Origin of the sequence: Paenalcaligenes sp. Me52 (assembly GCF_050487965.1) — a bacterium.
Lineage (GTDB): Bacteria > Pseudomonadota > Gammaproteobacteria > Burkholderiales > Burkholderiaceae_B > Paenalcaligenes.
The window spans coordinates 2071570-2128629 of the sequence record NZ_JBKQFO010000001.1 but is presented as its reverse complement, the minus strand read 5'-3'; the positions used below and the strand labels follow the sequence as shown (position 1 = coordinate 2128629).

Sequence of the window (57060 nt, the reverse complement as noted above, 5' to 3'; positions counted from 1 at the left end):
TACTTGAGCAGCAGCATCTTGTGCGGCCATCCCGTTTAAGTCAGAGCCAGTAGACGCAGCGGTAGCTGACGTGTTGGCAACTTTGCTGGTGTCCGTAGCGGTGCAACGTACTTGGTCTAGTGTGAGCCCCAGTTCATGGGCGACCACTTGCGCGACTTTGGTGTTCAGCCCTTGGCCCATTTCGGTACCGCCGTGGTTCACCAGTACCGAACCGTCTCGGTAAACGTGTACCAAAGCACCAGCCTGATTAAAGGCGGGGAAGTTAAATGAAATACCAAATTTCACTGGCGTAAGCGCCAAGCCTTTTTTTAGGATGGTGTTGTGTTTGTTGAACTCCAACACCGCTTGTCGGCGCTCATGATAACGACAGTCTTCGCTCAGTTGTGCTACTAACGTATCAATGACGTTGTCTTTGACGACTTGACCGTATGGGGTGAGGTTGCGGTCTTCGTGGCCATAAAAATTACGTTGACGTATCAACAAAGGGTCTATGCCTAGGTGGCGACCTATGTTGTCCAAGATTACTTCCATCACCAACGCACCTTGTGGACCACCAAAGCCTCTAAATGCAGTATTGGATTGTGTATTGGTACGGGCGCACAACGCATGTATGGCAACGTGTTCCAAGTAGTAGGCGTTATCAAAGTGACATACGGCTCGGGTAGCAACAGGGCCGGATAAGTCCGCGGAATACCCCGCATTCAAGGCCATGTCTACGTGAGCACCTAGGATATGTCCTTCACTGTCAAAACCTATATCCCATTCGTAATACACACCGTGGCGCTTACCCGTGATGGTCATGTCGTCTTCACGGTCTAAACGTAGTTTGATGGGGCGATGCAGTTTTTGTGCGGCAATGGCAGCGACGCAGGCATACAGAGCTGATTGTGATTCCTTACCACCAAAACCACCGCCCATACGTCGGCAGGTAACTTCAATTTTGTGTGTAGACACGTTCAGTGCGCGTGCGGCCAGCATCTGCATTTCAGTAGGGTGCTGAGTAGAGCAGTAAATGCGTACCGCCCCGTCATCCTGAGGCAAGGCGTACGAAATTTGCCCTTCCAAATAAAACTGTTCTTGGCCACCACACTCAAACGTGCCTTGCAGGCGATGTGGAGCGCTAGCGAGTTTTTCATGGGGGTTGCCGCGTACCAAGTTGAATGGCGGTAAGACGCTGGCTCCCACCGCTTTGGCTTCTTTCGCAGTCAGAATGGCGGGTAAGGTCTCGTATTCGATGTTGGCCAAGCGCGCAGCACGTCGTGCTAGATCATGGCTGGTCGCAATGACGGCAAATATAGGCTGCCCCACGTAGTGCACCACACCATCGGCAAACAAGGGGTCGTCATGCAGCACAGGGCCACAGTTATTCTCACCAGGAACATCAGCCACTGTGAGTACGGCGACTACGCCTTTAGCGGCTTTCACAGGCTGTAAATCCATAGACAGGATATTCGCGTGTGCTTGGCTAGAAAGCCCCAGTGCGATGTGCAGCGTACCTTGTGACTCAGGAATGTCGTCGGTGTAGATAGCCTTGCCGTTTAGGTGCAAGACAGCTGATTCATGATAGGGCGACACGCCTACTTGGCGTGCATCGTATAGCAGATCGTGCTCTAGAGAGTCAGTGTGAAGGCTCATGGCTGTAGTCCCTCAATAGAACGAACGTGCTCAAACACGTTGAGTTGATGTGTGGCTAAGGCGTGTTCGGGGTGGGTATGTAAATAGAATCGACGTAGTAGGTTGGCTGCTGCTGTGCGGCGGTAGTCGGCACTGGCACGCATATCGCTTAAGGGTTTGAACTCTTCGCGTAAGCAACTGACAGCAACAGTGAGGGTGTTGTCATCCCATTTTTTGCCCAGTAAGAATTGTTCTGTCTGGTGCGCTCGAATCGGAGTAGCCGCCATGCCGCCAAAGGCGATGCGAATTTGGCTCACTTGTTGTTGCGCATCTAGCGTGACAGAAAATGCGGCACACACGGCAGAGATATCTTGGTTGTATCGCTTGGCCAGTTTGTAGGTCTGGAACTGTAGGCCGGGTTGTTCACGAGGAACGCGTAGGCCTTGTACAAACTCGCCAGTTTGTAGCGCATTTTTTTGATAGGCTAGATAGAACTCTTCCAGAGGCATCTCGCGCACCTCATCCCCTTTACGTAGCACAATGCGCGCGTTGAGGCAGATTAAGGCTGGCATAGAGTCACCAATGGGTGAGCCATTGGCGATATTCCCACCTAAGGTGCCTGAGTTACGTATGGGGTGCGAGGCAAAACGTTGGTGCAACTCGTGTAGTTCGGGGTAGTAGCGACACAAGGCTTCAAAAGCAGGGTTAAGCAGTACGCCTGCGCCAATGTACACATAGTCGCCATCATGATGGTCTATATGCTGCAGCTCGCGTACACGTCCAATATAGAGCAGATGTGGCAAATGCCTGAATTGGCGTGTTACCCATAAACCTATATCGGTACTACCCGCTAGAATGCGTGCGTCGGGATAGGCTACCCGCAATTCAGCCATCTCCTTCAAGGTGAGGGGGGCGTGGAATTGCTGTTCTTCGTATTGGTAGTGCAGGCTGTTTTCACGCTGCATACCCACTAGGGTGTGCTTAAGTGTGTGCTGATCGAATTCGGGGCGCTCATAGCTGAACATACGCTCACAGGCATCAATGATGGGGCGGTATCCAGTACAACGGCAGAGGTTGCCAGACAGAGCAGCATCAATCTCATCGCGTGTGGGTGTGGGCGAGCCGGGAGTGTGCTGCAAATACAAAGCCCACATAGACATTAAGAATCCAGGAGTACAGAACCCGCATTGGCTGCCGTGACACTCCAGCATGGCTTGCTGCACAGGGTGCAGGCTTTGGTCAGTGGCTTGTAGGTCTTCTACGCTGAAGATGGCTTTGCCGTCTAGGGCGGGCAGTAGTTGAATGCAGGAGTTAATTGCACGCATCTGTACGTTTTGCTCAGCATCCAGTTCGGCAACCACTACCGTACATGCACCACAGTCGCCTTCTGCACAACCTTCTTTGGTGCCGGTGCAATGTAGGTCTTCGCGCAAATGTTGTAAGAGTGTGCGCGTGGTAGGGGCGCTCTGCACCTCGTGAACGTGTCCGCGATAATAGAAGCGGATAGGGGTTGTCTCCATAGCCTTGCCTGTTATGTAGTAAATGTAATGAATGGCTGCGTTCAGCATAACAGGCTGATGTCATTACAGTATTTCCGGGGGCTGATGATGACTATCAGAACTGCATCATGAGGGAATTACATAACTAGGCAGTACAGTGATGGCTGGAGATAATGCAAGAATGATTAGACCAAAAGAGCCTTTAGATACTTATTTATTGCGGGTATTGCAGTTATTGCTAACCGAGCAAAGCGTATCGCGTACGGCCTTGCAGATGGGGCAATCCCAGCCTGCAATCAGCAATGCGTTGCGACGACTTCGTGAAATAACCGGAGACCAGATTCTATTGCGGGGCAAATCAGGCATGGTACCTACAGCACGCGGGACAGAGCTGCTGCACTATGCCAATGAAGCCCTACAAGCCATAGAACGTATCGCCAATCCGCCCGAGGATTTTGATCCTCAGCACTCAGAACGCGAGTTCCATGTGGCGGCGCCCGACTATCTGGACACCTTATTTCTACCCACAATCATTGAGAAACTGCGTACGCAAGCGCCACACGTCAAACTGTATGTGCACGCGATCAGCCATGAAAGCAACTATGCAGCCTTACTAGAAGAAGGGCAGCTAGATGTGGTGATTGGGAACTGGTTAGAACCGCCACCACAGTTGTATCGCTCTCGTCTGTTCGACGATGAGGTGGTCTGTATGTTGGGTGGGCATCACCCGTTGGCACAAAAAGGGATTTCCATGAAGCATTTCTTGGAGTTGCCCCATTTAGCGCCTACGCCTTATGTGTCTCACCGCAGCAATTTTATTGATGGCTGTTTAGCTGAGCAGGGGTTACGCCGTCGGGTACAGATGGCTGTGCCTTACTTTGGCTTAGTGCCCTACGTATTGATGCGTACAGATATGGTATTCACCACCGGTAGGCAATTTGCGCAGCATTATGCCAAGCTCTTACCTATAGTGGTGTTGGATGCCCCTATTGCGTTCCCACCCATGCGTTTTTATCAACTGTGGCATAGACGAACTCATAAAGCCCCTGACGCTATTTGGTTACGTCGATGTATTACTGAGGTGGCAACGACGTTGTTGGGAGGCCATAAAACCGCCACTGTAGCGTAAGGCATAACTCTCCAATAGATCACATTCAGACTACAGGGGATTGCGCAACAAAACCCATAGTTTTTGAAGGGGCAATACACGATTTGGTGTATTTATTTTGCTCGCAATCGTTGGGCATAATGAAATACTGGTGGAAACTCTATCCGTTTTCGCCAGCTTTTTAAGCACCTCAAAAACAGCAGCTTCACTAAAGCTGTGACAATGGGACATATTATTTATGAATAAAAAACCCTTTTCCTGTATGAGCGGGCTGATGGGGGGCGCTGCATTGGTGTTGACTGCAGCTATGTCGCCCGCCGTTGTAGCCCAAGATGATGCAGCCGCCATCGAGCGCGGCAAAAACGCCGCAATGGTCTGTATTGCCTGTCACCAAGCAAATGGTGGCGGTATGAGTATTCCTGGTGGCGAGTCTTGGCCTCGTCTGGCTGGGCAAGATCGTGACTATCTGGTTTCTCAATTGAAAGCTTTCAAAGAGGGTACCCGCGATAACATCAGTATGAAACCGTTCAGCATGATGCTGAATGATGAGCAGATGATGGATGTGGCGATTTACTTTGAAAGCCTGCCTTTCCCTGACACCACTAGCGTTACTGTGAACGCCGACGAAGCCTTGCTGGAGCACGGTCGTAAATTGGTGGAGCAAGGCGACTGGGATCGCTACATTGTGTCTTGCCAAAGCTGCCATGGCCCCGGTAGCCAAGGGGTAGGCCATTTCTTCCCAAACATTGCAGGTCAGCACGAGGGTTACATTGCCGCACAGTTGAAGCATTGGCAAGATGGTTCTCGTAAAAATGATCCTCAAGACTTGATGGGAAGTATCGCGCGCCGCATGAATGATCGTGACATTCAGGCTGTGTCGGCGTGGTTGGCCAAACAAGAAGCGGGTAGCAAGGAGTAAGGTATGAAAAAGAATATTTTGCTATGGATTGGTGCTTCCGTTGTGGCCACTTCAGTGTTTGCGGCTGAAGAACCCGCTACAAAAAGTAGCTTTGACCCAGCGCTGTTAGAACAGTTGTCGCACATGGCTCCAGGCTTTAAACCGCCGGCCGAAGGCGACTACGTGCATATTCCTCCTACGATGGAAGATCTGGAAAACTCCGATCTGCATCCAGAGCTAAAAGCAGTGATTCGTCGTGGCCACGATCTGTTTGTGGATACACAGCAGCTGCGTGGTGTGAACGTGTTTAACAACATGAACTGTAGTAGCTGTCACATGGGTGAAGGGCGTTTGCCTAATGCGGGGCCTGTATGGCCTGCAGTGGTGACATTGCCAGACTACCGTGGCAAAAATGGTCACGTAAACAACTTGGAAGAACGTATCGTAGGGTGTTTTGCATACTCCATGAACGGTATCCCGCCTGAGTACGGTAGCGACAATATGCTGGCATTAACGGCGTATCACCAGTGGTTAGCACGTGGTGTACCTATGTACCCCGCAGCAGACGAGAAGTTGTACGGTCGAGGTTATGCGCGTTTGGCAGACCCTGAACTCAAACCCGATGTAGAGCGCGGTCGCGCGTTGTATCAAGCACAGTGTGCAATGTGTCACGCTGAAGATGGTTCCGGCACCATGAAAGGTGAGGAAGTGATTTTCCCTGCATTGTGGGGTGATGGTTCCTACAACTGGGGGGCTGGTATTGCGCGTCCTTTTACCTTGGCAGCATTTGTAAAACAAAACATGCCATTGGGTAAGCCTAACTCGTTAACCGATCAACAAGCGTGGGATTTGGCCGAGTACATCGATACACGTGAACGTCCTCAAGATCCACGTTATACCGGTGATGTCAGAGAAACGCGTGAAATGTACTTGGATACCTTCCACAAGAATACCCGTTACGGCACAGAGCTAAACGGGGAGTTGTTGGCTGATCATGCCAACACAGGCCATAAACCTATCATGAAGCCAGAGTTGCTGCGTTCTCGTTCTTTCGAGTAATGCACTAAAGCATTAAGTAGTGCCTTTGCCCGCTATGCCATCGGTATAGCGGGTTTTTTATATGTGACAAGTTGTAGGTAAAAGCAGGCATAGCACTCAGGTTTTAGTATGATTCTCCCTGTGTAAGACTAGATTGCGGTGCGTAGAGAGCAGGTATGTTTTTTACAGTGAGTAACCGTAGTTATAGGGTGCCTGTAGCAGGCAGAAAAGTGCGATAAACCATTTTTATGGATAATCTTGGCATGCAAAACGCATTACGAAAAACAAGGCAGCATCAAGGGCTGTTTGCGCTGGCAGGCACGACATCAGGAAAAATCCAACGCCGTCGTGGTTGTGACTGTGGTGGCACTATCATGCAGATTCTGCATGCTCGCGTCATGGCAGATATGTCCAGACGGCAATTTCTAGGTGGTGCCATCGCAATGGCGGCTGCGTTTTCTGGTATGACTCGAAGCGTAGGGGCGACGACAAGCAGTGCTACACCTAAAACGCCGCCACGCCCTGTAGTGATTCATAACTGTAGGCTCTTTGATGGTACAGGTAAAAAACCGCAGCAAGGCCTGAAGCTGGTATTGCGTGGTGCAATGATCGAAGACATCATCCCTGAGTCGGAACCGGTGAATGATGCAGAGCTTATTGATGCCGGTGGGAAGCTATTGATGCCTGGTCTGATTGATGTGCACTGGCACACCATGTTGGCAGCCATCAATCAAGTGACTGCCATGACCTCTGATGTAGGTTATTTGTATTTAGTAGCAGCCAAAGAAGCGCAAAACACACTACTACGTGGGTTTACGACCATTAGAGACCCCGGTGGCCCAGCCTTTGCTTTGAAGCGTGCCATTGATGAGGGCATTATTGATGGCCCGCGCATTTATCCGTCAGGCGCGATGATTTCGCAAACCTCAGGGCACGGCGACTTCCGTATGCGTAGCGATTTGCCACGAGCGGGGGCGGCAGATCTCGCCTTGGTGGAGCGCGTTGGCGTGGCAATGATTGCTGATGGTGCAGATGAAGTGCTACGTAGAGTGCGTGAACAGTTGATGCTAGGCGCTTCGCAGATTAAGGTGTTGGCAGGTGGCGGTGTAGCGTCTATGTACGATCCTTTAGACAGCACCCAGTACACCGAAGCCGAGCTAAAAGCCGCTGTTGCCGCCGCTTCAGACTGGAATACCTATGTGATGGCTCACGTCTATACACCCACAGGCATTCAGCGCTGCATACGTGCTGGCGTGAAAAGTATTGAACACGGCCAGTTGGCTGATGAAGAAAGCGTCAAAATGATGGCTGACACCGATACATGGTGGAGCCTACAGCCATTCTTGCAAGACGAAGATGCCAATTTTTATCCAGATGATATGCGTCGTCAGGCTCAGCATGAAGTGGCTCAAGGTACGGTGCATGCCTATGAAATGGCGCAAAAATACAATATTCATACTGGTTGGGGCACGGATGTACTGTTCAATGCCAACAACACGCGTACCCAAGGTAAGCAGTTGGCGAAATTGACCCGTTTCTATGATCCGTTAACGGTGCTCAAACAGGGAACAGGGATGAATGGTGAGTATGTGGCATTGTCCGGCGCACGTAATCCTTATCCTCATACCCTAGGCAAGTTGGAAAAAGGTGCTTATGCCGATCTGATTATTGCAGATGGTGACCCCGAAAAGAATCTGGATTTTGTGGCTGACCCAGAGCAAAACTTCCATCTAATTATGAAAAATGGTGTGGTGTATAAGAACCTGCTGTAAACCGTAATAGGTTAGGTTAATGCCTTGCCACCGTGATGCTGTATTAGCTACACGGCGGCAAAATAGTTTCTTCTTAATGCAGGTAATGGTTTTTTTAGTAGGAAAAAATTAGCCGTTTTGTTTCTAAAAAACGGCTAATCCTATTTTTAAGATGCCCTAAGGTTTATCTTTGTTAAAAAGGGATGCAAATCGTCGTGTTTTTGTCCAGAATGGTACCGTAGCCATTTGGTAATAGATTTTTCATTATTCTTATTTTTTATTGTAGTGTTTTATGTTTCTTGTTCTACCTGATCCACAAGCGGTTGCAGCATACGTCAGCAATCACTTGATCCAACTTATACAAAAAAAACCTACGGCCGTGTTGGGTCTGGCGACAGGGGGGACGATGGAGCCCGTCTATCAACAGTTCGTGCAACAGGTCAGCGCCTTACAGCTGGATGTAGCGCAATTGCATAGCTTTAACTTGGATGAGTACGTAGGGTTATCTCAGGCGCATCCGCAAAGCTATAACTATTACATGCATCAACATTTATTCAATTTGCTGCCGTTCACAGAAGCGCAACTGCACTTACCTGATGGCTTGGCAAGTGACTGGCAGGCAGAGTGCCAGCAATACTCAACACGTATACAGCAAGCAGGTGGCTTGGATTTACAACTGTTGGGCATAGGTAGCAATGGCCATATAGGCTTTAATGAGCCGGGTACACCGTTTGATAGCCGTACCCATGTGGTAGAGCTGTTAGAGCGCACCAGACAGGACAATGGCCGTTTCTTTAGCAGTATGGACGAGGTACCGTGTCATGCTTTGACAATGGGCATTCAAGATATCCTGGAAGCTAAGGAAATCTTGTTGGTGGTAACGGGTGAGCATAAGGCACAGACTATGCTTAACTACTTCCAAAGCCCAGCTAGCGAAGATATGCCTGCAACCGTTTTGAAGCAACACAGTAACGTGCGTATCGTGATGGATAATGCTGCGGCCAGCTTGTTGCCAGAAACTGCCTTACATCAAGCTGCATAATTTTTTATTACGCAGTCAGCTATAAAAAACAGCCCCCACGGCTTTATGCCAGTGGGGGCTGTTTGCTTAGCCAGCTAAGCAGGCGGAACACGCTTAGTCGTTAGGCGTGAACTCATCCCAGATTACTTGAGCCAAACTATCGTTAGCATCGCCTAGCCACTGAATACGAGTTTCAGTCAGCGCGCCTTGATCAGTCATGGTGTCAGTGCGCAAAGCACCGGCTTCAAATTGTTCGGATTTTGGGTTGTACAGCACCAAGTAGCTTTGTGTGTTGCAGTCGTGTGGTTTGCAGCCTTGGAATACCAAGTAGCTTTGTTCTTTTTCACCAGCTGTTACCAAACGCGCTGGAGAGGATGTGCCATAGTTTTTCACCCAATCAGCTTGGGCAGCTACTGGCTCGAAAAAGTGCACAAAGCGCTCAGCAATCGCTGTGTTTTTCTCAGCGATGTCTGCCAAGTACTCGTCTACATATGGCACGGTGGAGTCTGCATGGCTAAGAGGGCTAAACAGCAGGGCCAAGGATAGTGCCGCAGCAGAGTATTTAATTGTCATGAGTGCTCTCCAGTAAGAAAGATTACGTTCGTAAAGATCATAGCGTAATTTTCTGACAATCTGATGGCTTACGCGTTTCAGAATATGTCAATTTTATAAAGGTTTTGATGTTTACTTAATCAGGAAACTGACCATCTACATAAAACCATCGCTCTTGTTCTTTTAGAAACTGACTCACTTCCTGTAAACGAACGGCTTTCCCATTTTGTTTATAGCGTGCCGTAAAACTCACTTCTGCATGGGTGTCGTCGTGCTGCAGAGCATGGTGAATGCTTAGTGCAATCCATTTGGTGAATTTATCATCCAGATCTAGCTCTGAGGGCCGTGTGCTAGGGTGCCAAGTGGCGAGCAGGTAATCGGGTAATTGAAGGACAAATGCACTGTAGCGGGAGCGCATTAAGTGCTCGGCATCAGGGGCTTGTAAGTATTCAGAACCCTGATGCCAACGACCGCAGCATTGCTCATAGTGCTTTCCCGTGCCGCAAGGGCAGGGCTGCTTAACTGCGTTGCTCATACCTTAGATTTTTACGGGAGTGTCAGAGTCCGCTTGCAGCAGCGCACGAATCACAGCAATGAATAGCAATGGAGCAAGGTTCAGACCCAGTTGGAAAATATCAAAGGTGGGGAACCATTTCAGCGCACCTTCATAGCCCAGTGTGAACTGAATGTGAAAGTTATACATGCCGGGAGTGAGGGTAATAGTAGGTGTGAGCCCTAAACCAATAATGCTGTGGTAGGACAGCATGGTAGAGGAAAACACCGGTACGCTGGTCCACGATAACCAGTACAGCAGTTGACCACCCTCAGGATTGCCACGCCAAAACTTAACGCCACCATAGATAGCAACCAAGTTTTGAATCAACATGAGCGAGAACAGAATAATGGCCAGTGCTGAAACCATAAAAATCTGTGCTTGAGAAAGCAGTACATATAAACCAACAATTCCACCAAAGAAATAAATAGCACTTAGCGCTTGGCGCATGAGTTTGTGTGAGGTGGAGCTAGTGGCATTAGTCATGGCAAGAAAGAATATAGAGAATAAGAAACGATATGGAATACGACCTATTATACAGACGCTCCATGATGGTTACGTGTATCCCTATATGTAATCTTTCTTGCCGTTATTCTGCTTACATCATTTAGAGAAATGTGCTTGTAGGTGTTTAACCAGTGTCAGGGCTAAGGTTTCATCGTCATCCAAGGCTCTGCCGCTAACCCCGATAGCGGCAAAACGATGGTTGGGCAAAGGCAGGATGACGCCCCCAGGTAAGGCACAGAGCGCACTGTCCATGAACTCGCTGCATTGCAGATTTTCTTGCTGTAAGCGATGTCGAAACTGCCGAGTGCTGGCCCCCATCCGGGCAGCGGTATAGGCTTTGGCAATGGCAATATTGATAGTACGAACAGGGGCACCATCCATGCGTTCGAAACAGAGCAAATCGCCCTGTGCATCTACCAGTGCAAAGCAAACCGGGGGCTGGCCGTCTTGCCCTGCGTGGTGGTGCAGGGCGTTTAGGCTAGCGTGACATAGTGCTTTTTGAGTAATGGTGGTCATAGCAGTACCAACGAAATAGCAGGCACATAGGTCACCAATAGCAGCACTAGAATCATGATCAACAAGAGCGGGAAGCTAGCTTTGGCGATCTTATCTATACCAATTTTGGCGATACCACTGGCGACGAAAAGGTTAACGCCTACAGGGGGCGTAATGAACCCAATGGCTAGGCCTACTACCATGATGACACCGAAGTGGATGGGGTCTACGCCCAGCTTAAGCACCAGCGGTAGCAAGACGGGCGTGATAATCACAATGGCTGCCAAGGCTTCCATGAACACCCCAATAATCAGCAGCAAAATACAGATAAGGAACAGAATCAGGTATTTATTATCGGTGAATGTCAGCACACCACTGGCTACTGTTTCGGGAATTTGTTCCAGCGTCATGATGTTGCCGAAAATAGTCGCCATCGCCATCAAAATAATGATGATAGATGAGGTTTGGGTGGCTTCTATACTGGCATTCCATAGCTTCTTCCAGCTCAGTTCGCGATACACACATTTACCAATGATCAGACCGTACAGTGCTGCAACGGCAGCCGACTCGGTAGGTGTCATGATGCCGCCGTAGATGCCGCCCAAAATAATGACAGGTACTAGCAGCGCCCATTTGGCTTGCCATAGCGAGAGCAAAATAGAGCCAAACGAACGGTCACCTTCCTCACCTTTCCAACCATTCTTTTTGGAAATGAAATAGGTTATTGCCATGAGCATGAAGCCCATGAATAAGCCAGGCACAATACCAGCAATAAACAATTTACCAATAGAGGCTTGGGCCGCCACGCCGTACACCACAAAGGGGTTGCTGGGCGGGATGATGACACCAATAGCGCCTGCGCAGGCGACGACGGCAGCGGCAAAGTAAATGTTGTAGCCGCGGGCAGCCATTGCCGGGATGGTGATGGTACCAATGGCAGCTACGGTGGCTGGGCCTGAACCACTAATGGCTGAAAAGAACATACATGTCATGATGCTGGCTAAGGCTAAGCCACCGGGTAAGGAACCCACTAACTTATCAGCCACAATCAGTAGGCGCTCTGATAGCCCACCCGCTCCCATGAAAATACCGGCAGCAATAAAAAACGGTATAGCCATAATGGGGAAGGAGTCTATGGAAACAAAGGCAATTTGTGCGATGTAGTCTAGCGGTAGTGTATCGGCACCGATGATGGTGACGATGCTGGCTAACCCCAGAGAGAAAGCAATGGGTACGCCTAAGACAATGAACACCACAAAATAGCAAAACAGCAGCAGGGTAGCGTCTACGTATTCCCAGATAAAGAGGGGGGACAGTAAAACGACGGGAATCAGCAGGCCAGCAATAAAGTCATACCAGCTCAAATTTTTCCACGACTCATACAAGCATTGCAGCGTACGTAAACTCATCAGCCCGAAGCCTAAAGGCAGAATCAAGTACGGCACTAAATAGTTGATTTGCAGAGCAGGAGTGGTTTGAGTAAATTCGCGCTGCATGCCTATATGTTCAATACCCATTTGCAAAAAGGCGGCGGTTAGTAGCAGGCTTAGTGCATAAATAGCCACCCAGACAATATTTTGTAATCTAGGTGGCAGAGCATTGTGTACAGCATCCATACGAATGCTATTTTTGGACAAAATGGACAGGGATACGGCCAGATAAGAGATCCATACAAAGATGTAGCGTGCAAGTTCCTCGCTCCATGTGGCCCAACCTATTTTGCTGCGCAACCACGCTTTAACAGTGTTAGGGTCGCCTAATAAGGTAATCCATGGGTATTGATCTGGATGGCTGGCCCAAGTAGTCAGCGTAGACATGGAGTATCTAAACAGAGTTTGGTAGTTGATGATCAGAATCATCAATAGCAGACCAACAAAGAGTAGGGGCTTTTCCAGTTGATTCAGTATTGCTATAGGGGATCGCTGCGATGTGGCGTGGGCCATGCTGGTGCTCCTCAAACCTAGTGGCGTAGCTACCGTGTGGCGGTAGCTACGCAGGCATAATCTTATTGTTGTGTTTGTTCTACCAGCTCAATCAACTCGCCTGGTAGTTTGGCTGCAAACTCCTCAAATACAGGGCGTGTAAGGGTTTTGAAGGTTTGAATTTCTTCAGGCGTTGCATCATGGATTTGGATGCCGGCCTCTTCGAAGGCTAAGCGTGCTTGACGCTCGTTTTCTGGATACAGCACTTCGCGTTGGTAGGTAACGGCTTCCAATGCCGCATCTTGGATGACCTTTTGAGTCTCGGGAGCCAGGCTATCCCACCATTTTTTATTGGCCATAGCAACTTGCATGCCGTAGTTATGGGCCGAGGTAATGGCGTACTTCAGTGCTTCGTGGTGTTTGGCACCGTACAGGTGAGGGAAAGTGTTGCCTTCGGCATCAATGGTGCCTTGTTGCAATGAGGTATAGACCTCACCCCAAGCAATAGGGGCTGGGTTGGTGTTTAAGGCTTTGGCGACTGCCACTTCCACAGGGGAGTCGGTAGTACGCATTTTTAAGCCTTCTAGGTCGGCAGCACTGTTCAGTGGTTTATCACTGGAAACAAAATGGCGATAGCCATATTCGGCATACATGATGGGTTGTAGGCCTATGTCATTGGCTGCTTTTTCTAAGTATTGATTCAGAGCGCCACCAGGGTTGATTGCAGCATAGAGCTGTTGCTGATTTTCTGGGGTGGTGATGTAAGGCAGGTCAAAAACCTGGAATTGATTGGAGAAGTTAGCGAGGTTTGGTGTGGAGCTAACCCCCATTTGTAGCGTCCCTTTTTGAGCACCTTCTATCAGTACTCGATCACTGCCCAAGACGGCGCCAGGGAACAGTTGTACGACGACTTTGCCATCAGATTTCTCTTTCACCAGTTCTGCAAATTTTTCATAAGCACCGGTGATGTGGTTGCCGGGAGGCGCAGTGTGCGCCAGTTTGAAACGTACCGCTGGGCCGTCGTAAGCCGCATGTGCCAAAGAGGCAGCGCCTAAGCCTAGACCCATTAACCAGAGTTTTACAGTTGTCTTCCTCATGAAATCTCCTTTATGGTACTTTTTGTTTTGTTTAATGAGATTTGATGGTATGTTTTTTTTATCAAGACGGCAATGAGCAAAGGGGCAAATCCTCTAAGGATTTACCCCTGATCGTAGAAAAAAAGAGAAACTTACAGCAGCAGTGCGCTTAGGCTGCGAACAATTAGGCTGATACCAATGAGTATCAAGGTGCCAAAGGTAATACGGCGTACCGTTTCTACGCTGAGTGGGGGCGGGAAACGCTGAGTCAGAATGGTGACCAGTGCTACGCAAGGAATAGCCAGCAGCGTTGTTGTCAACGTGCCCTTAGGAAAGCCCGTAGTAATGAATTCATACAGACTACGGGAAAAGGCAGTACAGGCGAAAATCAGCAGCAACATGTTGCGTGTGACGGCCAGACTTATTGGTTGTCGGTAGAGGTGAAAAATAATGGGTGGTCCAGGAATGCCAAATAAGCCACCGCATAGACCGGAAATAAAGCCTACAGAGAAAAAGGAGCGCAGGCTGGATATTTCGGTATGTTGGCGGGGGCGTAAGGCAAAACTGATGCCGCTATAGCCAATTACGCAGCCCAACAAAAACTCCAAAATGCTAGTCGCTTGCGCGTTCAGAAAGTTCAGCAGCACCACACCCAACACACTGGCAGGAATCACCCCTAACAAGGTGGTATTAGCAAGTCGCCAATCAATGTGGTGCAGGTGGCGCGGTAAGGCCACACCACTGTTTACCAAGCTCACGAGGCTCACTACCGAGGCGATAAACGGCACGCTAGTAAGCCCGACTGCGCTGTTGATACCGATGACGATCATGGCCAAACCAAAACCGGTCACGGTTTGAAAGTACGTACCAACAACAATAATGAGCAGTAAAAGCAGTGTGGTGATCAGGCTCATGACGTGGAATGTGTTTGCAGAGAGGTAATGGCAATCACAGCATAAATATCGTCGCTGCTGCAGCCTCTGGATAGATCATTAGCCGGTTTACGTAAACCTTGAAGCAACGGGCCAATGGCGGTGAGTTGGCCTAAACGTTCGGCCGCTTTATAGGCTATGTTACCAGCTTCAAGTGTAGGAAATATTAAGACGTTAGCCTGACCTTTGACATGTGAATTAGGGAGTTTGCGTGCGGCAATTTCGGGTACTAAAGCCGCGTCTAACTGTATGTCTTCATCAATGGCTAAATCAGGACAGCGCTGTTTCACCAGTTGTGCCGCTTTGATGACTTTATCTACAGCAGGGTGGTGAGCACTCCCTGCTGTAGAAAACGACAACATGGCGACGCGCGGTTCAGTTTGCAGCAGTCGTCGCGCCGATTCGGCAGCGGCTTGGGCAATGCTGGCTAACTGCTCTGCATTAGGATCAATGACTAATCCGCAGTCGCTAAAGATCATGCCGCCTTTATAAGGGTGGTGAGGTTGGCACATTAGCATGAGGAAAAAGCTAGACACCAATTCTGCATCGGGTGCTTTGCCTATGAGCTGTAAGGCGCAACGCACAACGTCGGCGGTGCTATATACCGCACCGGCGACAGATCCATCAGCAAGATTGCAATGCACCAGCATGTTGGCAAAGCACAATGGGTCTTGGATTTGCTTTGCGGCATCTTCCGGTTGCATCCCTTTGGGCGCGCGCAGGGCAAGCAACGCTGCCTCTACTGTCGCTAAATGGGCTGACGTAGCCGGATCTTCTATGGTCATATCGTCCAGGGAAATCCCGTGCTGTTGGGCACATGCCTCAATGTTGTGGCGTGTACCAACCAAAATAATGCGGGCTATACCTTTGGCCTGCGCACGCTGTGCGGCCGCCAAAATTCGGGGGTCATCTGCTTCACATAAGACGATGGTGGCAGGTTGACTACGTGCCGCCTCAATGATGTTGTCCAATAAGCGCACCTTAGCCTCCTTCTTGTTTATCGAGATAATTTGTTCTGTTTAATGAGATTTATAGCAGATTTTTAGTGTTTGAAACAAGTGTCAAGCCTTTTTTGATATACAATGGAACGCAATAAGTCTAAAAAGTGAGTTCTGTAAATGGCTGAAAAACAAGCAGAAGTACGTGAGTCAAAAGTAAAAAACTCTGGCGATACACCCACTATGCGTTTGTTCGGCATACTGGAACTGATAGCCAGTCAAGATCGAATGTTTGCGTTGCAGGATGTGGTAGATGCAATTGAGCTGCCTAAACCTACCGTGCATCGCATGCTGCAACAGTTGGAAGGCGCGGGTATGTTGGCTCGCGATACCGATGGCCGCCATTATTGTGTGGGTGGGCGTTTACGCCGTTTAGCCGAAGATCTGCTGCTAAACGACACCAAATACGGCGCTAGACGTGCGGTATTACGCAACTTAGGTAATGAACTAGGCGAAAGCTGTAACCTGACAGCGTTGTCTGGCAGCGAAGTGCTGTACATGGACAGGGTAGAAACCGAAGCGCCATTGCGCTTTTATTTGCGTCCTGGTTCTCGTGTGCCTGTGCATTGCTCGGCCAGCGGGAAAGTCTTGTTGGCGCAGATGAGCCCAGCGCAGCGTAGACGTTTACTGGCCGATACGCCACTGGAAAGCTATACCAAAAACACCATCACCACGCTGGATGATCTAGAAAAAGAGCTGGCCCAAGTAAAGGAAAGCGGTTACGCCTTTGATAACGAAGAGTTCTTACCTGGGTTATTTTGCGTGGCGGTGTTGGTGCCGCGTGCCGATGGTGGTCGTTCTAATATGGCGGTGGCCACTCAAGCGCCTGTCATGCGTATGACGCCTGACAAAGCGCTGTCGTGTTTGCCTGCACTAAAGCGTGCTGCTACAGCTTTGGCTAAGATCGAGAACCAAGGCCAAGGCGGGTAGGGCGTAAGCTGCGTACAAAATCATCTAGAAAATGGTTATCTAAGCCGTGCTCGAAATCCGCAATTAACGACTGCGTATACAGTCGGCTTAAATCTAACCCTATGCCTATACCCCATACTTCAATCCCTTGTTGTGCGGCCGAGCCTAATACCTGCAATAGGTGATTCTCTAGATAGTGTTCGTTGTTCCCTAAGTTAGTGGCGCTGTCCATAGGGCAGCCGTCAGACAGCACATACAGGATTTTGCGTTGACTTTGCAGTGATTGCAGCCGTTGGCACGCCCACTGTACGGCTTCACCATCTATACCTTCGCGGTAATAATCCAGTTTCATCAACGCGACGATGTCTTTATTGGCACGTTTCCATGGCGTTTGGGCGGCTTTGAATACACGGTGGCTCACCTCGTTTAAGCGACCAGGGTGGGCAGGGCGTTGTCTAGCCATCCAACGTTTAAAGGGGCGTCCGCCATTCCAGGCGTGTGTAGAAAACCCTAGCACCTCGGTTTGGGCTCCGGCTTGTTCTAACGCACGGCTAAGAATGTCCACCATCAAGGTCACGGTCTCAGCGTGATGTTTCATAGAGCCTGAGCAATCCACCAAAAAACTGATACTGCATGGGGTGTGTGGCGCTAAGGTAGGCTGTCTGAATAGGCGGCGTTCGTTAGGATTGCTGATAATTTGGCTTAATCGCGCGCCGTCTATGTAGCCTGCCTCTTGATCATTTTCCCATCTGGGGTCACTGTATTGCGTGAGTGCCTTACGTAAACGCTGCACCAGTAGGTTGATGTGCAGATTCTGATGGCTAATGCGTTGGTTAATTTGTTCGCGATAGCCATTCAGTAACTCAGGGCGTATGAGTTCAGCTAGATGCTCTTCTTTGTCATACTGGGTATCGAAAATTTGATACCGCTCATTAGTCATAGTCGTATGGTGAGTGGTGTCGCTAAGCACTTCTTCGTAGGCGGCTGCTTCATCGCCATCAAAATCCAGTAGTAATGAGAAGTTATCCCACTCTAGCTCGTCCTCTGTGTCGGCGCCAGACTCAGATTGTGCTTTTTGCATGGCCTCTACTTCTTGATGTACAAGGGCCGCAACACGCAGAGCATAGGTAGCGTAGCTGGCTTGGTCTGCGCGGTGCTTGCGTAGTTCGTATAGCAAAGGCCCCAGCACAGGCGTCAAACTGGCACGCGTACTTTCAATGAAGTCTTCGGTTTCTGGGTATACAGGCAGAGCATTTAAGCGACTCCAGCACATTTGTGCCAAGGTATATAGCCAAATACCTAGCTCACTTTCTGTGTGGCGAGCATGGTAGTAGCCGGCTGACCAGAAATAGAAACGTTGCTGTAGGTTGTGACGCATACCGGGCATGGATTCCGGCGCTAACGATTCGGTGCGTAGTGCTTCCAACCAATCAAAAATCAGTCTAGAAACAGCATCTGCTGGCATCAGTTGTTGATGCAAAGCATGTTGCGTGTGCAGCAGGCGCAAGGCCAAGCTGTCGGCAACACCTCTAAGGTGTTGCAGGTTTTCGCTGTCGTGTACCCGCAAGTGCGGGGCTAGCGTGACTAACGGACGGTTAGCTCTAAAAAATAGCTGCTGGCGTATGTGTACGTGAGGGTCGTCAGCCAAGGCGCGGGTCACCATGGCGCTCAGTTCTAGTATACGGCGTTGCTCACGCAAGTCTGGGGTGGGGCTGTTCATGCGCAGGCTCCAAAATCAATTCGCGGCGGTAGGCAGCAATTCCTCGTTAAAACAGCGTTGATACAGCTCTTTCACCAGATTTTGTTCGCTCTCATCGCACTTATTGAAGAACGACACCACAAAGGCGCGGCGCTTGTCGTGGAACAAGGTGCAGTTCTCAGCCCACGTGATGACTGTACGGGGTGACATCAACGTAGATAGATCACCGGCGGCAAAGGCTTGTCGGGTGAGGTTGGCTAACGCCACCATCGCTTGAATATCGTGTTTGCCTTGCTCGGTGTTTTTGATGGGTACACGGCCCAGCACAATGGCTTCTTCTTCTGCAGCAGGTAAATAGTTCAAGGTGCTGACGATGTTCCAGCGGTCTAGCTGGGCGTGATTCAGAGTATGCGTACCTCTATATAGCCCGGTTTGGTCGCCTAACCCCAAGGTGTTTGTAGTAGCAAAAATGCGGAAGTAGGGGTGTGGGTGTAAAACGCGGTTTTGGTCCAGTAGGGTAAATCTGCCGTCTTGTTCTAGTATTTGTTGAATCACAAACATGACGTCAGGTCGGCCAGCATCGTACTCATCCAAAATAAGCGCCATGGGGCGTTGCATGGCCCATGGAATCACGCCTTCCTGAAAACGGGTGACTTGTAGCCCGTCTTGAATGGTGATGGTGTCTTTACCTACTAAATCTAACCTACTGATATGGCCATCTAAGTTCACTCGTATGCAAGGCCAGTTCAGTCTGGCAGCGACTTGTTCTATGTGAGTGGATTTACCGGTTCCGTGACGGCCTTGGATGAGCACGCGTCTGTTGTGTGCAAAGCCAGCTAACAGCGAGAGCGTGACCTCATGGTCAAAGCGGTAGGCCTCATCAATGGCAGGAACGTATTCAGTAACGTCACTAAATGCCGGTACCTGTAATGGGCTATCTATGCCGAATTTTTCTTTAACCGATACGTTGTGTTCGGGTATTTCTATTTTTTGAGACATGTCTACTCCTCTGCTGCAAGACTTAGGGTTTACATCTATTTATACACAATATATGGTACTAAATATATCGAATATTGAGATTATTATCCATTTTATGATTGACAAGCATATTTTGTCTCGATAAAGTGTTTAAAAAATCTCGAAAAATAAGATTTTTGATGGATGTGGTGTGCCATGCACTGTATTTGTATATAAATGGAGACTAGGTGATGAGCCAGGTAGCAGATAACCGTAAGCCGGTAACCGGATTGACAAAAATGACCCCTTCAGAGGCTTTCGTAGAGACCATGGTGTCCTACGGTGTGAAGGATATGTTTGGGATCATGGGGTCCGCTTTTATGGATGCCATGGATATTTTTGCCCCAGCAGGTATTCGCCTGATTCCTGTGGTGCACGAACAAGGTGCGGCACACATGGCTGACGGTTACGCTCGCGTATCCGGCAAGCATGGTGTGGTGATCGGCCAGAACGGTCCTGGTATCAGTAACTGCGTAACAGGTATTGCTGCCGCATACTGGGCACACAGCCCAGTGGTAATCGTGACACCTGAAGCCGGTACTAACACAATGGGTCTAGGTGGTTTCCAAGAGTGCAATCAGTTGCCCATGTTCCAGGAGTTCACTAAATACCAAGGGCACGTAACTAACCCTGCCCGTATGGCTGAATACACTAGCCTGTGTTTTGAGCGTGCGATGACAGAAATGGGACCAACCCAGCTGAACATCCCACGTGATTACTTCTACGGCGAAGTCACCTGCGAAATTCCTACACCACGTAAATTGGATCGTGGTCACGGTGGTGAGCAAGCCTTAGAAGAAGCTCTAGAATTGCTGGCCAGTGCAAAATTCCCAGTCATCATTTCTGGTGGCGGCGTAGTGATGAGCGATGCCGTTGAGGAATGTAAAGCCTTGGCTGAGCGTCTAGGTGCTCCAGTAGTGAACAGCTACCAGCACAATGACTCTTTCCCTGCTAGCCACCCACTGTGGTGCGGTCCTTTGGGTTACCAAGGTTCGCAAGCCGGTATGAAACTGATTTCCCAAGCTGATGTGGTGATTGCACTGGGTACACGTTTGGGGCCATTCGGTACGTTGCCACAGTACGGCATTGACTACTGGCCTAAAAACGCCAAGATCATCCAGATCGACGCTGACCACAAAATGCTGGGCTTGGTGAAGAAAATTTCCGTTGGTATTTGTGGCGATGCCCGCGCTGTAGCTAAAGAGCTGTTGGCTCGTATCAACCAGCGTAAATTGGCTAGCGACGCCAGCAAAGAAGAGCGTGCGAAGAAAATCGCTCAAGAGAAAGCAGCGTGGGAAGCTGAATTGGATGCGTGGACACACGAAACCGATCCATACAGCTTGGACATGATTGCTGAAAACGCCAAAGAGAAAACCTTCAACGGCGGCGAGTACCTGCACCCACGTCAAGTATTGCGTGAGTTGGAAAAAGCCATGCCTGAGAATGTGATGGTGTCTACCGATATCGGTAACATCAACTCGGTGGCACACAGCTACCTACGCTTTGAAAAACCACGCAGTTTCTTTGCACCAATGAGTTTTGGTAACTGCGGTTACGCCTTGCCAACTATCATCGGCGCGAAAACGGCTGCTCCAGATCGTCCAGCTATTGCCTACGCCGGTGACGGTGCTTGGGGTATGAGCATGATGGAAATCATGACAGCGGTACGTCATGAAATTCCAGTGACAGCGGTGGTGTTCCATAACCGTCAATGGGGTGCAGAGAAGAAAAACCAGGTGGAGTTCTACAACCGTCGCTTTGTAGCAGGCGAGTTGGATAACGCATCGTTCGCAGATATTGCCAAAGCCATGGGTGCAGAGGGTATAGTCGTGGATCGCCTGGAGGATGTAGGTCCTGCGCTGAAACGAGCCATTGACATGCAGATGAACGAAGGCAAAACCTGCGTGCTGGAAATCATGTGTACACGTGAGTTGGGTGACCCATTCCGTCGTGATGCCTTGAAGCGTCCTGTACGTCTGCTGGAAAAATACAAAGACTACGTCTAATTTTTCTGCACACTGTAGTACCTGGAGGGGGCGCCTCGCCCCCTCACTATGAAGTCAACAAAAGAACAGGCTGTTTATGGAAGACGCACTCGTTATCGCAGGCCGCTCATACCGTTCTAGATTGCTGGTAGGTACTGGCAAGTACAAAGATTTTGTTGAAACACGCGAAGCGGTAGAGCAGAGCGGGGCAGAGATTGTCACCGTGGCCATTCGTCGCACCAACATTGGTCAGGACGCGGGCGAGCCCAGTTTGCTGGACTACGTGTCCCCACAAGATTACACCTATTTACCCAATACAGCTGGTTGCTTCAGTGCTGATGATGCGGTGCGCACACTGCGTCTGGCGCGTGAACTGCTGGATGGCCATGCGTTGGCCAAGCTAGAAATTTTTGGTAGTCAGAAAAACTTGTACCCCAATATGCCCGAAACCCTGAAAGCCGCGAAAACGCTGGTGAAAGAAGGGTTTGATGTGATGGTGTACTGTTCGGATGACCCTATACAAGCTCGTATGTTGGAAGACATGGGTTGTGTCGCCATCATGCCGCTGGCCTCTATTATTGGCTCGGGCATGGGCATTCTGAACCCATGGAATATCCGTTTAATTCTGGATCAAATTAACGTACCAGTACTGCTGGATGCAGGGGTGGGAACTGCCTCTGACGCCACCATCGCCATGGAGCTAGGTTGCGATGCAGTACTGATGAATTCTGCTATTTCCTATGCGCAAGACCCCATTCGTATGGCGCGTGCCATGCGTAGGGCCGTGCAAGCAGGACGTGATGCATTTTTAGCGGGGCGTATGCCCAAAAAACATTATCTGGCCGAAGCGTCCTCACCCACTACAGGGCTAATACATAGTGACGCACAGCCGGTAATGCAATAACGACGATAACTGGAAGGAGCACAAAAGATGAATCAAAAATTAGAACTGCTGAAAGCCTATAGCCAAGCGTGGAATGACCACGATATTGACACCATCATGAGCATGATGACCAAAGATTGTGCGTTCTACGCGATTGCCGGTAATGAAGTAGAAGGCACGATTCACCAAGGTCATGAAAAAGTGCGTGTGGCTTTTGAGTCGGCGTGGAAAAATTTCCCTGATGCGGCATGGCTAGATGGTGATTTCTACATGCTGGATGCCAACCATGCTATGTCTACATCGCGCTTTAAAGGCACCGATCTGAACGGTGGCAAGCACGAAGCCTTGATGGTGGATTTGTTCACTTTCGACGGTGACAAAATCGCCATTAAAAACGCCTTCCGTAAAAATCGTCCTCCAGTGACTAGCGGGAAATAATATGCTCCAAGAAACGTCAACACAGACTACGGCTGAGACGTTAGGGCATGCTACACCTGCTAAACGTCCCTATGACCCAGCTTATGACCCGTTCACCGCGCGTAGTAATCCTGGTGAGGGTACTGAATATGCGCCTACCTATTGGGTGGGCACTGCTGGCGAACCGCCTGAAGATGATGGCCCTATTACCCACGATATAGAAGTGGATGTGGCGATTATTGGTTCAGGTTTTACCGGTTTGACCACGGCTATTTTTCTAGCACAAGAACACGGCATCAAAGCTACTGTGCTGGAAGCCAATCGTACTGCGTGGGGTTGCAGTACCCGTAATGGCGGGCAGGCGCAGTGCGCATCTGGCCGTCTGAAACGCTCGCAGTGGATACAGCGCTGGGGTGTGGATACGGCGCTCAAAATGCACCGCGAGTGCGTAGAGGGCATGGAAAACTTCAAAGAGCTGATCAAAGACATAGACTGTGATCCGCAACCGGGTGGCCACTTGTATATCGCTCACCGCGAGCGTGTGATGCCCGTGTTAGAAAAAGAAGCGGCCTTGCTGCGTGACACCTTCAACTACGATGCACGCATTTTGAGTGCTGACACCGTACGTAATGAGTGGGTGAATGATCACGAAGCTCACGGCGCGATGCACGAACCAGAAGGTATTGGTATTCACGCCGGTAAATTGGCGTTTGGGTATTTGAAAAAAGCCCGTGCGTTGGGCGCTACAGTGCACCCTTCTAGCCCCGTACAAAGCTGGAAAACACGCAATGGCTACCATTATTTGCAGACACCTGGAGGCGTGGTGAAAGCAAAAGCGGTAGGCGTGGCTACGGGAGGGTATACCTCTAACGGTTTGCATAAAGAGGTCAAAAACCGCTTGTTGCCGATTTTGTCCAACTCTATGGTGACGCGTCCGCTGACGCCAGCAGAGATTGAAGCTTGTCGTTTCTACACGCACCAAGTGCTGACTGATACGCGAGTGCTGCGTAACTACTATCGTTTGTTGCCGGATAACCGTTTGCAGATTGGTAGCCGTAGCGCGATTACGGGTAAAGATGCGCCACAGCGTAAGTATCAAGATCTGCTGGTAGGCGCAATGGAACGTAAGTTTCCCGAACTAAAAGGCATTGATATTGCGTATTCCTGGTGGGGTTGGGTGGATGTGAGCCACGACATGATGCCGCGCATTGTGCAACCCGATCCACAGCAAACCATTTATTACGCCATGGGGTATGGCGGTAATGGCGTGATGTATTCATCCCAAGCAGGTAGGCGCATGGCGCAATGGATTGCAGGTAAAGGCCAAGAGTTAGATCTACCTATATTCAAAGACCGTTTACCGTACCCCAACGTGCGGGAGATGGTTGAGTCTGAGTTTTTTGCCCCGTTCCGACGTTTTGGTCAGCGCTTCTTGTATCGCTGGTATCACTTGAAAGATGAGGTGCTGTAAGGGCTGGAATCCCCAAGCACTGGAAAAAGGAGTCTGGTGCTTGGTTTTGCTGTAATACACATACAACCTCTGAAAAAGAGGGAGGAGACTACGATGACACTCAAGAAATGGCTCACAGGTTCTGTTTGGGCAGCAAGTTTGTTGTTGGCAACGGCTGCCAGTGCTACGACCTTTAAAGTGGCGATTGGTGACGCAGCAGGTGGAACTCAGTATGAACTGGGCAAGGCGTTTGCCGAGCAGTTAAAAGAAAAAAGTGGTGGCAGCATGACCGCTGATCTGTTCCCAAACAGTCAGTTGGGCGATGAGCAAGATACGATTAATGACGCAGCAATGGGGTTGCTGGACTTCTCTATTCTAGCGATTAACAACATCACCCCGTTTTCCCCTAGTGTGGCTGTGCTCACACTGCCTTATGTGATTCAAAGTCTGGACGACGCCAAAACCTTAACGCAAGGGGATGTTGGTAAAGAGCTGACTGAAAACACCATTCGCGATGCGGGTGTACGCATCATCGGTTGGTCGTATTCGGGCTTCCGTGTACTGACAAACTCCAAACGGCCAGTACGTACGTTGGATGACCTGAAAGGCTTGGTGATCCGTGTACCTAAAAATGAGCTGATGATTGCTTCCTACAATGCTTGGGGTGTGAACCCAACGCCTATGGCGTGGAACGAAACCTTCACCGCATTGCAGCAAGGTGTGGTGGATGGTCAGGACAATCCTTACATGACTATTTCTGCCATGAAGTTTGATGAAGTGCAGAAGTACATCACACCAATTCGTTACCTGTTCTCGTTAGAGCCACTGGTCATGAGCGAGCAAGTTTTCCAAGCACAAACACCAGAAGTTCAAGCATGGATTCTGGCAGCAGGCCAAGCAGCAACAGAGCATAGCTACGAATATATCCAAGCTACTGAAGACCGTATCAAGCAAGAGTTGCAAGCAGCAGGTATGGAAATCGTAGAGCCAGCTAACAATGAGCAGGAATGGATTGAGGCAGCAACAACTAAAGTATGGCCTGCATTCTATGACTCCATCGGCGGCAAAGAGCGTTTGGATGCCATTCTGGCCACGCTGAATCGTTAACCACGAGTTTTTCATCAAAACCTGAAGTACTGCAGATACCTGCCATGAGCCGGTATCTGCCTTGATGCTGCCTGATGCACGCCTAAATCAGGCTAAAGAGTGATGTTGGAGACAGGTATGACGATTAAAAAAGTACTAGTACACATAGTCGACCACGTAGAAGAATATATTTGTGCCTTATTGTTGAGCACCTTTGTGGTCCTGTTGTTTGTACAGATTATCTTGAGGCAGTTTTTTGCGTACAGCATCCCCTGGGGGGAAGAGGTCGCAACCTACATGTTTGTGTGGTTTGCCTATTTGGGTGCCGTGGTTGCAGCCAAAATGTCAGCGCATAACCGCGTGACATTCCAGTTTAAGTTTTTTCCTCCCATCGTGAAAAAAGTGACAGAGAGCATCGCCGACTTGCTGTGGGTGGCGTTCAACCTGTATTTCACCTGGTTGAGTTATGACTTCGTGTTCAATCGTATGAATCTGTTCTGGAAGTCACAGACCACAGGCATTCCAATGAAGTATTTCTTTATGGTGTTGCCCGCAGCGTTCTTGCTGATGTCGGTACGTATTTTGTGGAACAACTATTTGATCTGGTTCAAGCATGTGGAATTGGTTGACCCTGAAAGCCAAGAATTAGAAGCGATTAAGCGTCAGGGTGCTGAAGCCCGCGACAGCGTGGTGGAAGGAGCCTAACCATGGAACAGTCAATTGTAGGGTTATTGTTTGGCGGTTTTTTTGTGCTGCTGTTACTGGGGGCACCCATTACTGTATCGCTGGCCGGTGCAGCCATGTTTGCCTTTTTGGCGCTAGGCAAGAACCCCATTTCATTTGTACAGATTGCATTTACCTCGGTAGGAAGTTTCCCGTTGATGGCGTTACCCGCGTTTATTTTGGCTGGAGCGTTGATGGAGGCAGGGGGAATATCGCGGCGTTTAGTGGATATTGCTGAAACGCTAGCGGGGCCGGTTACAGGCGGGCTGGGCATGGCAACCGTTCTGGCCTGCCTGTTTTTTGGTGCGATTTCGGGTTCAGGCCCAGCAACAACAGCGGCTGTTGGTATGTTGATGATTCCTGCGATGACGCAGCGTAACTACGACTTGAGCTACGCCTCGGCTCTGACCGCATCGTCAGGTGGCTTGGGGATCATTATTCCACCTTCCATCCCCATGGTGATTTTTGGGATCTCAGCTTTGGGCTTACGCCCCCCTGCAGAAGCCATTGCGTTGCACGGCCAGTTTTCTACTGTTTCAATTTCTAAGTTGTTTATTGCCGGTGTGATACCAGGCTTGGTGATGGCCAGCAGTTTATTGGTGATGAACTACCTCATTTCACGTAAATCTGGCTACAAGGGGATGGGCTCAGGCTGGTGTTTGTCGGATCTGAAACTAGCCTTGCGCCGTGGTGTGTGGTCTATTTTTGCGCCGGTATTTATTTTGGGCGGGATTTACGCAGGTTTCTTTACGCCTACCGAGTCAGCAGTAGTAGCGATTTTCTACACGCTATTTGTGGGTGTGTGTATTCACCGCGAAATGAGCTGGAAAAAACTGTTTAACTCGTTGCGCACTACAACGTGGATTACTGGTCGCGTATTGTTGATTCTGTTTGCAGCAACGGTATTTGGTCGCTTGCTGGTAGAGCAGCGTATTCCAGCTTTGATTGCTGAGTCGCTAATCAGTTGGACAGACAACATGTACTTGATCTGGACCATCTTGATCGCCTTCTTGTTGTTTGTGGGTATGTTCATGGAAACATTGGCGGCCATCATGATCTTGGTCCCTGTGTTGTTACCGGTGACCTATATGTTGGGCGTAGACCCTACGCACGTAGGGATAGTGGTGATTTGTACCTTGTCAGTGGGCTTTATTACACCGCCGTTGGGTGAGAACTTATTTGTGGCATCGGGTATAGGTGGGGCCACGGTAGAGCAGGTGGTGGCCAAAGCATTGCCGTTTATTTTGGTGCTCATCGTTGCTATTTTCATCATTGCATTCGTACCGAGCTTATCGTTATGGTTGCCAGGCTTAATGGGGTATTAAGATGACTACACGACGCAATAAATGGCTCTCGGCATTACTTAGTGGCTGTGCGGTGCTAGCAGTAGGGACAGTGCAGGCAAGCTCCATGGTAGTTAGCAGTGAAGGGGCGCAAGCGCAGATTAGTCAGCAGCAGCAACGTGTGCATCAACTGTTAACTAAAGCGGTAGCACACATACGCAAGAATGGCCCATCGGCAGTGAATGATTTCACGCACGATCCTGAATTTATTGACCGAGACTTGTATGTGTACAGCTTGAGCCCTGCAGGACAAATGCTATCCAGCGGTGGTTGGTCTGCCGGGTTGATAGGGCAAAACGTACTAGAAGAAACCGATGATTCTGGTCAGCCCTTTTTCAAGCAAATGTTGAAAAAAGCCAAACAAGATAGCGAAGGCAGTATCGAGTATTACTGGTTCAATCCTAACGATGGCCAAGATGAAATCAAAATCACCTATTTTGAAGTGGTAGATGGCATCGTTGTGGCGGTGGGTTTCTTCCCAGGTTACCCCACCGAAGAACAGGCCAAACAAATGCTAGAACTGGCGGTGAGCGAATACTTCGCTAACCCAACGCTGGCATTACGTAAATTCCGAAATAAGCAGGGTGAGTTCAGACGCCAAGATCAATATGTATTTGTGCTGGATAAAGCGCAGCGCAAAGTAGTGTTGAATCCTGCGTTTTCAGAAAATAATGATATTTCTGTCGATGATATTACCGATGTGCAAGGTCAGCATTTCTTACGAGACATGCTAGAGCAAGCATCTCCCAACAGCATACAAGCTATCGATTACTGGTGGTTAAGTCCCGAAACGCGTCAAGTAGAGCATAGACGGGCGTTTTACCAGCAGGTAGGGGATCAGGTTATAGCGGTGGGGACTAACGTCTTTCCTGGAAGCGAAGAATAAGAGTCATCTGCTCCAAAGTTGCCGGCCTTTTTAGGCCGGTTTTTTTGTCTATGCCACATTCAACACACGTATGGCCTCATCCAGTTGGGTAGTTTGTTTAGCCAACTCTGCGGCAGTGTGATGGATGTTTTCTATCAAATCGCTGTTTTGTTGAGTGGTGTGGTCAATGTGTTGGATGGCAACGCTGACTTGTTTTAAGCCAGCGGCTTGCTGTTCCGATGCACAAGAGATTTCTGCCACGATGTCGGAGACGCGTTGACTGGATTCCAGCATCTGTTGCAAATGTTGGCCTGAGCTTTCGGCCTGTTTGACCCCTGCATCCACACGCTGTGCCGATGCATCTATCAGTGCTTTGATGTCGCTGGCGGCGCTAGCACTGCGTTGTGCCAAGCTACGTACCTCGGATGCCACGACAGCAAAGCCTCGTCCTGCCTCGCCTGCACGGGCGGATTCCACGGCTGCATTCAAGGCCAAAATATTAGTTTGGAAGGCGATGCTATCTATGAGTGTGACGATGTTGGCGATTTTGGTAGAGCCTTGGTGTATGTCTTGTATGGTTTGTATAAGCTGGCCCACTTCGTGACTACCACGCTCGGCGGTTTTCATGCTAGCTGCGGCCAGTTGATTGGCTTGCTGAGCATTGTCTGCATTTTGCTGCACGGTAGTGGTGAGCTGCTCCATGCTGGTGGCAGTTTCTTCAATGGATGCGGCTTGGCTGCTGTTGCGTTCAGTCAGGTGCGCATTGGCGTCATACAGCGACTGCACGGCTTGGTTGGCGGCGTGTATGCCATAGCGCGTTTCGCCTGCAATGCCCGTTAAGCTTTTGCGCATCAGCTCTAAGTTATAGAAGAGCTTTTTGTGTTCCTCTAACCCATGTAGGGCGAGGTGATCGATATCCAGAATCAAGTTGCCCGTAGAGATCTGTTGCACGATGAGGTTGGCATGTTGCAAGGCGGGGCTAAGGTTGCGTTGTAAGCGCCATGTGTATAGCAGTATGGCCAATCCTAATACAACAGGTAGTGCACAGAAGACCCATGTTGGTGTTTCTGCTGGCAGATAGTAGGGGCTGCCTACGCTGGCCGCAATAGACAACAGCGACAGAGTGGTTAAGCGTGTTAATGCGCCTGAAATGGTATTGCGGAAGGGGCGCTTTAGCGTATGTAGGAGACGACGCCATCCGGTAGGAACTAACTGCCCTTCATGTAAACAGGCGGTAGCGCGTTTTTCTTGTAGTGCTTTATAGAAAGTTTCGGCGGTTTCTATTTGCTTGCGACTGGGCTTAGTGCGTACCGAGGCATAGCCCACAACCTGTCCATTTTCATACAGCGGGGACACCAGCGCTTGTACCCAATAGAAGCCACCGTCTTTGCGGCGGTTTTTGACCAACCCCATCCACGGTTTGCCTTTTTGTAGGGTTTGCCAAAAATCAGCAAACGCTTCGGTGGGCATATCGGGGTGTCTAACAAGATTGTGGGCTTTACCTATAAGCTCGTCACGCTCAAAGCCACTGATAGCGACAAACTCGGGGTTGGCGTAGGTGATACGCCCTTTAAGGTCGGTTTTGGATATCAGATACTGTTCCGGCCCTAGCTCGGTTTCAATCTGGGTAATAGGCATGTTAATGCGCATGGCAGTGCTCCTTAATCATGTCGGAGTAAATACAGCGGCTCAGAGCGTTTGAAGGGCCTGAATCCGCGCGATAAGTGATATCACGACGATTACGGCAAGCGGTGTATGTGCTTTAAGCCTAAATAGAAACATAAGTGCAACAAATGAAACAGAAGAGGATAAAAAATGCCTGTTCCAGTGCGGAACAGGCATGGATAGGGGCGTAGAGCCCGTTTGTGATTTGGGGTTTTGTTACATTTTTAGTGTGATCGGGAGGTTGGCGTCTGTTCTAGCGCCGGTGTTTGGCGGGTAGCCTCAGTATTCAATACACGTATAGACTCATCCAGCTCAGTGGCTTGATGACTAAGCTGCTGCGTAGTGCGGCCTAAGTCATCAACCAAGAAACCGTTCTGACGTGTGACTTCATCCATATGCGCAACCGCTTGGTTGATTTGCTGCAAACCAATGGATTGCTCTTCAGAGGCATACGAAATTTCGTTAATGATGTCGCTCACACGTTGCACGGATTCCTCAATGTCGTGCATGGTTTGGGCGGCGTGATCGGCTTTTTGTACGCCTTCGTTCATCAATGTGACGGATTCGTTAATCAGTAGTTTGATTTCACCAGCCGCTTTAGAGCTACGTTGTGCCAGACTGCGTACTTCGCCAGCTACGACCGCAAAGCCTCTACCTGCCTCACCGGCTCGCGCAGACTCCACCGCTGCATTTAGTGCCAAGATATTGGTTTGGAAGGCTATGCCTTCAATCAGGCTCACGATCTCGCTAATTTGGTTAGCACTGCTATGAATACCCTGCATGGTTTGGGTAAGCTCTGCGACTGCGCTACCACCACGTTTAGCGGTTTGCATGCTGTTGTTTGCCAGTTCACTGGCACGAACAGCATTGTCTGCATTTTGTTTAACAGTGACGGTAAGCTCTTCCATGCTGGCAGCTGTTTTTTGCAGCGAGTCGGCTTGGTGGGCGGTGCGTTCAGACAGCAGTCGGTTATCTTGATCCAGCTCTTTAGCCACTTGAATAGAAGCCAACACACCTCTGTGGGTGTCGGCCGCAATAGCAATCAAGCTTTTACGCATGATTTCCAAGCAGAAGTTCAGCTCGCCAGTTTCATGGTTTTGCTGTTTAGATTGCTCGGCTTCATCAATGTGCAAATCTAAGTTACCCGCAGCAATTTGCTGAGTAATCTGAGCTGCGCTTTTGAGTGCTTTATTGACGCGTTGGCTAATGCGCCAGCCATAGGCCATGAACGCAGAAAAACCTACGCCCAGAAATAAGCCAGCAGGCAGTTGGTAGCCGTCAGGAATCCCCTGGTTGAAAGCTGCCACGCTGATGGTGCCGGTAATGACGGTAGCCAACATGGCCAGACGGAACATACTGGCACGCAAGGAGCGATTAAATGGCCAGCTTGCCCATTGCAGCAGACGTCGCCAACCCGTAGGCACAATACGTCCAGCCTTGAGGGTGTAGCCACTGACATTGCCCGAGTTAATCTGCTCGTAAAACTGCTCTGCTTCGGTGACTTGGGCATCAGAAGGGCGTACACGCACGGATGCGTAGCCAGTGACTTGCCCGTTTTCAAAGATAGGTGAGACCAGTGCTTGCACCCAGTAAAACCCACCGTCTGCACGACGGTTTTTGACCAGACCTAACCACGGCTTATGAGCCTGCAAGGTGTCCCAAAGATCTTGGAAACCAGCTGGTGGCATGTGTGGGTGACGCACTATGTTATGCGCCTTGCCCAACAGCTCGGCGCGAGTGAAACCGCTAATGTCTACAAAAGCCGAGTTTGCATACGTGATGCGGCCTTTAAGATCCGTTTTAGAAATCAGGTACTGATTGGGATGTACCTTGGTTTCTACCTCGGTAATGGGGTAGTTCTTGCGCACGGCTCAACCTTGTCACAGCAGAATTTACGATAGGGCTCTCTTTAACGGTTGATTGGTAAAAAACTTTAGGTATGGTCATAAAGAGTAATAGTTTCTTCTGTCAGTATAGAAAGAGGCTTACGGCTATAATCCTATGCGTGATCCATCCATCATTGACAGGTTTGTGTGAATTTGAGTCATTCTGATATTTTGGTGCGAACAGAACTGGTAGCGGTATTGGTTGCTGTGAATCAAGGCCAACCGCGTGTATTGACCACAAGTGAGGGACGCTGCTTACCAGCTGGTCCTTTGGAAAATACTCACCATTCACTACAAATGGGCCTGCGGGCCTGGGTAGAAACGCAGACTCATCACCCCATAGGCTATGTAGAGCAGTTGTATACCTTTGCGGATCGCAGCCGGTTCTCGGCAGCAGGTGAGCGCATCATTTCGGTCAGCTATTTAGGGCTGACACGAGAAGGTGATACCCCTAAAGATGCAGGGGTGAGTTGGCAGGATTGGTATCGCTATTTTCCGTGGGAAGACTGGCGCCAAGGTGAGCCTGCACTGATACAAGACTATATTCTTCCGAAGCTGCAAGCTTGGGCGTCTGCTGATGTTGCGGTAAAAGCCGAGCGCTGGCAGCGGGTGTGCTATGCCTTTGGGTTTGATGGCGCGGCATGGAATGAAGACATGGTGCTACAGCGTTACGAGTTGTTGTTTGAGGCCAAGCTCATACCCGAAGCACAACGCGACAGCTCAGATGAACACCCCGGCGACGAAGGTAAATTAGGTTTACCCATGCGCTATGATCACCGCCGTATTCTGGCCACGGGCGCTGCACGGTTACGTGCAAAAATTAAGTATCGTCCTGTAGTGTTTGAGTTAATGCCTCCTGAGTTCTCGTTGTTGCAGTTGCAGCAAGCGGTAGAGGCATTGGCAGGGCGTGGTCTGCATAAACAAAACTTCCGACGCTTGATGGAGCAACAAAATCTGGTGGAAGAGGCCGGTGGCATTGTGTCCAGTGGCGCAGGTAGACCTGCAAAGCTCTTCAGATTTAAAGGCGATGTAGTGCTAGAGCGTGCTATTGCAGGCACGAAGTTGCCACTGGCTCGTCAGGCACGTTAATCATAAGGAATAGTCATGCTTGCTGCACACACGCTTTACAGTCCTAGCCAAGTGGCGAAGTTAGATGCAGCAGCAGTAGAGGCGGGGGTTTCACTGCAAACCTTAGTGTACGTGGCGGGTACGCGCGCGGCAGAAGCCATTCATGCACGCTGGCCTACGAAAGCGATTGTTGTGTTGTGTGGCCCCGGTAATAACGGGGCAGATGGCTGGATTGCAGCACAGCATTTACGTACCTTGGGGCACAAGGTACGTATACGTATCGTGGCACCCATAGAAAACGCAAATGCCCAAGTGCAATGGGCCGCCAGTTTATGGCCAGAAAACGTACAGCCCAACGATGACTGTGATGTGCAGCCAGATGAATTAGTCGTAGATGCCTTGTTTGGTACAGGGCTGAAACAGGCCTTAAGCCCTGTGTTGCAGCAATGGGCACTGCACATTCAAGCTTTAGGTGTGCCAGTGTGTGCGTTAGACATTGCCTCAGGGGTGAATGGTGCAACAGGCGCTGTAGAAGGACAGGCGTTTAAAGCCACATTAACGTTGAGTTTTTTGTGTGCTAAACCAGGACACTACTTATTGCCTGGGCGTGAGTATACGGGTGAACTGCAGGTGCTGACTTTGCCGTTCCCGTTTGCCTTATGGCAGCGAGTAGAAACTGATACCGCATGGCGTCAGCGTTTAGGCTCCGTGACGCAGCTAAATAGCCCAGCCCTGTGGGGCGCACAGTTTCCCGTTGCAGGTATGGCGGGGCATAAATACACCCGAGGACACGCGAGTGTAGTAGGGGGCGAGCAACTGACGGGGGCTGCTAGATTAGCGGCGATGGCCGCTCAACGTAGCGGTGCAGGCTTAATCAGCGTTGTGGCATCTGCACAGGCATGGTCGGTATATGCCACGGCGTTGCCCAGTAGCATTATGGTGCAAAGCGTTGAGCCCACTGAGTGGCAGCAGGCGTTACTGGACGAGCGTCAAAACACATGGTTGGTAGGCCCAGGGGCTGGTGTGACTGAACACACCAAACAGTGTGTGCTACAAATTTTGCAGGCAAAGAAATCGGTGGTGTTGGATGCCGATGCCATCACGGTATTCAAAGGGCAGGCGGCTTTATTAGCACAGACCATTGCTTCCCCTTGTGTGATCACACCCCACGAAGGCGAGTTTGCACGGCTTTTTACTCGTAGTGCGGACAAGCTGCAAGACGTAGTCAATGCTGCACAGCAAACAGGGGCTGTAGTGGTGCTTAAAGGCGCTGATACCGTGATCGCTGCACCCGATGGGCGAGTCGCGATTAATGCGAATGCTCCTGCTTATTTGGCTACTGGCGGCAGTGGTGATGTATTAGCGGGGATAGTGTGCGGGTTGTTATCGCAAGGTATGCCGGCTTTTGAGGCAGCGTGTGCGGCAGTATGGATGCATGGCGAAGCGGCGCAACAATGTGGGGTTGGGTTAGTGCCAGAGGATCTGATTGCTGCATTACCAATGGTGCAACGCCACCTATTGCAGTCATTGCAGGGCTAAAGCATAGCCACTATACTGCGTAGATCGTAGCGCCTTTTGAGGCGCTTTACTTTCATCCAAAAATACTCATTTTGAGCATAACAATCATCAGGAGCAAAGCATGACAACCACTATCCATTCATTACCACGCATCATGGTAGAACCCGTGGTACGAGCCGCATTATTGGAAGATGTAGGTCGCAGTGGCGACATTACTAGCCAAGCTGTAGTGCCCGCGGGTACTCAAGCACACTTGCAATTGGTGGCGCGTGAGAGTGGGGTATTGGCGGGGATAGAGGTCGCAAAGCTTGCTTTCATGTTGATGGATGAAAACTGTAGCTTCGATGTGTTGTGTGAGGATGGTACTGATCTACAAGCAGGTACGGTGATTGCCGATATCCAAGGGGATGCTAGAGCAATGTTGACGGCAGAGCGTACAGCACTGAATTTTCTGGGGCATTTAAGTGGCATAGCATCAGCCACTAGGCCTATTGCGCGTGCTATTGCACCGTATGGCACCAAAGTGAGCTGCACACGTAAAACCTTGCCCGGTATGCGCATGCTGCAAAAGTATGCTGTACGTGTAGGGGGCGGTAGCAATCACCGCTTTGGCTTAGACGATGCGGTCTTAATCAAAGACAATCACGTTGCCATTGCTGGTGGTGTACGCGCTGCTTTAACTCGTGCCAAAGAAAATGTAGGGCATCTGGTGAAAGTAGAGTTAGAGGTGGATACCTTAGAGCAACTCGATGAAGCACTGCAGTGCGGGGTAGATGTGGTGCTTTTGGATAATATGCCCATACCCATGTTGAAAGAGGCGGTACAGCGCATAGGTGGGCGAGCTATCTGCGAAGCCTCAGGCGGCATTACCCCAGAAAGCACCATCGCTGTGGCGCAAACTGGAGTAAATCAAATTGCGATGGGTTGGCTAACACACAGTGTGCGTGTGCTAGATATAGGCTTGGACAGCGTGTAAGGCGTGATGGCCAAGCCTATGCCCGGTTAGAAGCGGCCAGAGTGTTGGCCACCACCGTGCCTAGGGCCAGCGTGTGAGCCACCCATATCGCCACGATCCCCACGATTACCGTGTCGGCTACCGCGATGTTGGTCACGATTAGCCGCTTGAAACTGCTGCATTTGCTGACGTTGCTCAGGGGTGAGTACTGCCATGCGTTGAGCGTGCAGTCTAGCGCGTTGCAGACTTAAGTCGGCTTCGGCCTTGGCCAGTTTTTCGCTGCTGGCTTTAGCTTTGGCTTCGTCAAAGGTTGTGGCGTTAGACACATCACGCAGTTCGATGCGGGCATCGCGTACAGCGTTGTGCAGACGGCGCATTTCCGGTTCTTGCTGGTGACGCAGTTCAAACAGTTGGTCTTGTTGTGCTTGTGTCAGATTCAGAGCACGGAAGTGAGACATACCTTGGTTAGATACCGGGGTACCAGTCACTTGTATAGGGCTGGATGTTGGTGGGGTGCTTTCTACCGCTTGAGACAGTGGGGAAAACACAGCCGCTACGGCAACAGTGGCAGCCAAGAGGGAGGTACGTAGTTTCAGCATGGTGAATCTCCTTTTGCGTTAAGCGTTGAGCTGATGACTACATAGTAGGACCGCACTGTGCAGCAAATTGGCAAAAAATATGGAGAAAATGTGAAGCTTACGCGCCGCCTTCTTCAAATTTGTAGCCCACGCCATAGATAGAGCGTATGACCTCTTGATCGGGGCGAATGGCTTCCAGCTTCTTGCGTAAGTTCTTGATATGACTATCTACAGTACGATCAGTCACGATGCGATGATCGTCATAAATCAACGTTAGTAGTTGATCTCTGCTGAAGACTTGGCCAGGTGAGTTCGCCATCAGGGCAAACAACCGGAACTCTACAGGTGTAAGGTCTAGCGTGACGCCATCCAATTGCGCTAAAAAGCGGGTTTCATCAATATGCACACCACTGGCGGTAGCGTTATCCGTAGCAGCTTGAGGCTGTTGATAGCGTCGCAGCACAGCTTTGGTGCGAGCAACCACTTCACGTGGGCTGTAGGGCTTGCAGATGTAGTCGTCAGCGCCTAGTTCTAAGCCCAAGAGACGGTCTATTTCTTCCACCTTGGCGGTCACCATGATGACGGGGATTTGGCTGTGCTGGCGTAACTCACGGCAAATAGTCAGCCCATCTTTGCCAGGTAGCATGAGGTCTAACAGTAGCAAATCGGGTTTGAAAGCGGTGAGCGCCTGTTCTACATCATTGCCATTGAACACTGCATGGCATGCATAGCCGGCGGCTTCTAAGTACAGAGTCAGCAGCTCTACCAGCTTGGGTTCATCTTCAACAATCAGTATGCGTGCAGAAGTGGTCATGATGGTTGTCGCAAAGGAAGCATCACATGAATACGTACACCGCCTAATGGCGAGTGTTGCGCTTGAATAGTGCCGTGGTGGGCCTGCGCAATGCGTTCACATAGCGCTAGCCCTAAACCTGATCCGCCTAATGCTCTGCTGCGCGACGGGTCTACACGGTAAAGGCGCTCGCATAAATGCGGTAAATGTTCAGACGCTACACCAGGTGCAGAGTCATCAATAAACACATGCAGGCCGTCAGCCTGTTGTTCGGCCTGTATGTGGACGTCGCCGGGAGCATGGGTGTAGCGCAGGGAGTTTTCTAGCACATTGCTAAATAGCTGATTTAAGCGCGTGCTATCGCCTTGCAGGGGGGGGAGCTCTGGCACATCAATGTTAAGCGTCAAGCCTTTGGCTTCCAAACGAGGTTGGTACGCATCGTAGCAACGCTGCAAGATAGCACGCAGGCTAGTGTTGGGTTGTAGGTCAAACTCTAACGCGCCGGAGTCAGCAAGTGACAGCATGTGTAAATCATTAATGAGCTGATTTAATTGAACTACTTCTTGCTTCAAGGACTGTAGGGTCTCTGGTGTGGGTTGGCGTAGGCCATCCAGCAATGCTTCTATTTCACCTTGCAAAATAGCGAGGGGGGTACGTAGTTCGTGCGAAATATCAGCCACCAAAGCTAAGCGTAGCTTTTCAGTGGCTGCCAACGAGTGCGCCATGGCATTGAAGTCTTGGGCAAGTTGGCCTAACTCATCTTGGCTGTGTGTGGGAATACGTACGCTGTAATCGCCAGCGGCTACTTGTCGGGTGGCGCGCGCCATGCGCTGTATAGGCTCGAGCAACAGGCGGGCTAATAAGTAGCTGACCAAGGCCGCTAACAGTACGCTCAACCCGGCTATAGACCATGTGGCCTGTAGTTGTTGCTGCTCAAAACGTTGTTCAGCCGCGCTATCAAAGAGTTCTATAGAAGGGGGAGGGTTGTAGAGCAGCGCACCGATGGTAGTACCGTCTTGTACCAGTTCGTGGCGTATCCACCCCGAGGTTTTTCGGCTTAACGACCCTGCAATGAATTTGTCGTTGGGGTCAACTAAGGCAATAAAGGGCATGCCGCCTTGGCCATGGCCACGAGGGTTACCATGACCAGGCATTTCATTGCTGGTGGCTTGCAGTGCACGCCACCAGCGAGAACGGCCCTCTATAAAAGACCAGTTACCTTGTTGGGCATATTCATCCAATAAGAACGAGGCTAGCGATTCTATGCGTTGTTGCTCGCGCTCTAAGCGGTAGTCCACAAAACCGCGATCAAAACTCCAACGAATGGCGCCACCCATCGCCACAATCAACAAGATGCTGGTGGCGAGTATGGCTAAAAACAGTTTGAGAAAAAGATTCAGGCGCATGGCAACAATCCGGCGACAGGGATAGTGCTAATAGTGTAGCGCCTTATGTAGATACGTCAGTCAACAATGAACAGCTTGGCGCCAGTTTGGGTGCTGGATCGGTGGGCTTCCGCGTTGTCCGCCACCTGATAACTAATGCCCGGTGTGAGTGTAAAGCGACGGCCATCGTCTAGTTCGGTGTCTAAACTGCCTTCTAAGCACAACAAAATATGGCCTTTGCTGCACCAGTGATCGGCTAAGTAGCCCGCTGAGTATTCCACCATGCGTACCCGAATATCACCAAAGTGACAGGTGCGCCAGTACGCAACGCCGTGTATGCCAGGGTGTTCGGTTGGAGAAATAGTGGACCAGTCGGTTAAGCCAAAAGGAATGTTGTGCAACTGCATGTGGGGCTCACAGGGAAAAAGGGAAAACTAGGTTGTACCGTGAGTGCTATAGCTTGTCACCCTAGTAATCTCCCTGTTGGTTTCGTGATGGCTTAGCGTGTGTGCTGTTGCATCCACTGCATGGCTGTTTCTAGCTGCGCACAAAACTCGGCAACACCAGAGGTTGGCGTGTAGGCATGCTGCAAAAAGAAGGGTAAAAATTCCGCAGAGCTAGGGTGGTGTTCTATAGCGAAGCTCACATACTCTTCTAAGGTGTTAGGCCAGTAATCAGCCGAAACAGGGCGCAGAATATTGGTCGCACGTATCAGCTTTCTAGAGGCCTCTTTTTGCAGGCGGCGTATGTGAGATTCCGGGGCAGTTTCTTGCAATCGCTGCCTGTAACCTTGCAGCACAGCAAGGTAGTCACCATTGACCGCGATTGCAATGTCACGTGAGGGTGAAAAAAGCGGAAAATGCTCACCCAGATCATCCCCCTTGATGCAACGACAATGGTGTTTGAGCCAATAGCCCCAACTGTGATGATTTTTCTCGGCCAGTACCTCGGCCCTAGTCCCGCAATCAATATCGACTTTGCTCACACTAAAGTAGCGTGCGGCAGTAGTGGTACATAAGTCGGCCAACTGCTCGGTTTGGACGATGCTCAGCGGATGGCGAGTAATCAAGCACAGATCCAAGTCTGAGCTACCCACGGTAGCGGTGCCTCGGGCCACACTGCCGTAGAGGTAAAGACTATCTATGGCGTCACCCAGTATGCGCTCAAGAGCACGACAGAGTTCATCCACTACAGGCTGGAATTCCACCTGCAGTGGCATAGGGGCAATAGTAGGTAGGGTGGGGGCGTGTGTGGTGGTCATGACCTAAGAGTGTCTAGCATGAGGTATTTACGATGCGAATAATGCTAGTACGGTCATATGTAGAGTATGTGGAGATTTCGATATGGATTATGGAGACAGCATCAATACCATCGTTTGCGACAGTAAGGTAGAGCCTTCACGTAATGGGGTGGGCGTGCCTATGGGGGTAAAACCATAACGACTATACAGATGTATGGCGGCTGAGTTTGACTGTGTGACCCCTAGCTCTACTGTGCGCATGCCAGCATCTTTTGCCCAGTGTATAGCGGCATCCAGTAGAAGCCTACCTGCTCCGTGTCCTCGTTTGGTAGGGTCAACCCACATCTGAAACAGGTCGGCGGTAGTGGCGGATTGGGTGGCCAGTTTGCACCACACTAAACCGCACGCAACGCCGTGATGATAGGCAATAAAAATACGATCATGTGGTGATGCTAGTGCTGTAGCAATGCGTTGGGCCCAGTCAGCATCAGAGCGTGTATGCTCAGCCTCGTAGGTACTGCCAAATGCGTCGGGAGAGTCCAGCAACGCGTGTAGGCGCAGTGTTTTGTGTTGCTGCCATTGTGATGCAGCTAGGGGGCTGATGGTGATCATGGGATACTGCTAAAAGAATACGTGTGTTTCAGTATGCCATGCTTACTCAGCGTGGATGCGACGTTGATGCAACCCTAGCCAGATTATCGACAATACAGAGAGTCCTAGCCAAGGTAGCAACATGAGGTTCATGCTAGCCCAGCCTATGGTTTCCAATAACCAACCAGCGCTAAACGCACAGGCGACGCCTACGATAAAGATTGCCATGTCATTGGTGGCTTGAGCGCGAGCCTTTTCTTGTGGGGTATAGGTACTGGTGAGAAGAGTGGTGCTACCTATGTACATGAAGTTCCAACCTACCCCCAACAAGGTGAGTGAGCTGACAAAAGACACAAAGCCAGTACCCGTCATCGTTATGAGAATATGAGCGGCAAACAGTAGAGCGCCCACAAGCATGATGCGTAATACACCAAATCGTGTGATGAGCGATCCTGTAAAAAACGAAGGTAAAAACATACCCAACACATGCAGTTGAATGACGATAGCCGCGGTACCCAGTTCATGGTCGTGGTAGAGCATCGCCAAGGGCGTTGCTGTCATGGCCATAATCATGATGCCATAGCTAGTAGCACCACCAAATAAGGCTACTAAATAGGAGGGTTGGGCCACAATACGCAGCAAAGATCTGGCGGGGGCGTTGTGGTGGGGGACAGTTGCATAAACAGGTGGTACGTGAAAACCTTGCAGCACACCTACTGACATCAAGGCTACTAAAGCAATAAGTAAAAATGAGCCCAAGTAGTAGGGTTGCATGAGCTGGCCACCCACTTGTGCGAGTACCGGCCCAATTAATGCAGCAGCGACGCCACCAGCAAGTACCAGTGAAATGGCACGAGGTCTGAAACCAGGAGCTGCAATCTCACTAGCCGCAAAGCGGTAGAACTGGGCAAAAGCCTTATAACAGCCAATAAAGAAAGTGCCTAATCCTAATATGGCCAACGAGTTTTCCAAAATGCCCATGCTGGCAATAAGCCCACCAACTGTGCCCAACAAAGCACCCGCCAGAAAGCCCATGCGTCTACCTACTTTAGCCATCCATATGGATGCTGGAAACATCATCACGGCGGTACCGAGAAACATAGTGGCAATGGGCAATGTAGCCCAGCGAGCTGAGCCAGACATGGCTGCGCCCGCTAAGGCGCCAATAGTCATGATGGCAACATAAACGATTTGAAAAAGAGCCTGAGCACAAGCAAGAATAAATACTTGCTGGTGCATGGTTTTGGTGAACATACGCTGCCCCGCGTGCCTATACCTTGCTGCCCATGCGCGCTAACCTGAAAGGCTAGGTGCAGGTAGTTGTTTTATTCAATAAATCTTTTGATTGTTGTGTTGGGCAGTAAAGGTTGTCAAGAAAACATCTTCAACAGGGCGTAACGATTTGCGAATAATGTCTTTTGAAAGCAGGCTTCTAGCGAATTAAGGTGCCCTGGTGATAACGCATTTTCCAGTGCTCAGAACCGCGTACCCAAAGGGAACTGCGTAATGAATTGGCCATGGTTTCAGCGTGGTGTTTCTCTAGCCTATATGTAACAAGGATGACGTCACTGCTGAGTTGCTGTGCTTGCATCTCGTGTACAGAAAACGTCGTTTCTGATTCGTTAGGCAAAGCGGCTAACACGGTTTCTTTGCCAAAGGCTTGGCCAGAGGCTCCTACTTCTTGAAAATCATCACTCAGTAATGCATGGATGCGCTGCTTGTTAGCGCGAGTAGTAGGGTGTAGCAGTTCACGCTCCAAGAGCATGACAAGCTTCAGGTCGTTATTCATCCAGATAGGGCGCGTGAAGGGCTACAAAAATGATGATGGTGTTGTCAGTCTAGCGTTAAAGCCAATATTTAGGATAGCTGCCTGTATTGCGGGCATTATTCACAAAATACGCGATGATGACGATCACTAACGAGCCCAATAAAACTGGGGAAATCAAATAGCTAATGGATGTGTGAGCGGCAATCACAATCAACGGGTCGGCGCCAGCGGGGGCGTGTACGGTACGTGTAAGTTGCATGGCAGCTAAGGCTAAACCCACACTGAGAGCAGCGGCTAACCATCCATCACCAACTAGCCAGAGCACCAATAACCCTACGGCAGTGGCGACCAAGTGTCCGCCCACAATCGCGCGAGGTTGAGCTAAAGGGGAGTCAGGAACCCCGAAAGCCAATACGCAACTCGCACCAAAAGGTGCCATTAGCCAAGGTGTGCCTGATAACACGCTTAACCAACCTGTGATGGCAATGGCAAGGGCAGCCCCAACTGAAGAAATAAAGATGAACTTTAGGGGCGGGGCTGGAGGCGCATTAGAAGAAAGTAAACGACGCATAGACATAGTGAATGCTCTTTTGAGTAGTCAAGAAGTGCTGGTTTGAGCTAGTATACTGATCAGTATCCTTGTGTCAACCGATCGGTATACTTAATCATGACTACAGCACACCATATTGCATCCTCTTCCTTGCAGTTGTTTTATCAAAATGGCTTTCATGCGACGGGAGTCGAGTTGCTTAGCCGTGAGGCAGGCGTGACCAAAAAAACGCTTTATAGGCATTTCGCGAGCAAAGATATATTGATAGCAGCGGCATTGGAGCTACGACATACATGGTTCATGGATAAAATGCGTCGCTTTATAGAGGCCTCACCTGAAGCAGATCGCCCGCTGGCATATATAGATTTCATTGCGAGCTGGACGCGGGAAGAAGGTTTTTTTGGCTGTGCTTTTATTAACGCTGCAGCAGAGTTTGCCGCCGCAGATATGCCGCCGCATCAGCAAGCGGCTACTCACAAGCAAGAGGTGCTGGAGTATGTGCAGCAGTTATGTCGTCAGGCTCAGGCTACGCAACCAGAACTGATTGGCGAGCAATTGTACGTAGTGGGTGAGGGCTTGATTGTGATTGGCCAGGTACAGGGGTATCAGCAGTCAAAAGTAGAATCTGCCAAAATGATGGCGAAAATGGTGTGGCAGTCTGCGTGTTAAATGATCGCAAATAGCAAACCGGAAATTTTGGTAAAGCTGCATGGGAATAAATACTGGCGTTAATGCATTTGGGTTATGCTCATGAAATAGCGAACACACAGCAAAAAGTTTTATGGTGATGTCTCGCGCTTCCCAACATTGATATGCTATTTGGATTCTAAATATGTGCACCTCTTTACTCTATTTTGATCAACAAGCAGCACCATATGCTGGGCGCACCTTAGAGCTTCCTTTTGATATGCCATATATTGTGGTGTATCAACCTAAAGGCACAGCTTTTTCATCGCAGGCGAATAAGCACGTAGCATTACCATTTACTTCCAAGTATGGTTTTTTGTCGGTGAGTATGCCAAATGGTTCAGTCGCTGATCTTAAAACCGTAGAAGGGATTAATAGCCAAGGTCTAACCTTTAGTTTGTTGGCGTTTGCGACTACTCAAGGCCCTGAAGACACCTTAGATAACAGCGTGCCAGTATTGGCAGCTATTGATCTGGGCAATTGGGTATTGTCACAGTTCCAGTCAGTGGCCGAGGTAAAAGAAGCTATTACCAATCAACCCGTGCTGACAACGGCAATAGAGCAAATGGGTGGCGCTCAAACACCATTTCATTACGCCATACACGATGCAACTGGTGCATCGTTAGTGATCGAGTATTCACATGGCAAGCAGCAGGTGTATGACAACCCGCTAGGGGTAATGACAAACGGCCCAGATTTCTCGTGGCATCTGACTAACTTAAGCAATTACACCTTCTTATCCAACATTGATCAGTCCAGTCTGACCATTAAGGGGCAAACGTTTCAGCAGCCAGACTCAGGCATTGCAACAGTAGCATTACCTGCATCGAATACGGCGGTAGGTCGTTTTGTTCGTGCAGTGTATTACGCGCACTTTAGCGAAAAAGCCAAAGACGCTACCAGTGCAGTAACAACGCTGTCGCACATCATGAATAACTTTGATAGACCGCGTGGTATCACTATAGATTCACAAAGCACCAATAAAGGGGCCGATGCAATGGCGCCTGATGTGAATGGTTTTGCAGGCTATAGCTCTGAGTACACCACATGGACATCATTAACAGATTTGCGCCAAGGCCGTATCTACTTGCGTACCTATGATCAGCTGAATTATGTGCAGTTTGATTTGCAGCCGTTGTTAGCTTCTACACAGCGCATGTTGTTGCCGTTGGCTAAGTTCCAGGCAGGAAGTGCGGACGGTACTAGCATGTTGCTGCAAACAGCATAAGGTGTAGTGCTCTGCATAAAGAAACCCGTCTTTCGTGAGGAGGACGGGTTTTTTAATGCATACGTAGTAGCTAATGCGTTCGTGGCGGGCTAGTGATGAACGGGTTTAGCTGTGTTCCAGCTCCATCATGTAGCCCCTATGTACGGCAGTAAAACCTAATTGCACATAGAAACGGTGGTTATCTGGCCGCTTTTTATCGAAGGTTAATTGTGCGAATTGGCAGTGACGGGCTTTGCATTTTTCTATGGCCCATTTAATCATGCTTTCTATCAAGCTGTTGCCTCGGATAGTACGAGACACACGTATGGTGGTGATTTCTCCTCGCCACGCACCTTGATAAGACAAGCCGGGGATAAAAGAAATTTGCAGCGTGCCACAAATCACGCCATCTATTTCTACGACGGCTAAGAAGTGGTTAGGGTCTGAGTCTAACGCTTGAAAAGCATTTAAGTAGCTTATAGGAAGGGGCCAGCGTGAGTCTTCCCTTTCGTGGCCCAATACGTCATCGGCAAGGATGGCGACGATTGCTTCTAGGTCTGATTCTTGAGCACGGCGAAAAATAGGGTCAGACATATATTCAATCTCCTGTTGGTTAAAGAAATGGCTACATGTTTTTAACTAAAAGGGCGTGATATGCCTTTCTATTTTTCAGGAATTATTATTCAAAATCTAAGAAATCAAGAAAATTATTAGATGAATAATTGCTTTCTGATGGGAAGCCACAACACTAAAAGTGCTAGAGGTGGTGCGGGTAAGCATTTTCAAATAATGAATCAACGTTCACAATAGACGCTTATCTGATGTGCCAAGGTGTAGGGTAGGGATGAAAGAAATAGAAGGCAAGCTGGCTTTTCTTGAAGCAGCGGAAAGTCTGAAAAGTGTATTGCGTAGTGGGTTTACTTCCAGCGGGCGTGCTGAGAGCACGGCCGAGCACACATGGCGTCTATGCTTGATGGCGATGGTGTTTGAGGATGAGTTGGCTAATCTCAATATGCTGAAAGTGCTAAAGATGTGCATTGTGCACGATTTGGGTGAAGCGATTCACGGTGATGTTCCAGCCATAAAAAAAGATCAATATCCCGATAAGTCAGCCCAAGAAAAAGCCGATATGCTGCAACTGACGCAGTCTTTGCAGCCGGCGTTACGTGAAGGTTTGATGGCGCTTTGGCAAGAGTATGAGGACGGCGTGTCGCCGGAAGCCAAAGCAGTTAAAGCATTAGATAAACTAGAAACTATTTTGCAGCATACTCAAGGGCAGAACCCACCAGATTTCGACTATGCTTTTAACTTGCAGTATGGTCAGAAATACACCGACACCACCATGTTCTTTACGGCAGTGCGCCGTATCATTGATCAAAAAACACAGCAGCGTGTAGCGCAAAACAAGTAATAAAAAACCGCTCTTAGGCGGTTTTTTATTACTTATAGTTAGTTTATTTTGAGTTGACTGTAAATCGAGCAACCTTCAGATAGCCCCGCTGCACACGCTTTCCCAAACCATGCCAGAGCTTCCGCATCGTTTTGTGGTACGCCTTGGCCACGATAGTGCAGCACACCTAGTTGAAATTGCGCCAGTGCTTCATTCTGTGCGGCGGCACGGCCAAGCCATTTATGGGCTTCTGCATAATTCTGGGGCACAGAGTTTCCTTCTATATACAACACGCCTAACGCCGCTTGAGCAAAGCTTTCGCCTTGTTCCGCCAGTTGGCGCATTTCTTGTACTTGCTGTGCAGTGTAGTCGGCTTCTTGTGCTTGAGCAGTAGTAGCTAACGCCGTAATGAATGCCATGCTAGCGGCAAGTTTCACCATTGTTTTACTCATGATTATCCTAGTGGTATGTAGCGATCCAAACAGGGAGGTATAGGGTTTATAAAGGTCAATACGATAAGCCACAGGATGTAGCCAAGGGTAAGGCGCCTAGCCATTGTAGTACAGCGCGTACTGCTAACCAGCCTGCCGCAGGCTAGATGTGGTTACTGTCTCTATCATTGCTTTAGAACAAGGCTATTCGTGCGAATGAAATTTTCATACACGAGAAGTTTCAGCAGTAGAATAAATATAAAAATAGTTTAGAACTAAAGGAGTTGGTGATGGGAGCAGAGACAACAGATGCTATTGTGATTGGTGCAGGTCACAACGGCTTAGCTGCAGCGGTAGAGTTGGCCAGCCGAGGGTGGAAGGTACGTGTCATAGAGGCTAAAAATTCAGCAGGAGGTGCGGTAAGTACACAAGAGCTAACATTGCCGGGGTTTAAACACGACGTGTGTGCTATGAACTTATCTTCTTTTGCTGGGTCCGCTTTTTATCAACGGCATAAAGACGCTTTAGAGCGCCACGGTTTGGCGTTTGTGCCAGCGCAGCATTGTTTCGCGAGTGTGTTTAGAGATCACAGCTACCTAGGTGTTAGCACCGATCTAGAAACGACCTTACAGCGTATACGTGCCGTGTCTGAAAAAGATGCAGCGGCGTGGCAGAGTATGCTGGCAGATTTTCAGCGTAAAGCCCCACATCTGTTTGCGGTGCTGGGTAGCCCTATGCCTTCTACCACATTGGTGAAAAGTGTGTGGCGTAGTTGGCGTGAGTTGGGCAAAGATGGGGTGGCCGAACTGCTGCAGTTGCTGTTAGCAACGCCACGCGATTTTCTCGATAAGCATTTCGAGAATGACTCCCTTAAAGCCATGATGGCAGCGTGGGGGCTGCATGTGGATTTCGCGCCAGATACAGCGGGCGGTGCCTTGTTCCCCTACTTGGAGTCTATGGCTAACCAAGCTTTTGGGATGGTGATAGGAAAGGGTGGAGCAAACACCATTATCAAGGCGATGGAGGGGCTGCTGAAAGAGCTAGGCGGCGACATTCTGTTGAATGCACCTGTACAGCATATTGAGCAGACCAAGGGTAGGGCGACTGGCGTAGTGCTTAGCGATGGTCGTCGATTTAGCGCTACTAAAGCGGTGATTGCGAATTTACACCCGCAGTTAGTATTTGGGCGTTTGGTAGATACACAAACAGTGCCTGCTCCGTATCAGAAAAAAGTGGATGCCTTCCGTCCTGGTCTGGGCACGATGATGATTCACTTAGCATTGGATGGGTTGCCTGATTGGAAAGCCGGGGCAGAGCTACAGCGTTTTTCGTACGTACATATAGCCCCTGATTTAGCCATGATGAGTAAGGTGTATGCCGAGGCGGCAGCCGGTTTATTACCAGCGGAGCCGGTATTAGTGGTGGGGCAGGGAACGGCGTTAGATTCCTCCCGTGCACCGGAAGGCAAGCATACCTTATGGGTACAGGTACGTGTGTTGCCTGCCGAAATACGCGGTGATAGCTTGGGTGTGATAGCGCCTGCCAAATGGGCGCAGGTGAAGGCCGCCTATGCAGAGCGTGTGTTGGATGTGCTAGAGGAGTATGCTCCCGGGTTACGCAGCAAAATTCTGGCCTCGCACATTCTGTCTCCCAGTGATTTAGAACAGTTCAATGCCAATTTGATTGGCGGCGATAACCTATCGGGCAGTCATCACCTAGATCAGAACTTCTTTTTGCGTCCAGTGGCGGGGTATTCCAAATACAAAACACCTATCAAAGGCTTGTATTTGTGTGGAGCTTCGACGTGGCCGGGGGCAGGTACAGGAGCGGGCTCTGGCTATATGTTGGCGACTATGTTGGCAGCGTAGTAATTAGCATGAGCGAAAACATCTAGGTAAAAAGTAAGGCGCCGTATAGGCGCCTTACTTTTACTGATTGCTGTGTGTGAAAGGTACTATAGTGCCATCTATGACAGCCCCGCGTTTTACCGCGTCGCCGTAATCATCAAGCTCTTCTACTATCCCATCAAATGCACCGTTCTTCAGTTGAGCACGCATAGAGAGTAGATTACTGTCGCTGTCGTGATACTGTCGAAATGAACCATGCGGAATGCCATTTACCACAGATAGCTCATACTGTAGGTTGCCATTTGGGTAGTAGCCTTTTACTACGCCATTCGCCTTACAGTTAGAGATAGGTATAGAGGTTTTGGGCTTACCATTTTCATAATAAGTGTCTAGCTTCTTATCGAGGCAATCACCACGCACCCACGAGTGCTGTTTGACTTGGCCATTAGGGTAATGCGCTATGAATTCTCCATCTTCTGTATCCTGTAGCTCTTCAAGCTGGAAGTCTGGGAATGGGCCTAAGTCCACCGCCAGTTTAGGCTTTGGGGCAGCGCATCCAACCAGCAGTGATAGTGCCAAAATGGGTAGCGAATAATGAAGTGTCATGGTGTGTACTTAAAAGGGGGAAATTCCGTCTATCTCATCAGCCCACCACAAACCTTGTGTATCCTTGACCAACTCAATGCTACCGCTTTGGTCTAGCCACTGTGTGGCGCTATGACGGCTGGCGTAAGGTAGGTCAATGTCGTAGTAATAGGTGCGCGATGTATCGTCGCTGCTTTTTTTAATATCGGTAATTTTAAGATTCTTATAGCCACCATTGTTTTGAACATATTGGCCGATTTTTTCTATAGAAAGCATAATCAATGAAGACTCTGCATTGCTTTCTAGCTCTGCCAATACACTAGGCTCTAGTATGTGTTTAATGGTGCGGCTGTTACCAGTATAGAACGCTTCTATATAAGTGAGGGCAACAGCATCAGCAGAGCTTTGGTCTACCTTAGGGCCAAGGCCAGGAATAGACACGCAAGCAGATAATAAAAACGCCCAAACAGCCAGTGACACTACGTTGAATAATCTCATGGTTTCCCTTTAGTTATCTACGCTACGCGGTGATAGCATGATTTTTGTTTTGAACGCGTAGCATCTTAGGACGGTGTCTAGTAAACGTATTATTCACGACCTTTGGCCCTATCTTTTCTACGGTACTACGCTGAAACAAGCGTCATTATCGCACTCTCGTTTTGGTGAGGCGGTAACTTTACACCGCGACACAGAAGGCGAAGTTTGTGAGACATTTGTGGCGGGATGTATCGCACCTGGTAAACAAGAGATACGGCCAAAACCCATCATGCGGGCGAGTCAGGTTTCTCTTTGTTTTTAGCTCTGAAATAGGCCGTAATTGTGATGGAGTACCCCAGCATTCTCATCGTATCCTGAAGTTCAAAGATACGTTTAGGGTTCGTAATGTGCTGCTCTCTGCAATACTCCTGAACTTCATTAGCAAGGGTGGTATTGGCAGAAAGGTTGGTAGAGAAAATGGCATTCTCTATATCGTGATTGGCAAAAGAGTCTGGCTTGCGATAGTAGTTTCTATTGATAGACATAAGATTCCCTATTTCTAGTTTCCTGCACAGAATCGAGGCATCACTTTTTGTCTACTAGCGCCTAAAAATCAGCGCTTATATCCACCTTATACAGCGCTTATATGCTCATTGGTAATGACCGTGTGATCATCCGTCATTGCTGTTCTCTCGTAGCGTGCTGCGTGCGTGAGTTGCCATTGAGCACCACCATAATGCATGCTTTTCTAGACTCGGTATCGCATTGTTTGACACGTTTAATAGCGTCATGACGGTCGGAGCTATTGACCTCATAGCGGCGTAAGCATCCATTCTCTAGTCTGAAATACACGTTCATAGTAGGTTTCATAAGGGAGTAAATAACCAAGTATTAGGCAACGCCAATACGCATTGAGCAGCCACACGCCACGACCCAATTCGTACGAGCTAATAAAAATGTTTATATGTTTCAGCCACTGCTGCGTGTAGACCTATCAGCCTTCTTGCTTATTGTTTTTCACGTGTTTTTGTCAGGGCTCAGTGGTAACTACAGCAATGCATATGCAGTATGAACACAGCCTGATGTTGGCTAATACGTATACTGCTTTTTCATTTTCAGAGTAAACGCTTACTACGCCTATATTCTTTGTTTTTAATCAAATGCTGCAAGATTGAAATGTTAGGTATTGATAAGTTGGCTGCGCTTATAAGCTGATGTTATGAATAAGTATTTTTTGATATTCTCGTAGCTCTTCCGCCTCTCGTGCACAGATGCGATCTTGCTCCGCTTTGGGCAGCGAGGCGTAGTGCTGTTTAGCGTCATGATAGATGGCCATGATTTCCTCGGCCTCACCTTTAGTCGCCTCATTAGACTCTAGTTTTTTAACGAAGCTATCTATGGCTGCGTAGTAGTCTTGGCAGATTGGCGTGAGCTCGTTAGAAAAGGCGGCTGATGACATGGATAAGGCTGCAACAGCAAACAGTATTTTTTTCATGTTTTGTATGTCCGTAGAGGTATGTAGGTAATTGGCGAGCATGCTACCACATCGTTAGTAGCGGGTTGTTGAGCGATAACATTATCGCCATATTTCAATAATTTGTTTCCAGTCTGTAGTACATGCGGGGGTCATGTGTTTTTGGCGTGTTTTCCATGGCGCATCCTCCAACCCTAGGCTTCTGGCAGGGATAATCATGCCGCGGCCAAATCGCTGATTAATGTCATCAATCACCTGCATCAGATTAGAACTAGTACTTTGTTCTATGGGGTCGGCAATATCAAAGAGCGACCCTTGTATATTGTGTGTTTGCGCATTTTCAATATCCAAAAGACACACTCCCGCTTTGGTGTATTTGGCTCCCTTTCTATAAATATGGTCTAGCGCTTTCATCGCTGCTGCATTGAGCTCTGTGGTGCTGTTGGTGGCATGCAGTAAAGTAAACACGGTGCTTGCAGAGTAGTGCGGACTATCGCCAAACGAGCTGGTGCGTATAAAGAGCAGCAAAGATGAGGTTTTGGATTGTTGAGTTCGTAACTTTGCGGCTGCCGCAGTGGCAAACGTCGATACGGCTTGTGCAAGGTCTTCTTTAGCGTAGACCGGGCTGCCAAATGATCGGGAGTACATAATTTGCTGCCGCGCAGCGGGTACTTCATTCCATGCTAAACAGGCCTCGCCACTTAGTTCACGAGCCGTTTTCGCTAGCACAATAGAAAACTTGTCGCGTATGACACGTTTGTCCGCTTGGGCAAGATCGGCCGCGGTGCGAATATTCAGCTCAAGCAGTTTCTTGCTCAGCCGTCGCCCTACGCCCCACACCTTATCAATGGGTACATGGCGAATGGCGCGCATCAATTGTGGGCCATCCAGCATGCTTAAATCACATACACCATCTAAGCGTGGCACATCTTTTGCCAGATGATTAGCGAGTTTAGCGAGAGTTCGGGTTGAGCCTATGCCCACACAAGTGGGGATACCTACCCACTGTTTGACGCGTTTTCTAATGGCTTGACCAAGTTCTCGGCCAGACTCTTGAATGCCGCTTAAATCAAGAAATGACTCATCAATAGAGTAGATTTCTTGGCGTGGTGAAAACTGTCCAATCACACTCATCATGCGACGGCTTAGGTCGGCATACAGACGAAAATTGGCAGACAGAGCAATTAAGCCATGCGATTGGGCCAGGTGTTTAATCTGAAACCAAGGGGCTCCCATTTTGATACCTAAGGCCTTAGCCTCTGCGGTACGCGCGATGGCACAGCCATCATTATTGGATAGCACTACCAAAGGTCGGCTCTCATAAGCAGGGTGCATAGCCCGCTCGCATGAGCAGTAAAAACTGTTCCCGTCGATAAGAGCTATGCGTGTACGTGGTTTTTGAGCGTCCATGTAACGACCCCCCAGACAGATAGCTCCTGACCGTCTTTGAACTCAATATCGTGAAAAGCAGGGTTAGCGGCTAAGAGCTTCACGTGCCTCTGTTGTTGGTAGAGCTGCTTGATGGTGAACTCGCCATCCACCACCGCCAAAACAATGTGACCGTGCCGTGGTTCTATAGAGCGATCAATTACCACGTAATCCCCATCATCAATACCAGCATCGCGCATAGAGGGCCCACGCACACGCATGAAATAGGTGGCATCAGCTTGATGAATCAGTAGATCGGTAATGCTGAGCGTTTTATGGTCATAATCACCCGCAGGGCTAGGAAAACCGCACTGCACGGTGCTGTTCATGATCCGCACGGGAGTAGGTCTGGACGAAAGAGGAGCAGGCGAATCCATGTTTATTTTATTGCTGTATAAATAAACAGTATTTTCGACGTTTATAGAGGGTTCGTCAATGGGGATGTAGCGGTTGTGTGGTGTGTGGGAGGGGGGCTAGAGCGCACCGGTACGGTTGAGGTGGCTAACGGACAGCCGATTTTCAGGAACTTGGAGAAATCCGGCTCTGTTGCTTACCCAGCCGCACCAGCTATAGATGGGATTGCAGACTTCTTCGAGATGTTCTGCACCCGTCGGGGTTCAACAGAGCAGCTAACAGGAATCCGTCAGTTCGCTAAAAAGCTGGAATATGGGATGCAACTCACACAGCAGAATCTAGACACTGCACGGGCTGATATGTAGCGTATGCGAGGGCTTGTACCGTTACTCACTCAAGAGGAAGCGGACAGCCTTATTTTGCAGGTGCAGATTAAGAGTAGGTTGCTAGAAACCGTTCCATGGCTTTGTTTATGTCATCTTTAATTGTTGCGATAGTTTTATATTTTAGATGATTGAGTGCAGCAGGTTTTGTGTGATACTCAATTGTATGTTTAGTCCGTCCAATCAAATACAAAATATGTGTTTCCAGCACAACGGCAGCCCTAATTCTTTCTGGGTTACCTAGGTCGTGCAAGGGGAGTTGATTAAAGGCTTTTAGGGAGGTCATGAGTCCATCTCGAAGAAAAAAATTCCATCGAGAATTCAGGTCATTAGGTGTTTCGCATCTTTCAATGGCTGTTATGGCTGAGATAGACCTAGCGAATAGGCTCTTAACAACCATTTTATATCCATCCTCAAGATGCTGTCGTTCGCTTTTTTTTTGTTCTAATTGATTATTAGCTGCCGCCTCAACACTCATGTACCCAATGAAAACAGCAGCCATAATAGCTCCTATAGAGCCAGCAGCCTGTACCCATGAAGCAGCTTCGCCACTGCTTTTAATTTCAAATGCTCCGGCTAGGACAATAACTATCAGTGCACATGCAACAAGAGAAAGCGCAACCAAACCTATACATACAAGTCGAGCGATTTTTTTATTTTTGTAAAACATCCAGGAAAAAGTTGCGATTATTCCAAAAAATATAGAGAAAATATTCCATTTGGAAACTAAATGGTAACCAATGAGACCACTTATAAGAGCACCGGCAGTCAACGATACAGCAAGATAAAAAATAGGTTTTTTACCCCATTCTGACCACATCTCTTTCCACCACTTTTCTTTTTGCATCTCCCCTCCTATTCAATGAATGTATTAAGTTTAACTTAGTACGTTTCTTTTTTCGCCTGTTTTCAGGAATGAGTGCTCTCTACGGTTGGCTATTGTGGTGGATAAGAGTGTAACAGGTTCTGTTTTGGAAATCGTATAAATGTCAAATTTTTTGATAAATTTTTCATTTTTATTGATTTTTTTGATGCATTTTTCTTATCAAAATATTAAGTTTTTCTGAAAAATGATCGTTGAATACTATGTTTTTGGTTTTTTCTTTATTCTCATATATACTAAATTCATTTTTTATTATATATGGAAGATGGTACTGTATTTGTGATTCAATTGTTGAGTTCCATTCTGGTAGTTGGCTTGTGTTAAGTATTTCTTCTGAAGTGTAAAGTAGTTGGCTAACAAAGAATTCATATGATATTTTTTCTTCATCAGTAAGTCCATGTGGGTATTTTTCTTCATCAAAAGTAGATGGTCTTGCAAATTTTGGATTTTCTATAGCAAGATTTAAGTATTGTTTGTACATGGATTTGGCTTCTGATTCTATAGTCCTCTTATAGGCTGAATATGCAACTAAGACAGTAATAAGAGCGATGCTTACTCCCAAGGTAGCACAGAGGTCTTGGATGTTTGAGGTTGAGCTGTTAGTAGGGGTTGTCTCACGACCAATAAAGTATATGGAAAAGGCTATAAAAAAAACAATAGATATTGTAAGTAAGAGGTAATTTTGCAGGCTTGCTATGTAACCTATTAGTATTCCATAAGTAGTTCCTGAAATTAGAGTAATTATTAAATGTTTATCACTAATTTTATTCATTTTATGTTTTCTTGAAATTTTAATTTGGTATGGAAATTATATCAATTTGTTGGTTTTTATCTATAAGAATTTATTTCTGAGAAAATGTGGTGAGAATTGGAGTGAGAAATGACATTTCACTTAAAGAAGCAGCGGAGTGATTATGTGTGTCGTACCAGATGGTGTTTGACAAAAGACACTAGACCAACTTCCGCACGCTGAGCGGCGAAAGAGTTAGACAATCTACTGGGGCAAGGGGCAAGGGGCAAGGGGCAAGGGGCAAGAAGGCAGCGCAGGAGTATCACGACTGTTTAAAGGTGGGGGGTTGGCGAGCCGATATGCTTGGTGAGGAAATCTACACCTTTAAGGAGGAGGTGCTAGGAATGCTGAAGTTGTCAGAAGGGCGGAGTTATTACGAAACCAAGCTTAGGCACCTTCAGTATTGGCGTGATGCTCTAGCAGTAATAGAGCGACGCATGAAAACAGCGGTGAAATATGTTTTTGAGCGACCACCACAGAGAAAGGATGGTGAGGTCATCAAGATATTTCAGACGGACGCTAGAGACTTTAAGCGAGCATGCGCAAAAGTAGGCATTGAGGATTTCAGGTTTCACGACCTGCGCCACACGTGGGCAAGCTGGCACGTCCAATCTGGAACGCCTTTGATGGTTTTGAAGGAATTAGGCGGATGGGAGACGTTGGAAATGGTGCAAAGGTATGCTCATTTAGCACCTTCGCATTTGGCCCATCACGCAAGTTCGGTCACATTTTGGGCACAGCAAGCCGGAAAAGAAAAAGAGCAACCGTGCAGGGTTGCTCTAATGTCTTGATTTCAATGAAGATTATGGTGGGCCCAGCTGGACTTGAACCAGCGACCAACGGATTATGAGTCCGCTGCTCTAACCAACTGAGCTATAGGCCCACGGCCTTCACAAGAGTGCAATTATGACATAAAGAAGGCCGCTTTGCCTAGTGAGTCCGGCAATGAAAAAAAACGCGGTTTCACCTGTGTCTGCAACTGGTTATCAATGCTATGGTGAAAGGCGTTAAAAGGCAGAGGAAAAGGATCACTATGGAGCCATCGGTCACGCCAGGTAGCACTAAGAATGCGGCGTATTTGTACACGCAGCAAGGCGCGTATAAGCATGAAGATTTGGATGCACTGCGCACGTTGTCACGCGCGGATGGCGATGTGCTATGGGTAATGCTATCAGACCCCGAGCTGGAAGATATTCAGAGGGTATGCGCGGATCTTTCTATCTCTGAGTATGTGCAGCAAAGCATGCAGGAAAAGCACCGCCGCCCCAAACTGATTAGCCTTGAGCAAGAGGGTTTTGTGGCGGTGATTACGTTGGAGCTGAAATCCAAACGTCCCGTGTTTTCTGAGATGCAGTTAGTGATAGGGCGTAACCTGCTCATCACAATATGCAAGGGCCAAGATTTACCACATGAACAACTCCATGAACGGCTGTCGTCACTAACTGGTGCTGCCTTGCGTGGCAGTGATTATCTGGCCTTTGAATGGCTGGACTTGGTGATGGATCACTATGTTCAGGCGTTGGATGTCCTAGAAGTTGCGGTAGAGGCAATGGAGCAGCGGTTGTTATTGCACGGTTTCCAGCGTAGTGATGTGCAAGGTATTTACCGCTTGCGCCGTGACTTATTACGTATAGAGATGGTGATTGCGCCTTTGGCTGAGATTTGCCGACGTATGGCACGTTTGAATTCATCGTTTGTTGAGCCATCTAACCAAGCTTATTTTGCTGAGGTATCAGATAGAGCTTCGCGCGTGACGGAGTTGATTCATGCATTGCGTGATGCGTTGGCGTTTGCCTTTGAGGGCGGGCAAATGCTAGAGCAAATGAAGCAGACCGACACAGGACGCAAATTGGCCGCTTGGGCAGCAATTCTGGCAGTCCCTACAGCCATTGCAGGTATTTATGGGATGAACTTCAAGTTTATGCCAGAGCTGGAGTGGACCTTTGGGTATCCGATGGTATTAACTGGTATGGCGAGCTTGTGCGGGTTTCTGTATTACCGGTTCAAGAAAGCAGGGTGGTTGTAGAAGTGAGTTGTAGCATTTTTTTTTGTGACCACTTCGCAAGCAGGTAATTACTGACCAAAGAACCTCGTCTGTATGATTGATGCGTCTCACGGTAGTTTCTGAATGAGTTGTCCCCAAAGTTATGCACAGATTTTGGGGATATCTTTTGGCTTGACTTTTAACGGTTCTTAAAAATCGTTCAGCGCGATGTGAATACTCAGTCACAAAATACATAATGTTATTTGTATGTTTTTGTTTCTGTATAAATAAAGCTTTTTAATCAATGTCTTATATCGGTTTTTTGGCTTTTTCTGATCATTTTCTGACGTTATGCTGAATGTGTTTTTGGTGTTGATGTTTGAGGTCTAAAAGACATGATAAGCATAAGTAAAGACTAGGAAATTTTAGCTTTTAGCCGCACGGGAATTGAAAGATATCCACTGTTTTTGAAATGTCAAGATGGAAATAACGAGGGGCTTGATCTTAGTCTATAGATTTGATCGTAGCTTCCACATCGATGATGCTCCCGCGCGAGGTTGGGTGGTTTTGCTGGTGCGCTAGCAGTTGGCTGGCAATATTAAAACATTCATCTATGTGCTTGTGACCGACTCGTCGCAACACGATATAGCTTAGGCTAGACGCTGCTACCGATCCTAGTACAGGAATATATTTACCACCGTATTTAGTAGCCAGGCTTTTCATGCCCATGCTTTGCAGCAAGCCTATAACGCGCTTGGGAGTGATGACTTTGCCTAATAAACCTATGCTGAAGTTAGCGCCG

General features: G+C 48.9%; 56 protein-coding genes, 1 tRNA gene and 1 pseudogene (2 of these 58 cut by a window edge). 23 read left to right on the top strand and 35 right to left on the bottom strand.

What is annotated here, in order from left to right; translation table 11 throughout:
- A protein-coding gene (xdhB, locus tag ACLO87_RS10090; protein WP_430223596.1) for a xanthine dehydrogenase molybdopterin binding subunit crosses the window boundary here: on the bottom strand, positions 1-1635 show its 5' portion. Its footprint begins 699 nt before the window's first position; 1635 of the gene's 2334 nt are visible here — the first part of the coding sequence; the start codon lies at positions 1633-1635; its stop codon lies off the left edge, out of view.
- Positions 1632-3134, bottom strand: a complete 1503-nt coding sequence (gene xdhA, locus ACLO87_RS10085; RefSeq protein ID WP_430223595.1) for a xanthine dehydrogenase small subunit — start codon at positions 3132-3134, stop codon at positions 1632-1634. Before xdhA ends, xdhB begins: the two co-directional genes overlap by 4 nt.
- 160 nt (positions 3135-3294) lie before the next feature.
- Between xdhA and ACLO87_RS10080 the strand changes: the two genes are divergently transcribed.
- The 5 genes from ACLO87_RS10080 (at position 3295) to nagB (ending at position 8950) form a co-directional block, all read left to right on the top strand.
- Complete coding sequence (locus ACLO87_RS10080; protein WP_430223594.1) at positions 3295-4242, top strand: LysR family transcriptional regulator; 948 nt, start codon at positions 3295-3297, stop codon at positions 4240-4242.
- Positions 4243-4459: 217 nt separating this feature from the next.
- A complete protein-coding gene (locus tag ACLO87_RS10075) occupies positions 4460-5140 on the top strand; it encodes a c-type cytochrome (RefSeq protein WP_135863904.1) in 681 nt (226 codons plus the stop codon).
- Between the two features lie 3 nt (positions 5141-5143).
- Positions 5144-6178 (top strand): c-type cytochrome, encoded by a 1035-nt coding sequence (locus ACLO87_RS10070; RefSeq protein WP_430223593.1) that lies wholly within the window; start codon positions 5144-5146, stop codon positions 6176-6178.
- A gap of 242 nt (positions 6179-6420) precedes the next feature.
- Positions 6421-7929 (top strand): metal-dependent hydrolase family protein, encoded by a 1509-nt coding sequence (locus tag ACLO87_RS10065; RefSeq protein WP_430223592.1) that lies wholly within the window; start codon positions 6421-6423, stop codon positions 7927-7929.
- Between the two features lie 271 nt (positions 7930-8200).
- Positions 8201-8950 (top strand): glucosamine-6-phosphate deaminase, encoded by a 750-nt coding sequence (gene nagB / locus ACLO87_RS10060; protein WP_135864864.1) that lies wholly within the window; start codon positions 8201-8203, stop codon positions 8948-8950.
- 93 nt (positions 8951-9043) lie between these two features.
- On the opposite strand, the gene ACLO87_RS10055 is transcribed toward nagB, so the two are convergent.
- From ACLO87_RS10055 to pta, 8 genes are all read right to left on the bottom strand, one after another.
- Positions 9044-9502, bottom strand: coding sequence for an Ivy family c-type lysozyme inhibitor (locus tag ACLO87_RS10055; protein WP_135864862.1), 459 nt, complete (start codon positions 9500-9502; stop codon positions 9044-9046).
- A gap of 115 nt (positions 9503-9617) precedes the next feature.
- The gene (locus ACLO87_RS10050) at positions 9618-10016 is read right to left on the bottom strand and encodes a YchJ family protein (RefSeq protein WP_430223591.1); all 399 of its coding nucleotides are present in this window, start codon (positions 10014-10016) and stop codon (positions 9618-9620) included.
- Between the two features lie 3 nt (positions 10017-10019).
- Positions 10020-10520 carry a hypothetical protein gene (locus ACLO87_RS10045; RefSeq protein WP_430223590.1) on the bottom strand — a complete coding sequence of 167 codons (501 nt, stop codon included), beginning with the start codon at positions 10518-10520 and terminating at the stop codon, positions 10020-10022.
- Positions 10521-10637: 117 nt separating this feature from the next.
- Positions 10638-11057, bottom strand: coding sequence for a GlcG/HbpS family heme-binding protein (locus tag ACLO87_RS10040; RefSeq protein ID WP_430223589.1), 420 nt, complete (start codon positions 11055-11057; stop codon positions 10638-10640).
- Positions 11054-12979, bottom strand: coding sequence for a TRAP transporter large permease (locus tag ACLO87_RS10035; RefSeq protein WP_430223588.1), 1926 nt, complete (start codon positions 12977-12979; stop codon positions 11054-11056). The genes ACLO87_RS10040 and ACLO87_RS10035 overlap by 4 nt, the downstream gene beginning before the upstream one ends.
- 62 nt (positions 12980-13041) lie before the next feature.
- Positions 13042-14055 carry a TRAP transporter substrate-binding protein gene (locus ACLO87_RS10030; protein ID WP_430223587.1) on the bottom strand — a complete coding sequence of 338 codons (1014 nt, stop codon included), beginning with the start codon at positions 14053-14055 and terminating at the stop codon, positions 13042-13044.
- A gap of 131 nt (positions 14056-14186) precedes the next feature.
- Positions 14187-14948, bottom strand: a complete 762-nt coding sequence (locus ACLO87_RS10025; RefSeq protein ID WP_430223586.1) for a sulfite exporter TauE/SafE family protein — start codon at positions 14946-14948, stop codon at positions 14187-14189.
- Entirely contained in the window at positions 14945-15946 is a 1002-nt protein-coding gene (gene pta, locus ACLO87_RS10020; RefSeq protein WP_430223585.1) for a phosphate acetyltransferase, read from the bottom strand. Before pta ends, ACLO87_RS10025 begins: the two co-directional genes overlap by 4 nt.
- 138 nt (positions 15947-16084) lie before the next feature.
- On the opposite strand from pta, the gene ACLO87_RS10015 reads away from it, so the two are divergent.
- Complete coding sequence (locus tag ACLO87_RS10015) at positions 16085-16894, top strand: IclR family transcriptional regulator (RefSeq protein ID WP_135864851.1); 810 nt, start codon at positions 16085-16087, stop codon at positions 16892-16894.
- Here ACLO87_RS10015 and ACLO87_RS10010 read toward each other — a convergent pair.
- Both ACLO87_RS10010 and ACLO87_RS10005 read right to left on the bottom strand, forming a co-directional pair.
- Positions 16863-18593 (bottom strand): cobaltochelatase CobT-related protein, encoded by a 1731-nt coding sequence (locus ACLO87_RS10010; RefSeq protein ID WP_430223584.1) that lies wholly within the window; start codon positions 18591-18593, stop codon positions 16863-16865. The two genes, ACLO87_RS10015 and ACLO87_RS10010, sit on opposite strands and share 32 nt — an antisense overlap.
- Positions 18594-18608: 15 nt before the next feature.
- On the bottom strand, positions 18609-19571 hold the full coding sequence (locus tag ACLO87_RS10005; protein WP_430223583.1) for an AAA family ATPase: 963 nt from the start codon (positions 19569-19571) through the stop codon (positions 18609-18611).
- A 209-nt stretch (positions 19572-19780) separates the two neighbouring features.
- Between ACLO87_RS10005 and xsc the strand changes: the two genes are divergently transcribed.
- The 8 genes from xsc to ACLO87_RS09965 all read left to right on the top strand — a co-directional run bounded on the left by xsc (position 19781) and on the right by ACLO87_RS09965 (position 28362).
- The gene (gene xsc, locus ACLO87_RS10000; RefSeq protein WP_135863891.1) at positions 19781-21595 is read left to right on the top strand and encodes a sulfoacetaldehyde acetyltransferase; all 1815 of its coding nucleotides are present in this window, start codon (positions 19781-19783) and stop codon (positions 21593-21595) included.
- Positions 21596-21671: 76 nt separating this feature from the next.
- Entirely contained in the window at positions 21672-22478 is an 807-nt protein-coding gene (locus ACLO87_RS09995; RefSeq protein ID WP_135863889.1) for a thiazole synthase, read from the top strand.
- 27 nt (positions 22479-22505) lie between these two features.
- On the top strand, positions 22506-22895 hold the full coding sequence (locus ACLO87_RS09990) for a nuclear transport factor 2 family protein (RefSeq protein ID WP_135863887.1): 390 nt from the start codon (positions 22506-22508) through the stop codon (positions 22893-22895).
- A 1-nt stretch (position 22896) separates the two neighbouring features.
- Positions 22897-24345 (top strand): NAD(P)/FAD-dependent oxidoreductase, encoded by a 1449-nt coding sequence (locus ACLO87_RS09985; RefSeq protein WP_135863884.1) that lies wholly within the window; start codon positions 22897-22899, stop codon positions 24343-24345.
- A gap of 93 nt (positions 24346-24438) precedes the next feature.
- The gene (locus ACLO87_RS09980; protein ID WP_135863882.1) at positions 24439-25431 is read left to right on the top strand and encodes a TRAP transporter substrate-binding protein; all 993 of its coding nucleotides are present in this window, start codon (positions 24439-24441) and stop codon (positions 25429-25431) included.
- Positions 25432-25548: 117 nt separating this feature from the next.
- Complete coding sequence (locus ACLO87_RS09975; RefSeq protein ID WP_135863880.1) at positions 25549-26115, top strand: TRAP transporter small permease; 567 nt, start codon at positions 25549-25551, stop codon at positions 26113-26115.
- Between the two features lie 2 nt (positions 26116-26117).
- Positions 26118-27458 carry a TRAP transporter large permease gene (locus tag ACLO87_RS09970; protein ID WP_135863878.1) on the top strand — a complete coding sequence of 447 codons (1341 nt, stop codon included), beginning with the start codon at positions 26118-26120 and terminating at the stop codon, positions 27456-27458.
- Position 27459: 1 nt separating this feature from the next.
- Positions 27460-28362 (top strand): cache domain-containing protein, encoded by a 903-nt coding sequence (locus ACLO87_RS09965; protein ID WP_135863876.1) that lies wholly within the window; start codon positions 27460-27462, stop codon positions 28360-28362.
- A gap of 48 nt (positions 28363-28410) precedes the next feature.
- Here ACLO87_RS09965 and ACLO87_RS09960 read toward each other — a convergent pair whose 3' ends face one another.
- A complete protein-coding gene (locus tag ACLO87_RS09960) occupies positions 28411-29991 on the bottom strand; it encodes a methyl-accepting chemotaxis protein (protein ID WP_430223582.1) in 1581 nt (526 codons plus the stop codon).
- A gap of 239 nt (positions 29992-30230) precedes the next feature.
- Positions 30231-31874 (bottom strand): methyl-accepting chemotaxis protein, encoded by a 1644-nt coding sequence (locus ACLO87_RS09955; RefSeq protein ID WP_430223581.1) that lies wholly within the window; start codon positions 31872-31874, stop codon positions 30231-30233.
- Positions 31875-32045: 171 nt separating this feature from the next.
- On the opposite strand from ACLO87_RS09955, the gene ACLO87_RS09950 reads away from it, so the two are divergent.
- The 3 genes from ACLO87_RS09950 to nadC all read left to right on the top strand — a co-directional run bounded on the left by ACLO87_RS09950 (position 32046) and on the right by nadC (position 35454).
- On the top strand, positions 32046-32981 hold the full coding sequence (locus ACLO87_RS09950; protein ID WP_135863871.1) for an NUDIX hydrolase: 936 nt from the start codon (positions 32046-32048) through the stop codon (positions 32979-32981).
- 15 nt (positions 32982-32996) lie between these two features.
- Positions 32997-34499 carry an NAD(P)H-hydrate dehydratase gene (locus ACLO87_RS09945; RefSeq protein WP_430223580.1) on the top strand — a complete coding sequence of 501 codons (1503 nt, stop codon included), beginning with the start codon at positions 32997-32999 and terminating at the stop codon, positions 34497-34499.
- Between the two features lie 100 nt (positions 34500-34599).
- Entirely contained in the window at positions 34600-35454 is an 855-nt protein-coding gene (nadC, locus tag ACLO87_RS09940; RefSeq protein ID WP_430223579.1) for a carboxylating nicotinate-nucleotide diphosphorylase, read from the top strand.
- Between the two features lie 26 nt (positions 35455-35480).
- Here nadC and ACLO87_RS09935 read toward each other — a convergent pair whose 3' ends face one another.
- The 9 genes from ACLO87_RS09935 to ACLO87_RS09895 form a co-directional block, all read right to left on the bottom strand.
- Positions 35481-36032: a Spy/CpxP family protein refolding chaperone gene (locus ACLO87_RS09935; protein WP_430223578.1), complete on the bottom strand. Its 552-nt coding sequence runs from the start codon at positions 36030-36032 to the stop codon at positions 35481-35483.
- A 97-nt stretch (positions 36033-36129) separates the two neighbouring features.
- On the bottom strand, positions 36130-36825 hold the full coding sequence (locus ACLO87_RS09930; RefSeq protein WP_430223577.1) for a response regulator: 696 nt from the start codon (positions 36823-36825) through the stop codon (positions 36130-36132).
- Positions 36822-38210: an ATP-binding protein gene (locus ACLO87_RS09925; RefSeq protein ID WP_135866101.1), complete on the bottom strand. Its 1389-nt coding sequence runs from the start codon at positions 38208-38210 to the stop codon at positions 36822-36824. The genes ACLO87_RS09930 and ACLO87_RS09925 overlap by 4 nt, the downstream gene beginning before the upstream one ends.
- 56 nt (positions 38211-38266) lie before the next feature.
- The gene (locus tag ACLO87_RS09920) at positions 38267-38596 is read right to left on the bottom strand and encodes a DHCW motif cupin fold protein (protein ID WP_430223576.1); all 330 of its coding nucleotides are present in this window, start codon (positions 38594-38596) and stop codon (positions 38267-38269) included.
- Between the two features lie 92 nt (positions 38597-38688).
- Positions 38689-39450 (bottom strand): nucleotidyltransferase domain-containing protein, encoded by a 762-nt coding sequence (locus tag ACLO87_RS09915; protein ID WP_430223575.1) that lies wholly within the window; start codon positions 39448-39450, stop codon positions 38689-38691.
- A gap of 87 nt (positions 39451-39537) precedes the next feature.
- A complete protein-coding gene (locus tag ACLO87_RS09910) occupies positions 39538-40041 on the bottom strand; it encodes a GNAT family N-acetyltransferase (protein ID WP_135866107.1) in 504 nt (167 codons plus the stop codon).
- Between the two features lie 42 nt (positions 40042-40083).
- A complete protein-coding gene (locus ACLO87_RS09905; protein ID WP_135866108.1) occupies positions 40084-41274 on the bottom strand; it encodes an MFS transporter in 1191 nt (396 codons plus the stop codon).
- A gap of 178 nt (positions 41275-41452) precedes the next feature.
- Positions 41453-41785 (bottom strand): nuclear transport factor 2 family protein, encoded by a 333-nt coding sequence (locus tag ACLO87_RS09900; protein WP_430223574.1) that lies wholly within the window; start codon positions 41783-41785, stop codon positions 41453-41455.
- A 79-nt stretch (positions 41786-41864) separates the two neighbouring features.
- The gene (locus tag ACLO87_RS09895; protein ID WP_430223573.1) at positions 41865-42365 is read right to left on the bottom strand and encodes an HPP family protein; all 501 of its coding nucleotides are present in this window, start codon (positions 42363-42365) and stop codon (positions 41865-41867) included.
- 90 nt (positions 42366-42455) lie between these two features.
- Here ACLO87_RS09895 and ACLO87_RS09890 point away from each other — a divergent pair, with 90 nt between their 5' ends.
- Both ACLO87_RS09890 and ACLO87_RS09885 read left to right on the top strand, forming a co-directional pair.
- Positions 42456-43007, top strand: coding sequence for a TetR/AcrR family transcriptional regulator (locus ACLO87_RS09890; RefSeq protein ID WP_430223572.1), 552 nt, complete (start codon positions 42456-42458; stop codon positions 43005-43007).
- A gap of 163 nt (positions 43008-43170) precedes the next feature.
- Positions 43171-44253, top strand: a complete 1083-nt coding sequence (locus ACLO87_RS09885; RefSeq protein WP_430223571.1) for a linear amide C-N hydrolase — start codon at positions 43171-43173, stop codon at positions 44251-44253.
- A 105-nt stretch (positions 44254-44358) separates the two neighbouring features.
- Here ACLO87_RS09885 and ACLO87_RS09880 read toward each other — a convergent pair whose 3' ends face one another.
- Complete coding sequence (locus tag ACLO87_RS09880; protein ID WP_135867113.1) at positions 44359-44826, bottom strand: GNAT family N-acetyltransferase; 468 nt, start codon at positions 44824-44826, stop codon at positions 44359-44361.
- Between the two features lie 250 nt (positions 44827-45076).
- Between ACLO87_RS09880 and ACLO87_RS09875 the strand changes: the two genes are divergently transcribed.
- Positions 45077-45643 (top strand): HD domain-containing protein, encoded by a 567-nt coding sequence (locus ACLO87_RS09875; protein ID WP_430223570.1) that lies wholly within the window; start codon positions 45077-45079, stop codon positions 45641-45643.
- A 38-nt stretch (positions 45644-45681) separates the two neighbouring features.
- Here the strand turns inward: ACLO87_RS09875 and ACLO87_RS09870 are convergent, their stop codons facing one another.
- Positions 45682-46074 (bottom strand): tetratricopeptide repeat protein, encoded by a 393-nt coding sequence (locus ACLO87_RS09870; RefSeq protein ID WP_430223569.1) that lies wholly within the window; start codon positions 46072-46074, stop codon positions 45682-45684.
- Positions 46075-46343: 269 nt separating this feature from the next.
- On the opposite strand from ACLO87_RS09870, the gene ACLO87_RS09865 reads away from it, so the two are divergent.
- A complete protein-coding gene (locus tag ACLO87_RS09865; RefSeq protein WP_430223568.1) occupies positions 46344-47921 on the top strand; it encodes a phytoene desaturase family protein in 1578 nt (525 codons plus the stop codon).
- 60 nt (positions 47922-47981) lie between these two features.
- Here ACLO87_RS09865 and ACLO87_RS09860 read toward each other — a convergent pair whose 3' ends face one another.
- The 8 genes from ACLO87_RS09860 to ACLO87_RS09825 form a co-directional block, all read right to left on the bottom strand.
- Positions 47982-48506: a toxin-antitoxin system YwqK family antitoxin gene (locus ACLO87_RS09860; protein ID WP_430223567.1), complete on the bottom strand. Its 525-nt coding sequence runs from the start codon at positions 48504-48506 to the stop codon at positions 47982-47984.
- Positions 48507-48515: 9 nt separating this feature from the next.
- Positions 48516-48983: a hypothetical protein gene (locus tag ACLO87_RS09855; protein WP_135865415.1), complete on the bottom strand. Its 468-nt coding sequence runs from the start codon at positions 48981-48983 to the stop codon at positions 48516-48518.
- A gap of 266 nt (positions 48984-49249) precedes the next feature.
- The gene (locus ACLO87_RS09850; protein WP_430223566.1) at positions 49250-49507 is read right to left on the bottom strand and encodes a hypothetical protein; all 258 of its coding nucleotides are present in this window, start codon (positions 49505-49507) and stop codon (positions 49250-49252) included.
- 659 nt (positions 49508-50166) lie between these two features.
- Positions 50167-50457, bottom strand: a complete 291-nt coding sequence (locus ACLO87_RS09845) for a DUF5339 family protein (protein ID WP_430223565.1) — start codon at positions 50455-50457, stop codon at positions 50167-50169.
- 81 nt (positions 50458-50538) lie between these two features.
- Positions 50539-51846: a Y-family DNA polymerase gene (locus ACLO87_RS09840; protein WP_430223564.1), complete on the bottom strand. Its 1308-nt coding sequence runs from the start codon at positions 51844-51846 to the stop codon at positions 50539-50541.
- Positions 51816-52241, bottom strand: a complete 426-nt coding sequence (locus tag ACLO87_RS09835) for a LexA family protein (protein ID WP_430223563.1) — start codon at positions 52239-52241, stop codon at positions 51816-51818. The genes ACLO87_RS09840 and ACLO87_RS09835 overlap by 31 nt, the downstream gene beginning before the upstream one ends.
- A gap of 409 nt (positions 52242-52650) precedes the next feature.
- Positions 52651-53448 (bottom strand): hypothetical protein, encoded by a 798-nt coding sequence (locus tag ACLO87_RS09830; RefSeq protein WP_430223562.1) that lies wholly within the window; start codon positions 53446-53448, stop codon positions 52651-52653.
- Between the two features lie 169 nt (positions 53449-53617).
- A complete protein-coding gene (locus tag ACLO87_RS09825) occupies positions 53618-54256 on the bottom strand; it encodes a hypothetical protein (protein WP_430223561.1) in 639 nt (212 codons plus the stop codon).
- A 428-nt stretch (positions 54257-54684) separates the two neighbouring features.
- Here ACLO87_RS09825 and ACLO87_RS09820 point away from each other — a divergent pair.
- A pseudogene (locus ACLO87_RS09820) lies at positions 54685-55065 on the top strand (site-specific integrase); the annotation flags it as partial.
- A 15-nt stretch (positions 55066-55080) separates the two neighbouring features.
- On the opposite strand, the gene ACLO87_RS09815 reads toward ACLO87_RS09820, so the two are convergent.
- Positions 55081-55157: transfer RNA gene (locus ACLO87_RS09815), tRNA-Ile, on the bottom strand.
- 150 nt (positions 55158-55307) lie between these two features.
- Between ACLO87_RS09815 and ACLO87_RS09810 the strand changes: the two genes are divergently transcribed.
- Positions 55308-56300 (top strand): magnesium and cobalt transport protein CorA, encoded by a 993-nt coding sequence (locus ACLO87_RS09810; RefSeq protein WP_430223560.1) that lies wholly within the window; start codon positions 55308-55310, stop codon positions 56298-56300.
- A 462-nt stretch (positions 56301-56762) separates the two neighbouring features.
- Here the strand turns inward: ACLO87_RS09810 and ACLO87_RS09805 are convergent, their stop codons facing one another.
- Positions 56763-57060 carry the 3' portion of a hypothetical protein gene (locus tag ACLO87_RS09805; RefSeq protein WP_135863132.1) on the bottom strand. The gene runs 236 nt beyond the window's last position, so the window shows 298 of its 534 coding nt (coding positions 237-534); the start codon falls outside the window, past its right edge — the gene reads right to left on this strand; it ends in the stop codon at positions 56763-56765.

Excerpts from the sequence above, each read along its gene's own strand:
- ACLO87_RS09915 (WP_430223575.1), bottom strand. The coding sequence starts at position 39,450 with ATGACCACCACACACGCCCCCACCCTACCTACTATTGCCCCTATGCCA.
- xdhA (WP_430223595.1), bottom strand. The coding sequence starts at position 3,134 with ATGGAGACAACCCCTATCCGCTTCTATTATCGCGGACACGTTCACGAG.
- nagB (WP_135864864.1), top strand. The coding sequence starts at position 8,201 with ATGTTTCTTGTTCTACCTGATCCACAAGCGGTTGCAGCATACGTCAGC.
- ACLO87_RS10030 (WP_430223587.1), bottom strand. The coding sequence starts at position 14,055 with ATGAGGAAGACAACTGTAAAACTCTGGTTAATGGGTCTAGGCTTAGGC.
- ACLO87_RS09930 (WP_430223577.1), bottom strand. The coding sequence starts at position 36,825 with ATGACCACTTCTGCACGCATACTGATTGTTGAAGATGAACCCAAGCTG.
- ACLO87_RS09855 (WP_135865415.1), bottom strand. The coding sequence starts at position 48,983 with ATGAGATTATTCAACGTAGTGTCACTGGCTGTTTGGGCGTTTTTATTA.
- ACLO87_RS10010 (WP_430223584.1), bottom strand. The coding sequence starts at position 18,593 with ATGAACAGCCCCACCCCAGACTTGCGTGAGCAACGCCGTATACTAGAA.
- ACLO87_RS09975 (WP_135863880.1), top strand. The coding sequence starts at position 25,549 with ATGACGATTAAAAAAGTACTAGTACACATAGTCGACCACGTAGAAGAA.
- ACLO87_RS09900 (WP_430223574.1), bottom strand. The coding sequence starts at position 41,785 with ATGCTCTTGGAGCGTGAACTGCTACACCCTACTACTCGCGCTAACAAG.
- ACLO87_RS10055 (WP_135864862.1), bottom strand. The coding sequence starts at position 9,502 with ATGACAATTAAATACTCTGCTGCGGCACTATCCTTGGCCCTGCTGTTT.
- ACLO87_RS09980 (WP_135863882.1), top strand. The coding sequence starts at position 24,439 with ATGACACTCAAGAAATGGCTCACAGGTTCTGTTTGGGCAGCAAGTTTG.
- ACLO87_RS09885 (WP_430223571.1), top strand. The coding sequence starts at position 43,171 with ATGTGCACCTCTTTACTCTATTTTGATCAACAAGCAGCACCATATGCT.
- ACLO87_RS10015 (WP_135864851.1), top strand. The coding sequence starts at position 16,085 with ATGGCTGAAAAACAAGCAGAAGTACGTGAGTCAAAAGTAAAAAACTCT.
- ACLO87_RS09835 (WP_430223563.1), bottom strand. The coding sequence starts at position 52,241 with ATGGATTCGCCTGCTCCTCTTTCGTCCAGACCTACTCCCGTGCGGATC.
- nadC (WP_430223579.1), top strand. The coding sequence starts at position 34,600 with ATGACAACCACTATCCATTCATTACCACGCATCATGGTAGAACCCGTG.
- ACLO87_RS10050 (WP_430223591.1), bottom strand. The coding sequence starts at position 10,016 with ATGAGCAACGCAGTTAAGCAGCCCTGCCCTTGCGGCACGGGAAAGCAC.
- xsc (WP_135863891.1), top strand. The coding sequence starts at position 19,781 with ATGAGCCAGGTAGCAGATAACCGTAAGCCGGTAACCGGATTGACAAAA.
- ACLO87_RS09875 (WP_430223570.1), top strand. The coding sequence starts at position 45,077 with ATGAAAGAAATAGAAGGCAAGCTGGCTTTTCTTGAAGCAGCGGAAAGT.
- ACLO87_RS09895 (WP_430223573.1), bottom strand. The coding sequence starts at position 42,365 with ATGTCTATGCGTCGTTTACTTTCTTCTAATGCGCCTCCAGCCCCGCCC.
- ACLO87_RS10035 (WP_430223588.1), bottom strand. The coding sequence starts at position 12,979 with ATGGCCCACGCCACATCGCAGCGATCCCCTATAGCAATACTGAATCAA.
- ACLO87_RS09825 (WP_430223561.1), bottom strand. The coding sequence starts at position 54,256 with ATGAATAAAATTAGTGATAAACATTTAATAATTACTCTAATTTCAGGA.
- ACLO87_RS09910 (WP_135866107.1), bottom strand. The coding sequence starts at position 40,041 with ATGATCACCATCAGCCCCCTAGCTGCATCACAATGGCAGCAACACAAA.
- ACLO87_RS10045 (WP_430223590.1), bottom strand. The coding sequence starts at position 10,520 with ATGACTAATGCCACTAGCTCCACCTCACACAAACTCATGCGCCAAGCG.
- ACLO87_RS09945 (WP_430223580.1), top strand. The coding sequence starts at position 32,997 with ATGCTTGCTGCACACACGCTTTACAGTCCTAGCCAAGTGGCGAAGTTA.
- ACLO87_RS10040 (WP_430223589.1), bottom strand. The coding sequence starts at position 11,057 with ATGACCACCATTACTCAAAAAGCACTATGTCACGCTAGCCTAAACGCC.
- ACLO87_RS09990 (WP_135863887.1), top strand. The coding sequence starts at position 22,506 with ATGAATCAAAAATTAGAACTGCTGAAAGCCTATAGCCAAGCGTGGAAT.
- ACLO87_RS09985 (WP_135863884.1), top strand. The coding sequence starts at position 22,897 with ATGCTCCAAGAAACGTCAACACAGACTACGGCTGAGACGTTAGGGCAT.
- ACLO87_RS09810 (WP_430223560.1), top strand. The coding sequence starts at position 55,308 with ATGGAGCCATCGGTCACGCCAGGTAGCACTAAGAATGCGGCGTATTTG.
- ACLO87_RS09840 (WP_430223564.1), bottom strand. The coding sequence starts at position 51,846 with ATGGACGCTCAAAAACCACGTACACGCATAGCTCTTATCGACGGGAAC.
- ACLO87_RS10070 (WP_430223593.1), top strand. The coding sequence starts at position 5,144 with ATGAAAAAGAATATTTTGCTATGGATTGGTGCTTCCGTTGTGGCCACT.
- ACLO87_RS10005 (WP_430223583.1), bottom strand. The coding sequence starts at position 19,571 with ATGTCTCAAAAAATAGAAATACCCGAACACAACGTATCGGTTAAAGAA.
- ACLO87_RS09880 (WP_135867113.1), bottom strand. The coding sequence starts at position 44,826 with ATGTCTGACCCTATTTTTCGCCGTGCTCAAGAATCAGACCTAGAAGCA.
- ACLO87_RS10025 (WP_430223586.1), bottom strand. The coding sequence starts at position 14,948 with ATGAGCCTGATCACCACACTGCTTTTACTGCTCATTATTGTTGTTGGT.
- ACLO87_RS09905 (WP_135866108.1), bottom strand. The coding sequence starts at position 41,274 with ATGTTCACCAAAACCATGCACCAGCAAGTATTTATTCTTGCTTGTGCT.
- ACLO87_RS09865 (WP_430223568.1), top strand. The coding sequence starts at position 46,344 with ATGGGAGCAGAGACAACAGATGCTATTGTGATTGGTGCAGGTCACAAC.
- ACLO87_RS10065 (WP_430223592.1), top strand. The coding sequence starts at position 6,421 with ATGCAAAACGCATTACGAAAAACAAGGCAGCATCAAGGGCTGTTTGCG.
- ACLO87_RS09870 (WP_430223569.1), bottom strand. The coding sequence starts at position 46,074 with ATGAGTAAAACAATGGTGAAACTTGCCGCTAGCATGGCATTCATTACG.
- ACLO87_RS10080 (WP_430223594.1), top strand. The coding sequence starts at position 3,295 with ATGATTAGACCAAAAGAGCCTTTAGATACTTATTTATTGCGGGTATTG.
- ACLO87_RS09965 (WP_135863876.1), top strand. The coding sequence starts at position 27,460 with ATGACTACACGACGCAATAAATGGCTCTCGGCATTACTTAGTGGCTGT.
- ACLO87_RS10075 (WP_135863904.1), top strand. The coding sequence starts at position 4,460 with ATGAATAAAAAACCCTTTTCCTGTATGAGCGGGCTGATGGGGGGCGCT.
- ACLO87_RS09925 (WP_135866101.1), bottom strand. The coding sequence starts at position 38,210 with ATGCGCCTGAATCTTTTTCTCAAACTGTTTTTAGCCATACTCGCCACC.
- ACLO87_RS09970 (WP_135863878.1), top strand. The coding sequence starts at position 26,118 with ATGGAACAGTCAATTGTAGGGTTATTGTTTGGCGGTTTTTTTGTGCTG.
- ACLO87_RS09935 (WP_430223578.1), bottom strand. The coding sequence starts at position 36,032 with ATGCTGAAACTACGTACCTCCCTCTTGGCTGCCACTGTTGCCGTAGCG.
- ACLO87_RS09830 (WP_430223562.1), bottom strand. The coding sequence starts at position 53,448 with ATGCAAAAAGAAAAGTGGTGGAAAGAGATGTGGTCAGAATGGGGTAAA.
- ACLO87_RS09995 (WP_135863889.1), top strand. The coding sequence starts at position 21,672 with ATGGAAGACGCACTCGTTATCGCAGGCCGCTCATACCGTTCTAGATTG.
- ACLO87_RS09850 (WP_430223566.1), bottom strand. The coding sequence starts at position 49,507 with ATGTCTATCAATAGAAACTACTATCGCAAGCCAGACTCTTTTGCCAAT.
- ACLO87_RS09960 (WP_430223582.1), bottom strand. The coding sequence starts at position 29,991 with ATGCGCATTAACATGCCTATTACCCAGATTGAAACCGAGCTAGGGCCG.
- ACLO87_RS09860 (WP_430223567.1), bottom strand. The coding sequence starts at position 48,506 with ATGACACTTCATTATTCGCTACCCATTTTGGCACTATCACTGCTGGTT.
- ACLO87_RS09890 (WP_430223572.1), top strand. The coding sequence starts at position 42,456 with ATGACTACAGCACACCATATTGCATCCTCTTCCTTGCAGTTGTTTTAT.
- ACLO87_RS09845 (WP_430223565.1), bottom strand. The coding sequence starts at position 50,457 with ATGAAAAAAATACTGTTTGCTGTTGCAGCCTTATCCATGTCATCAGCC.
- ACLO87_RS09920 (WP_430223576.1), bottom strand. The coding sequence starts at position 38,596 with ATGCAGTTGCACAACATTCCTTTTGGCTTAACCGACTGGTCCACTATT.